The 54,138-nt window shown below is 67.5% G+C and carries 49 protein-coding genes and 2 pseudogenes (1 of these 51 cut by a window edge); 38 read left to right on the top strand and 13 right to left on the bottom strand.

The features are described from left to right. The first annotated feature begins 98 nt into the window (after positions 1 to 98). The 4 genes from Ani05nite_RS33695 (at position 99) to Ani05nite_RS33680 (ending at position 3,388) form a co-directional block, all read left to right on the top strand. A complete protein-coding gene (locus tag Ani05nite_RS33695; RefSeq protein WP_203775079.1) occupies positions 99 to 1,046 on the top strand; it encodes a S1 family peptidase in 948 nt (315 codons plus the stop codon). Positions 1,047 to 1,415: 369 nt separating this feature from the next. Continuing rightward, positions 1,416 to 2,339 (top strand): hypothetical protein, encoded by a 924-nt coding sequence (locus Ani05nite_RS33690; RefSeq protein ID WP_203775077.1) that lies wholly within the window; start codon positions 1,416 to 1,418, stop codon positions 2,337 to 2,339. A gap of 66 nt (positions 2,340 to 2,405) precedes the next feature. Next, on the top strand, positions 2,406 to 2,714 hold the full coding sequence (locus tag Ani05nite_RS33685) for a hypothetical protein (protein ID WP_203775075.1): 309 nt from the start codon (positions 2,406 to 2,408) through the stop codon (positions 2,712 to 2,714). Continuing rightward, positions 2,711 to 3,388, top strand: a complete 678-nt coding sequence (locus Ani05nite_RS33680; RefSeq protein ID WP_203775073.1) for a DUF429 domain-containing protein — start codon at positions 2,711 to 2,713, stop codon at positions 3,386 to 3,388. The genes Ani05nite_RS33685 and Ani05nite_RS33680 overlap by 4 nt, the downstream gene beginning before the upstream one ends. A 98-nt stretch (positions 3,389 to 3,486) precedes the next feature. Here Ani05nite_RS33680 and Ani05nite_RS33675 read toward each other — a convergent pair whose 3' ends face one another. The 4 genes from Ani05nite_RS33675 to Ani05nite_RS33660 form a co-directional block, all read right to left on the bottom strand. Then, on the bottom strand, positions 3,487 to 4,245 hold the full coding sequence (locus tag Ani05nite_RS33675) for a TatD family hydrolase (protein ID WP_203775071.1): 759 nt from the start codon (positions 4,243 to 4,245) through the stop codon (positions 3,487 to 3,489). Next, the gene (locus Ani05nite_RS33670; protein WP_203775069.1) at positions 4,232 to 5,497 is read right to left on the bottom strand and encodes a hypothetical protein; all 1,266 of its coding nucleotides are present in this window, start codon (positions 5,495 to 5,497) and stop codon (positions 4,232 to 4,234) included. Before Ani05nite_RS33670 ends, Ani05nite_RS33675 begins: the two co-directional genes overlap by 14 nt. Next, a complete protein-coding gene (locus Ani05nite_RS33665; RefSeq protein ID WP_203775067.1) occupies positions 5,494 to 5,862 on the bottom strand; it encodes a hypothetical protein in 369 nt (122 codons plus the stop codon). The genes Ani05nite_RS33670 and Ani05nite_RS33665 overlap by 4 nt, the downstream gene beginning before the upstream one ends. A 446-nt stretch (positions 5,863 to 6,308) precedes the next feature. Continuing rightward, positions 6,309 to 8,087: a KAP family P-loop NTPase fold protein gene (locus Ani05nite_RS33660; RefSeq protein ID WP_203775065.1), complete on the bottom strand. Its 1,779-nt coding sequence runs from the start codon at positions 8,085 to 8,087 to the stop codon at positions 6,309 to 6,311. A gap of 802 nt (positions 8,088 to 8,889) precedes the next feature. Here Ani05nite_RS33660 and Ani05nite_RS33655 point away from each other — a divergent pair. From Ani05nite_RS33655 to Ani05nite_RS33595, 13 genes are all read left to right on the top strand, one after another. Beyond that, complete coding sequence (locus Ani05nite_RS33655; protein WP_203775063.1) at positions 8,890 to 9,786, top strand: DNA-processing protein DprA; 897 nt, start codon at positions 8,890 to 8,892, stop codon at positions 9,784 to 9,786. An 88-nt stretch (positions 9,787 to 9,874) separates the two neighbouring features. Continuing rightward, the gene (locus tag Ani05nite_RS33650; RefSeq protein WP_203775061.1) at positions 9,875 to 10,669 is read left to right on the top strand and encodes a hypothetical protein; all 795 of its coding nucleotides are present in this window, start codon (positions 9,875 to 9,877) and stop codon (positions 10,667 to 10,669) included. Positions 10,670 to 10,860: 191 nt separating this feature from the next. Further along, the gene (locus Ani05nite_RS33645; RefSeq protein ID WP_203775059.1) at positions 10,861 to 11,331 is read left to right on the top strand and encodes a hypothetical protein; all 471 of its coding nucleotides are present in this window, start codon (positions 10,861 to 10,863) and stop codon (positions 11,329 to 11,331) included. Between the two features lie 229 nt (positions 11,332 to 11,560). Further along, positions 11,561 to 13,243 (top strand): ParB/RepB/Spo0J family partition protein, encoded by a 1,683-nt coding sequence (locus Ani05nite_RS33640; RefSeq protein ID WP_203775058.1) that lies wholly within the window; start codon positions 11,561 to 11,563, stop codon positions 13,241 to 13,243. Between the two features lie 570 nt (positions 13,244 to 13,813). Continuing rightward, positions 13,814 to 15,031 (top strand): DUF932 domain-containing protein, encoded by a 1,218-nt coding sequence (locus tag Ani05nite_RS33635; RefSeq protein WP_203775056.1) that lies wholly within the window; start codon positions 13,814 to 13,816, stop codon positions 15,029 to 15,031. A 177-nt stretch (positions 15,032 to 15,208) separates the two neighbouring features. Continuing rightward, positions 15,209 to 15,754, top strand: coding sequence for a hypothetical protein (locus Ani05nite_RS33630; protein WP_203775054.1), 546 nt, complete (start codon positions 15,209 to 15,211; stop codon positions 15,752 to 15,754). Between the two features lie 205 nt (positions 15,755 to 15,959). Then, the gene (locus Ani05nite_RS33625) at positions 15,960 to 16,199 is read left to right on the top strand and encodes a hypothetical protein (protein ID WP_203775053.1); all 240 of its coding nucleotides are present in this window, start codon (positions 15,960 to 15,962) and stop codon (positions 16,197 to 16,199) included. A gap of 84 nt (positions 16,200 to 16,283) precedes the next feature. Continuing rightward, positions 16,284 to 16,796: a hypothetical protein gene (locus Ani05nite_RS33620; RefSeq protein ID WP_203775052.1), complete on the top strand. Its 513-nt coding sequence runs from the start codon at positions 16,284 to 16,286 to the stop codon at positions 16,794 to 16,796. Beyond that, entirely contained in the window at positions 16,793 to 17,044 is a 252-nt protein-coding gene (locus Ani05nite_RS33615; RefSeq protein ID WP_203775051.1) for a hypothetical protein, read from the top strand. The genes Ani05nite_RS33620 and Ani05nite_RS33615 overlap by 4 nt, the downstream gene beginning before the upstream one ends. Next, positions 17,041 to 17,400, top strand: a complete 360-nt coding sequence (locus tag Ani05nite_RS33610) for a hypothetical protein (RefSeq protein WP_203775050.1) — start codon at positions 17,041 to 17,043, stop codon at positions 17,398 to 17,400. Before Ani05nite_RS33615 ends, Ani05nite_RS33610 begins: the two co-directional genes overlap by 4 nt. A 110-nt stretch (positions 17,401 to 17,510) precedes the next feature. Further along, positions 17,511 to 17,849: a hypothetical protein gene (locus Ani05nite_RS33605; RefSeq protein ID WP_203775049.1), complete on the top strand. Its 339-nt coding sequence runs from the start codon at positions 17,511 to 17,513 to the stop codon at positions 17,847 to 17,849. A gap of 856 nt (positions 17,850 to 18,705) precedes the next feature. Further along, positions 18,706 to 19,818 carry a helix-turn-helix domain-containing protein gene (locus Ani05nite_RS33600; RefSeq protein WP_203775048.1) on the top strand — a complete coding sequence of 371 codons (1,113 nt, stop codon included), beginning with the start codon at positions 18,706 to 18,708 and terminating at the stop codon, positions 19,816 to 19,818. After that, positions 19,815 to 21,026: a hypothetical protein gene (locus tag Ani05nite_RS33595; protein ID WP_203775047.1), complete on the top strand. Its 1,212-nt coding sequence runs from the start codon at positions 19,815 to 19,817 to the stop codon at positions 21,024 to 21,026. Before Ani05nite_RS33600 ends, Ani05nite_RS33595 begins: the two co-directional genes overlap by 4 nt. A gap of 33 nt (positions 21,027 to 21,059) precedes the next feature. Here the strand turns inward: Ani05nite_RS33595 and Ani05nite_RS33590 are convergent, their stop codons facing one another. Both Ani05nite_RS33590 and Ani05nite_RS33585 read right to left on the bottom strand, forming a co-directional pair. After that, complete coding sequence (locus Ani05nite_RS33590) at positions 21,060 to 21,674, bottom strand: hypothetical protein (protein WP_203775045.1); 615 nt, start codon at positions 21,672 to 21,674, stop codon at positions 21,060 to 21,062. After that, on the bottom strand, positions 21,671 to 22,003 hold the full coding sequence (locus Ani05nite_RS33585; RefSeq protein ID WP_203775043.1) for an ArsR family transcriptional regulator: 333 nt from the start codon (positions 22,001 to 22,003) through the stop codon (positions 21,671 to 21,673). Before Ani05nite_RS33585 ends, Ani05nite_RS33590 begins: the two co-directional genes overlap by 4 nt. A 247-nt stretch (positions 22,004 to 22,250) precedes the next feature. On the opposite strand from Ani05nite_RS33585, the gene Ani05nite_RS33580 reads away from it, so the two are divergent. From Ani05nite_RS33580 to Ani05nite_RS33530, 11 genes are all read left to right on the top strand, one after another. Further along, complete coding sequence (locus Ani05nite_RS33580) at positions 22,251 to 23,171, top strand: P-loop NTPase family protein (RefSeq protein ID WP_203775041.1); 921 nt, start codon at positions 22,251 to 22,253, stop codon at positions 23,169 to 23,171. 283 nt (positions 23,172 to 23,454) lie between these two features. Next, a complete protein-coding gene (locus Ani05nite_RS33575) occupies positions 23,455 to 24,348 on the top strand; it encodes an IS5 family transposase (RefSeq protein ID WP_203775039.1) in 894 nt (297 codons plus the stop codon). A gap of 113 nt (positions 24,349 to 24,461) precedes the next feature. Continuing rightward, the gene (locus Ani05nite_RS33570; protein WP_203775037.1) at positions 24,462 to 24,674 is read left to right on the top strand and encodes a hypothetical protein; all 213 of its coding nucleotides are present in this window, start codon (positions 24,462 to 24,464) and stop codon (positions 24,672 to 24,674) included. A gap of 186 nt (positions 24,675 to 24,860) precedes the next feature. Further along, positions 24,861 to 26,246, top strand: coding sequence for a hypothetical protein (locus tag Ani05nite_RS33565; protein WP_203775035.1), 1,386 nt, complete (start codon positions 24,861 to 24,863; stop codon positions 26,244 to 26,246). Positions 26,247 to 26,557: 311 nt separating this feature from the next. After that, positions 26,558 to 26,977, top strand: a complete 420-nt coding sequence (locus Ani05nite_RS33560; RefSeq protein WP_203775033.1) for a hypothetical protein — start codon at positions 26,558 to 26,560, stop codon at positions 26,975 to 26,977. 67 nt (positions 26,978 to 27,044) lie between these two features. Then, positions 27,045 to 28,181: a tyrosine-type recombinase/integrase gene (locus tag Ani05nite_RS33555; RefSeq protein ID WP_203775031.1), complete on the top strand. Its 1,137-nt coding sequence runs from the start codon at positions 27,045 to 27,047 to the stop codon at positions 28,179 to 28,181. After that, positions 28,178 to 28,507 (top strand): helix-turn-helix domain-containing protein, encoded by a 330-nt coding sequence (locus Ani05nite_RS33550; protein ID WP_203775030.1) that lies wholly within the window; start codon positions 28,178 to 28,180, stop codon positions 28,505 to 28,507. Before Ani05nite_RS33555 ends, Ani05nite_RS33550 begins: the two co-directional genes overlap by 4 nt. Then, complete coding sequence (locus Ani05nite_RS33545) at positions 28,504 to 31,059, top strand: hypothetical protein (protein ID WP_203775029.1); 2,556 nt, start codon at positions 28,504 to 28,506, stop codon at positions 31,057 to 31,059. The genes Ani05nite_RS33550 and Ani05nite_RS33545 overlap by 4 nt, the downstream gene beginning before the upstream one ends. Before the next feature lie 58 nt (positions 31,060 to 31,117). Beyond that, positions 31,118 to 31,699, top strand: a complete 582-nt coding sequence (locus Ani05nite_RS33540) for a hypothetical protein (protein WP_203775028.1) — start codon at positions 31,118 to 31,120, stop codon at positions 31,697 to 31,699. Positions 31,700 to 31,808: 109 nt separating this feature from the next. Then, complete coding sequence (locus Ani05nite_RS33535; RefSeq protein WP_203775027.1) at positions 31,809 to 32,435, top strand: hypothetical protein; 627 nt, start codon at positions 31,809 to 31,811, stop codon at positions 32,433 to 32,435. Positions 32,436 to 32,856: 421 nt separating this feature from the next. Further along, a complete protein-coding gene (locus tag Ani05nite_RS33530) occupies positions 32,857 to 33,780 on the top strand; it encodes a thiamine-phosphate kinase (protein WP_203775026.1) in 924 nt (307 codons plus the stop codon). A 132-nt stretch (positions 33,781 to 33,912) separates the two neighbouring features. Here the strand turns inward: Ani05nite_RS33530 and Ani05nite_RS33525 are convergent, their stop codons facing one another. Next, complete coding sequence (locus Ani05nite_RS33525) at positions 33,913 to 35,322, bottom strand: IS1380 family transposase (RefSeq protein ID WP_438845807.1); 1,410 nt, start codon at positions 35,320 to 35,322, stop codon at positions 33,913 to 33,915. Positions 35,323 to 35,680: 358 nt separating this feature from the next. On the opposite strand from Ani05nite_RS33525, the gene Ani05nite_RS33520 reads away from it, so the two are divergent. Both Ani05nite_RS33520 and Ani05nite_RS33515 read left to right on the top strand, forming a co-directional pair. Continuing rightward, a complete protein-coding gene (locus tag Ani05nite_RS33520) occupies positions 35,681 to 36,007 on the top strand; it encodes a nucleoside triphosphate pyrophosphohydrolase (protein WP_239130890.1) in 327 nt (108 codons plus the stop codon). A gap of 83 nt (positions 36,008 to 36,090) precedes the next feature. Further along, the gene (locus Ani05nite_RS33515) at positions 36,091 to 36,762 is read left to right on the top strand and encodes an HIT family protein (RefSeq protein ID WP_203775025.1); all 672 of its coding nucleotides are present in this window, start codon (positions 36,091 to 36,093) and stop codon (positions 36,760 to 36,762) included. Between the two features lie 136 nt (positions 36,763 to 36,898). Here Ani05nite_RS33515 and Ani05nite_RS33510 read toward each other — a convergent pair whose 3' ends face one another. Beyond that, complete coding sequence (locus Ani05nite_RS33510; protein WP_239130889.1) at positions 36,899 to 37,738, bottom strand: IS5 family transposase; 840 nt, start codon at positions 37,736 to 37,738, stop codon at positions 36,899 to 36,901. 334 nt (positions 37,739 to 38,072) lie between these two features. Between Ani05nite_RS33510 and Ani05nite_RS41555 the strand changes: the two genes are divergently transcribed. Together Ani05nite_RS41555 and Ani05nite_RS33500 are read left to right on the top strand one after the other, a co-directional pair. After that, entirely contained in the window at positions 38,073 to 38,750 is a 678-nt protein-coding gene (locus Ani05nite_RS41555; protein ID WP_239130888.1) for a hypothetical protein, read from the top strand. Continuing rightward, the gene (locus Ani05nite_RS33500) at positions 38,747 to 39,160 is read left to right on the top strand and encodes a hypothetical protein (protein ID WP_203775023.1); all 414 of its coding nucleotides are present in this window, start codon (positions 38,747 to 38,749) and stop codon (positions 39,158 to 39,160) included. The genes Ani05nite_RS41555 and Ani05nite_RS33500 overlap by 4 nt, the downstream gene beginning before the upstream one ends. 144 nt (positions 39,161 to 39,304) lie before the next feature. Here Ani05nite_RS33500 and Ani05nite_RS33495 read toward each other — a convergent pair. Beyond that, positions 39,305 to 39,515: pseudogene (locus tag Ani05nite_RS33495) on the bottom strand (transposase family protein); the annotation flags it as partial. 286 nt (positions 39,516 to 39,801) lie between these two features. On the opposite strand from Ani05nite_RS33495, the gene Ani05nite_RS33490 reads away from it, so the two are divergent. After that, positions 39,802 to 41,235: an outer membrane protein assembly factor BamB family protein gene (locus Ani05nite_RS33490; protein WP_203775021.1), complete on the top strand. Its 1,434-nt coding sequence runs from the start codon at positions 39,802 to 39,804 to the stop codon at positions 41,233 to 41,235. A gap of 20 nt (positions 41,236 to 41,255) precedes the next feature. Here the strand turns inward: Ani05nite_RS33490 and Ani05nite_RS33485 are convergent. Continuing rightward, positions 41,256 to 41,671, bottom strand: a pseudogene (locus Ani05nite_RS33485) (transposase family protein); the annotation flags it as partial. Between the two features lie 329 nt (positions 41,672 to 42,000). On the opposite strand from Ani05nite_RS33485, the gene Ani05nite_RS33480 reads away from it, so the two are divergent. The 5 genes from Ani05nite_RS33480 to Ani05nite_RS33460 all read left to right on the top strand — a co-directional run bounded on the left by Ani05nite_RS33480 (position 42,001) and on the right by Ani05nite_RS33460 (position 49,088). Further along, on the top strand, positions 42,001 to 43,512 hold the full coding sequence (locus Ani05nite_RS33480; RefSeq protein WP_203775019.1) for a tyrosine-type recombinase/integrase: 1,512 nt from the start codon (positions 42,001 to 42,003) through the stop codon (positions 43,510 to 43,512). After that, on the top strand, positions 43,509 to 45,356 hold the full coding sequence (locus tag Ani05nite_RS33475; RefSeq protein ID WP_203775017.1) for a hypothetical protein: 1,848 nt from the start codon (positions 43,509 to 43,511) through the stop codon (positions 45,354 to 45,356). Before Ani05nite_RS33480 ends, Ani05nite_RS33475 begins: the two co-directional genes overlap by 4 nt. Next, a complete protein-coding gene (locus Ani05nite_RS33470) occupies positions 45,353 to 47,437 on the top strand; it encodes a site-specific integrase (protein WP_203775015.1) in 2,085 nt (694 codons plus the stop codon). The genes Ani05nite_RS33475 and Ani05nite_RS33470 overlap by 4 nt, the downstream gene beginning before the upstream one ends. After that, the gene (locus Ani05nite_RS33465) at positions 47,434 to 47,850 is read left to right on the top strand and encodes an MreC domain-containing protein (RefSeq protein ID WP_203775013.1); all 417 of its coding nucleotides are present in this window, start codon (positions 47,434 to 47,436) and stop codon (positions 47,848 to 47,850) included. The genes Ani05nite_RS33470 and Ani05nite_RS33465 overlap by 4 nt, the downstream gene beginning before the upstream one ends. A gap of 221 nt (positions 47,851 to 48,071) precedes the next feature. Next, positions 48,072 to 49,088, top strand: a complete 1,017-nt coding sequence (locus Ani05nite_RS33460; RefSeq protein WP_203775011.1) for a hypothetical protein — start codon at positions 48,072 to 48,074, stop codon at positions 49,086 to 49,088. Here Ani05nite_RS33460 and Ani05nite_RS33455 read toward each other — a convergent pair. The 3 genes in view from Ani05nite_RS33455 to Ani05nite_RS33445 are tightly spaced (at most 19 nt apart) and all read right to left on the bottom strand, a layout consistent with a single transcriptional unit that may run on beyond the window. Further along, positions 49,085 to 51,199 carry a hypothetical protein gene (locus Ani05nite_RS33455; protein WP_203775010.1) on the bottom strand — a complete coding sequence of 705 codons (2,115 nt, stop codon included), beginning with the start codon at positions 51,197 to 51,199 and terminating at the stop codon, positions 49,085 to 49,087. The genes Ani05nite_RS33460 and Ani05nite_RS33455 overlap by 4 nt on opposite strands. A 19-nt stretch (positions 51,200 to 51,218) precedes the next feature. Continuing rightward, the gene (locus Ani05nite_RS33450; protein WP_203775009.1) at positions 51,219 to 53,375 is read right to left on the bottom strand and encodes a hypothetical protein; all 2,157 of its coding nucleotides are present in this window, start codon (positions 53,373 to 53,375) and stop codon (positions 51,219 to 51,221) included. Between the two features lie 6 nt (positions 53,376 to 53,381). Beyond that, positions 53,382 to 54,138, bottom strand: the end of a protein-coding gene (locus tag Ani05nite_RS33445) for a hypothetical protein (protein ID WP_203775008.1). 1,991 nt of this gene lie beyond the right edge of the window; the window shows 757 of its 2,748 coding nt (coding positions 1,992-2,748); its start codon lies beyond the right edge, outside the window — the gene reads right to left on this strand; it ends in the stop codon at positions 53,382 to 53,384.

Raw genomic sequence — 54,138 nt, 5'->3', positions numbered from 1 at the left:
TAGGGCGACCCCAGCTCCCGCCGCCGAAGACGACAGCGGGCTACTACCGGCTTGCACCCGCAGACCGGTCCATCCCTCACCTGAAGAAGGACGCGACTTTGACGTCACGTACCTGGCTCGGCGGGCTCACCGCCGTGACCATCGCCTCTCTGCTGACCGTGGCACCGCAGCCGGCATCGGCGGCGTCTCCGCCGCAGACCGCCGTGCCGGCCCGGGCGGCGGTCTCAGCGACACCCTCCGACGACGACGTGGTCTCGCCGTTCATCATCGGCGGCAGCGACGCCACCGAGCCCTACCCCTTCGCGGCCCGGGTGCTGACCACGTTCCCCGGTATCGGCACCGCAAAGTGCACCGGCACCTTCGTGCGAACCACGCGCGGCCGCATCGGGGTGGTGAGCAACGCCCACTGCTTCGAGCTCCCAGGCGACAACCAGCCTGCACCGTTGGCCAACGTGCAGGTCCAAGCCGGCTCCACCCACCTGGACAAGCTGGTCACCCTCAACGCCACCGGCCTGCAGCTGCACCCGGAGTGGGACTGGATGACCGGCACCGACCGGGTCGCCGACGTCGCCGTCATCATCCTGAAGATCCCGGCCGGCCTGGCCATCCGAGCGATCCCGATCGCCGACTGGGCTCGCGCCTACCAGAAGGTCCGTCTGCTCGGCTGGGGCAAGACCACCTACGACGCCACCCAACCACCGCCGGTCTTGCAGCAGCTCGACACCCGCCTCACCGCGTCCTCCGCCTGCGCGGTAGCCGGGATCACCGCCGGCGAACTCTGCGTCGCCGCCGCCAGCAACGGCGGCTCCCCCTGCTTCGGTGACTCCGGCGGTCCCGCCCTGCGTGCTCGCGCGGGTTCCTGGGCGCTGCTCGGCAGCGCCAGCCGCGGGACCGACGAGTCCACGTGCACCGGCGCGATGATCTACACCGACGCCACGTACTACGCCGGTTGGATCGAACGCGCCGTCGACGGCAAGCACAAGCCGCACCGGCCACGCCCCGCCGCGCCGAGCACGACCAAGCGGCACTGGGCACTCGCCGGCTGACGTTGCCGAGAGCAGGGTCGCGGTGTGCCGGGCTGCCTGCCGCACCGGCACACCGCGACCCCGACCGGCAACCAACGACTCACCGCACCGGCGATGCACCACAACAAGTCCAGCTGATCGCGGGCGCTGGACGCCAGCTCGACGGCCCGCAGCAGATCAGCCGTGCGCCCGACACGGGCCAGATCTGGGCTGCCCTGCGCGAACGGCTCCGCACCTGACTCGCGGAAGCTCGACGCGCCCTGCTCTCCGGCGGGTCCCGACCAATCCACGGGGCGGCCCGCGAATCCGGTAGCCCCACCGAACCATGACCTTCACGCCGGCAGCAACCCCTCCCGCACCGTCCGGACATCTCACCGAAAGGACCCCGCGATGCCCATCCTGCTGCCCGCCGTCACCTACAACTACGAAGGCGGCGGCTACGACAGGACGACCCGACGCCACCGCTTCACCGGCCTGCAGAGCACACTCGAACGAGCCCCGAACCCCCCGGCCATAATCCTGTTCTGCGAGGCCAAGCACTACGAAGCATCGGGCAACATCGGTCTCTACCAGGCCGCCGAAGCCATCACCGACGTCTTCGGTGGCCCCTACGCTGCCCTGCTCGGCCGCGGTGACCGCGGACCGATCCCGCCCGCGATCTTCTACGACACCAGCCGCCTCATCCCACGAGCCTTCATCGACCGCAGCGACCCCGACCCATTCACCGACCAAATCAACATCTGCCGGTTCGCCGTCCTCGACAGCCGCGACGATGCCGGCCGCCGCCGAGAGCTGATCGCCGCCGTCGACCACTTCCCCGGCGCATCCCCGGACGCACGCATCACGGCCGCCAGCCGCCTTCATCGGTGGGCGAAAGACCCGATCCCCGTCATCCTCGGCGGTGACCTCAACGAACAGCCCTCCGGCGATCACTACCCTCGCTGGGAGCCCGACCGGTGCACCCCACTGGTCCGCCGCCGCAAGGCCCGCCAGGTCGACGGGCGGTGGATCCACTCCACCGACGCCCTCGACAGCCTCGTCGGCCGCTGGCACCCCGACCGCGCAGTGCGCGAGGACGGCATCGGCTTCCACCTAATCTCTGAGCTCGCCTGGCAGGCCAGCGGCCGGGCCACCGCCATCGAACCGACCGTCGTCGACAAACCCGGCGAAGTTCGTCTCACGATCGACCACCTCATCACCAACGAGGCGATGCGCCCACATGTCGCCGCCGAGACCTTCCGCACTTTGCCTGCCTCCGCAGGCGAAGACGAGGCGTCGGACCACATCGCCGTCTACGCCGAACTCACCCTCTGAACCAACACGGCCCCACACACGCACCTTCGCCCCAGCCCCACCCCTTACCCCCAAGAGGACCGGCACATGGCCACCGAGTTACAGCAAGACCGCACTGCCCGACGGCACCGCTTCACCTACACCGACCAATTCCGATCGTTGACCACCAGCGACCGCGAGAAGGAGCTGACGCTGCTGAAGAAGCTCTACGAGCAAGACCAGCTGACGATCCGGCAGATAGCAGCCCTGCTCGAAGCCTCCTTCGGCTTCATGCAAAAACGCCTCGCCGACGCCGGTGCAACAACCAGCATCACGAGAAGGAAAAGACCACCCGTGTCAGCCGACGCCGCCGCCACCATCGCCGCCTTGCCCACCCGCCGCCAGGCGCCTTCATGACCCGGGTGATCGGCGTGGACGCCTACGCCCTCGGCTGGGTCGCCGTCGAACTGCACGACGGCGTCTTCACCCGGGCCATGCTTGCGACCACGCTGTACGAGGTCATCATCAACGGCTCCGGTGCCGCGGTCATCGGCGTCGACGTTCCCCTCGGGATGATGCCCGACCGGTGGCGCGCCGCCGACGCGCTCGTCGCGGAAAAGCTCGGCCCGCGCCGCGGCAGCATCGTCCGGATCCCGCCAGAACCGGTGTGGAATGAGCCAGACTTCACCACCGCGAACAAGCGTTGTCGCGAACTGACCGGCCAACGACTCAACCGGCAGGCCTGGTCTCTGCGCCCCAAGGTGCTCGAGGCCAACGCCCTCTGGCAACGGCATCCCACCCTCCTGTTCGAGGCACACCCCGAGCTCTCCTTCCGCACCATGGCCGGCGCGCCGCTGGAGCACGCCAAGAAGACTTGGACCGGGCAGAACCATCGACGGCATTTGCTGGCCCGCAACGGCATTAGCGTCCCGGACAACCTCGGCTCAGCTGGTCAGGCACCCACCGATGACATCTTCGACGCAGCAGCGATCGCTTGGACCGCACACCGCAAGGCGACCGGTCAGGCTTACAGCAGTCCCAGCCCGCCGGAGGACAAAGGCGACGGTGTCTACGCCGCGATCTGGGCCTGAGCCTTCGGCTCACCCTCGGTGCCGACGACGGTTTGACTGATCTCGGCGGGCTCCGGATGCGCCCCAACCTAGCTCAGCGCGATAAAGTCTCAAGATCACTATGGGTGCGAGATAAGGCGCTGCAGCTGTGTCGGGAGCCGAGACACGATGCCGGCGTGGGTAGCGAGTTCTCCGAGGTTGCGGTACCACATTTCTCGTACGGCGGTCTCGGACTGACCGGTCAGAGCCGACATGCGTTGTTCGAGGAAAGCCGTGTCGCCTGGTTGCCGCGCCTGAGTCGTGCGCCGGCTGCTCGGGAAGTCGGTTTCGGGCAGCAGACGGTCACGGGGAAACCAGGCCAGGCGTTCGTCGCTCATGGCCGCGTTGACCGAGAAGTAGCAGCCCATCGCCGCAGCCCGCTCGATCTCGTTACGGGTGCCGTTGAACCAGTGCAGGATCGCGCCGGCGTGAGGACGCTCTTGCAAGACGTCGAGGAGCTGGCTGGTCCGGCCGGTGCTGTGCAGAGACAGCAGCACCGGCTGGTCGGCACACACACGCAGAATGAGGTCGAGCGCCCGGGTTTGAGGCTCGAGGGCGCTTTTGCGGTCGAGGCCGATCTCACCGATGATCGGGTGACGTGTTGTAGCGCGGCGGATGCCGTCCTCGGTGAGCGCGGCAATGGCCCCGGGGACGCCGGGGTGCACGCCGTAACCCCAGAGGATGGTGGGATCGTCGCGGTTCGCGGCGTAGTTGGCCTCGGCCGGCGTGCGGGTCATCGCGAAGATGATGGCGCCGTTCAGTCCCCGGATCTGCGGCGCCGTGACGTCGGGGGCGATGTGGGCGTGGCAGTCGAGTGCGGGCAAGTCAGACAGTGACAAGAGAGAGTTCCTCCAGCCCTCGGTCACAGAGGCCGAGTACGGCGTCGAAGTCGGTGTGCGGCGGCCACACCCCGGAGGCAAGGATCCGGTACTCGTCGAGGCCCGCGCGGGTCGCGTACGTCGCGGCGGCGATGTCGTGACGGCGAAGGTGCTTGAGCTGTTCGAGGGATGCACCGGTCAGTGTGGTGGCGAGGTAGCGGGTGTTGTCGGCTCGTCCGGCTGCCGCGAAGGCTCCCCGGCGTACGAAGCAGGCGATGCAAAGCCCACAGTTGAGGTTGGGGTTGGCGCCGGGGAGCCGGCCGGCGTTTTGCTTCGCGCAGGACACGGTTGCGGCGGCCACCGCCAGATCGTCGGCGGATCCGGGCCGCAGCGCGGCCGCTACCAGGTCACCTTTAGTCATCATGGCGTGCGGGTTACTGATGGCGATGCCGGCCAAGGGCAGCTCGTCGAGGATCTGCTGCACGAGGTGGAACGTCCAGGGATGGGTGGACCGAGTGGTCAGCGGCCCGCCGCGTGACGGCTCCAGCGGCGGGTTGATGCTGGTGAAGCCATTCTCGGGCACAAGAATGCGCGTGGCACCGCGACCGGAGGCCAGCACGGTGGCCATGGCCTGGAACAGCAAAGACCTGGTTCGCGGGGTCGACTCGCGCCGCGGCAGGAGTGGCCGGAACGCGTACCGCACGTAGGTGAAGTCCGGTTTGCGCGCCAGTAGATCCGCGCGGACGGTGTCCTGGGCGCGGCGGATCGAGGTGGAGCTGTCGCGGTGGCCGAGAAAGACGGTCGTGGCCGTGTAGTCGAGCTGCAGGAGTGCGCCGCACAGCGAGTCGAGACCACCGGAGAGCAGACTGACCGCCTCGGCTGCCTCAACCGGGACACCGGGTCGGATGTGCTCCGGGCCCGGGTCGGCTTGGACCAGCCTGATGCGCCAGGTGTCACCAGACAGCCAGTGCAGCAGGTCAGCAACCCGGTCCAGCATCTGCTCGGTCCACGCCTTGGGCTGCTCGACGTGCACGACGATATTCAGGTCGCGAAGCATGGCGAGCTGCGGTCGCGACACCGTCCGGTCGGCCAAATACGCCGCGGCGACGATGCGCAGGAAGTCTTTGGCCGGTACCGCGGCCGGCCCGAGCTCACACATCGACCAGCCAATCTCGGTCTGAACTGTGTCGCTGCTGCCCGGTTCCGCAGGCCACACACACGTGATCGCCTCGGAACCTGTCGAACCGCTCGGCATCAGCTCAAGGATGCTCACCGCGCTCCTCTGATCTTGAAGACGGCGAAGACCTTGTCCGCGAGCGTGGCTGCGGCGTTGACGAAGGCCTGGGCGCTCATCCGCGCGGTCTTCGGCAGCTTTATCTTCGACACGCTCGTGCGCAGATACTTCTTGGCTTTGACCTCGATCTCCTTAGCGCGTTGCGGCGTGAGGTTCTCGGTTCGCTGCTGGGAGGTCAGCTCGACCAGGACCTGCTCATAGACCAGGTTCTGCAGGAATAGCCGCATCTCCTGCGCCTGGGTCGGCGGCTCCTTGGCCTTTAGGATCTCTACCATCGTGCGCAGTGTCGCAGCGCGAAGGGCAACCTCGTCGGGGTGGCTGGGCGCCCCCAGCAAGGTGTCCACGATGTAGGCGCATCTCGCCCGTGACGAGGGCAGGCTGTCCAGGTGGGCCAGGTCGAGACCGAGTTCGGCCAGCGCGGCACGATCGCCGTTGCGAAGTGCTGACGCGCCCGCTACTCCCGCGGCACCCCGAGCGGTCTGCCGGCCGAAACTACGGCCGCCTCCACCGGAGCTGCTGGACCCACCCCCGCTGCCCCCACCACCGCCGGCTCCGCCTGAGCGGCGGGGCCGCAGCGATGAAAGCGGATAGCCCGACAATCCGGGAGCCGGGCCCGCGGCCCGCGCCAAGGCGTTCATCAACGCGTTGACGAAGTCTTCGACCTTCTCATCGGAAGGCCCGGGTCCGTCCGAGCCGCCCGCACCGCCCGCTTCCCCGGCGGCGCCGTACGCGTCATGGACGTCTTCCCACGGCTTGGCCCCGCTTCCCCCGTACGCGCCTGAGGTCCCCACTAGTGCGGCGGTTCGGAGAGCTCTTGGCGGGCAGCCTCGACGACGTCGATGTCCAGGCCTTCCGTGGTGACGATCGCGTTCAGAACATCCCTGAACCGGCTCAGGTAGATGATGTGATGCGGCTCCAGGACGCTGAACACCGTCGGCCGGTTCAGCACCGCACTGACCGCCTCGGTAAGGTCCTCATCGTCTTCGGTGATCGCGGCCAGGGACTCGACGACCGGCCCGACGTCGGTCAGGCGGGTGAGCTGGTCTCCGAGGCTGTTCACCACGATCAGCCGCTCGGCCGGCTCCAGTCCCTTCGCGTCCGCTACCCCGGCAGCACGCGTCGAGTCTGCAGTGTGGGTCATTTTCTCGATGATCCGCATCAAGGCGCCGGTCACCGCGCCGCCGAAGTGGACGTCGCTGAGCAGGGTGGCCGCGACTGACAGGTATCGCTCAATGGCAGCGTCGTGATCCGTTAGCGACGGCTTGCTGGCCGCCCAGGACTTGGTCTCCTCACTCACCTCCGGCCGCTGCGGGTTGTCATCGTGTGCCCAGCTCTCCCATTCTCCGAGCAGCGCGACACGTTCAGGAGATGTCTTCTCACTCAGCAGCCGGAAGTCGGAGGGATACCTGATCTCGAGCAAATAGAGCTTGAGCAGCACCTCGAGGTCCAGCTGCGCACCGCCGGCGCGGGCAAGATGCTGGCGGACCGCAAGCGCGTTCAGGAAGCGTTTGATCGCCCTGGGGCTGCGCCACACATCGGCGGACAGACCGTCAGCGATCCGGGCGGCCAACTGCAAATGTTCACCGGAAGGACTCGGAGACCCGTCACCGTGGTCCACAACGTAGGGCGCTTTTCCTTCCAGACGCCGCTGGCGTGCCGTCTCAATGACCTGGCTGAGACCGTCGGACGGAAGCTCTCCGGCGTTCTTGCACAGCAGCAGGGCGATGTAGGCCTCGGCCTGCTCGGCGGACAGCACCGGCAGGGTGATCGGCAGCTGAATGATCTTCTCGGTATACAGCCGGGCGAAGCCGCCGCGCGCCGCGCCCTCCAGGTGGACCCCGATCGCCTCGCGGATCAAATCCTCGTCCGCGGCCAGCACGAACGCCATGCCCTTCACCGACAAGAACAGCTTGATCGCTTCGAGCGTGGCCATGATGGTCGGCGGCAGGCAGCGGTCCAGGTCGTCGACGAGCACGACGACCTTCTGGATGCCCTCGACCTCCTTCATCAACTTCTCGAATGCCGCCCGGAATCCGGCCATCCCCTGGGTGACGCCCGCGTCGACGTCGGAGTTGAGGTCTTTAGGCTTGGGCGTGAGCGCCTCGATCAACTCCGGAAGCTTCAGCGACATCGACACGGCACTGGTCACTAGCACTCCAGCGACACGGCCCCAAGCGATCCGCTGCCGGAGACCGTTGAGACGGTCCAGCACCAGCTCACGCTTCGGCGACTCCTCGACCGTTTGCTCCACCCGGCTCTGCAGCTCGTCGAGAACTTGGGCGATCAACGTGCCACGAAGATCCTCGGCGTTCTCCCACTCCCATGGATCGACGCGGACCACGACCACGTGCCCGACCTTCTCCAGCTGGGTCGCGACGAGGTTCAGCGCGGTGGACTTCCCGCCGCCCCACGCGCTGTGAATCCCGACCGTCACCGGATCCAGCCCACCAGACGTGACGACCCGGGTGACCGCGTCAGCAACCGCGTCACCTCCCAGCAGGTCCAGCACAGCCGGGTTGTCGTCAAACAGGGGTGCGCCGAAGTCGCCGTGAGACCTGATGTCGGCCACATACTCTCCAAGATGATCACTCAGTGCACAATCGAGGCCATCGCATTGTAGTGATGCCGGGTGGCGCCCCTTGCGCGGGCGGAGCAGCGGACGGGGACCTGGTCGAGGTGGAATAGCCAGGCTCGTGCAGTTCGCGCCGCCCATCCGGTGGCCTCGTAGCCGAGCAGTGGCAGAACCCAGTCTTCGTCCATCTTTTCGAACTGCCCGAGAGAGGTGGCGCAAGCACACCAATCAGATCCCCGGCCCTCGGGGACAGATCACCGCCCCTGCGGCAGCCAGCTGCCTCGGGCGGCTTGCCAACGCGCCCCACCCGCACCGACCTCCCGACTGCACTGGGCTGAGTCCGTCCCGACCTCGTCGTGCGCCTTGCGGTTCAGGCTTTAATCGGTGCGGCCTGCGGCCGCACTGCCCTTTGCCCTTTCCCGGCCACCGGGACGAGTCCGGCAGTGTGGGTCACGTGCGTCGTCAGTCAAATCCGAGCCGGGCACGCAGAACATCATGCACAACCCGCATGATGTTCTGCCCGAAACCCCCGGCCCGGATTGGACAGCCGCCACCCGCAACCGGTGCGAACAAGTTCGCCCCCGCCGGCCAAGAAAGGGCAGGACGCCTACTAGGAAGCGGCGCACGAAAGACTGCGGGTCACGGCTACGACAAAGGATCTTGAAGAAGATATACCGGCGAGTTGGAGCTCTGATGGTGTACACAGGATCCGCAAATTGGTATCTTAGTAGTTGTCCGGGAGGGGAAGGCAAGCCCCAGCCGAGACACCCCAAACCGCCAACCCGAAAAGGACCATCCAGTGGCCCAGGACAGCAGTGCCACCTCGCCCGTCGACTTCGAGACGCGGGTCGCGTACGTCGCCCTTTCGATCTTCGCCCCCGGCGCCTGGCCCTTTGACACCATCACGGGCGAAGGGCCTTCGGCCAAGCTCGCCGAACTCCCGCCCCCGGTCGCCAACCGCCGCCGAGAGACGGCGTCCGCCATGCTCTCCCGGGCCGACAGGTTGGGCATCCGCGCAATCGTCCCGGGTGACGACGAGTGGCCCCACCAGATCGCCGACCTCAACCACGACAACGCGCTGCGAGGTGCCCCGCTGTGCCTCTGGGCACGTGGAACCGGAAGGCTGCCCGACGTCCTTCGCCGGTCAATCCTGCTCACGGGTGCCGCTGCCGCCAGCGACACCGGTAAGCAACTCGCCCGGCAGATCGGCTACGAACTCGGCGACGGCCCCGGCGGATGGACCGTCGCCAACAGCGGGCGTTACGGTATCGACGCTTCCGCGATCAACGGCGCATCGATCGCGACCGACCGGGCTCCTCGACTGGTCATGCTGCCGCACGGGCTGGACCTTTACCGCGGCCTCGCTCGGCCCGAGTTCTACGAGGCGGTCGCGGCGGAAGGCATGCTGGTCAGCGCCGTTCCCCTCGGGGGCGAGTCGAGCCGGCCTACTCGGCTGGGCAGCTTGGAGGCGCTAGCCGCGATGACGGCAGCGACCGTCGTGGTAGAAGCGCCGATCCGCAGTCTGTGCCTCGCCGGGGCGCGCCGCGCCGCCATGCTGCGTCGGCCCGTCATGGTGTTCCCCGGATCTGAGCGCGACGCCGTGTCGGCAGGTAACCGACAGCTCGTCACGGAGGGAACTGCGCGCCTGGTCAGCGGTGGACCCGACGTGGCCTCCGTGCTCGCCTCCCTCTCGTAGCGCATCACTGCGGCTGGCGGGGATCGACGAATCCTTGATTCCCGCCAGCACTCACCGCGTTTCCATCACCCTCGCCCAGGGAGTACGAATGCAGGCGGCCCGTCGCGGGGATCTTGCGATCCTCCACATCACGACCCGCACCACTCGTTCAGCAGAAAACGACAGGACCAGGCTAGGGCTGGAACTCGCCGTCATCACCTCGATCACGAGGGACGGCCAGCCGAAGGCCGTCCGGCGCATCACCGGCCGCGCCGCCGCCGCAGCCCAAACCAAGCCCATCAGCCTCGACCGACTCCAGCCTCACGCCCTCCGGGTCATCCCGTCTGCGCAGTTGCGCGTGGCGGACGCCCTCACGGCGACGCTGGGCCGTCGTGCAGATCTGGCCACCGGTGAGCTTCCCGCCTACACCAGCCCGGTCGAGTTGCTGCGCGACCTGCACCCGTGGGTTGTCGGCTCGACGGACTGCCTGGCGGCCCTACGTGCCGCTGCGATCATGGAGGTCCGCGACGGCCGCGACCAGCGATGCGGCAGGTGCGGAGTCGCCACGTATGGTGACGGCCGCATCGTCACCGGCGCTGATGGCTGCCCGGTCGCCTACTGCGCCCCAGCCTGTCCGATCGAGGTCAACTTCACCACCGACTTTCCGGTCGGGCTGGAAGTTGTGATTACCGGAGGATTCGCTGCCGGGGCCATCGGCCGGATCGAGCGCGTCAGCGACGCGTATCCTCCCGACCTCGACGGAACCCGGCACTACGCCGGCCGCGCCTACGTGATGACTTTGCCGTACTGGGGTGAGCGTCAATTCACTGAGAGCATTGTCGAGCCCCGCGACGCGCGACTCATCGACCGCTACGCCGTGCGACGAGGTCGCTCAACCGCCTGACGGTGGGCTGCGCGGTCGCTCGGTCCACCGGACTTCGGTAAATCTGACCTTCAAAAGATCTTGGTGTTTCTCTAGCAACTTCTCTTGCCAGGGGTGGACACCCAACCGAAAAAAGGGTATTTTAGTAGTTGTCCGGGAGGGGAAGGCAAGCCCCGATCGTGCCACCCCAAATCACCACCGAGAGGAATCTGATGATTCTCTTAACCCAGAACGGCAGCATCTTCGCCACCGAGGACCGCCCTGGCTTCGCGTCCTTGCTGCTCCGGCTCATCGGCGCCAGCGGCGATGAGCCGCGTTCTGGCGCGGTCGAACTGGTCGAGGACGCCCGCCAGCACGTTCTCCGCGCGCTCGAAGTGACCGCGTGCCACCTGCCGCTCCACGACACCATCGCCCACGACGAGGTCACCCAGTGGACCCACGTCATCGACGTTGCCGACCTCGATGGTTTGGTCCTGCTGGACAAGCTCAGCGGGCCGCAGTGTGTCTTCGCCCCATTCGGTGCAGCGGCCGTTGCCGCCTGGCGAACGCTCGCCAGCCGTGCCGTGGCCTACCGCGACGGCCAGCTCCCCTGGCGCTTCGTCACCGACCAGGCCGAGCACACCATCCGGATCGCCCGCTGGATCTACGACGGCGGTTGCGCCCACACGTTCGGCCAACACTGAGCAACGCCCCTGGCCGGAACCTCGGACCCCGGCCAGGGGCACACGAAGTCGTTCATTGACATCTCAACAGTGACACCCGGTCATCACTTAGATGGATGCGTCCGCCTGAGTACCCGCCGCCCATGAGGCGACGGGCGAACACCAACCTGCACAACTGGTCCCGGCCCGGGAGGCAACCCGGACCGGGACCAGCCAAACCACGAACCATCCAATCGAAAGGGACCCAATCGTGGCTACGACCACCACACCGAGAAGAAAAGCTCGCCGAGCCTCCACCCCAGCCGACCCGCCGCCCACCGAGACCGAGCAGCCGCAGGCCGACACCACCACCCCAGCCGACCCGCCGCCCACCGAGACCGAGGAGGCGGATGACGAAGACGACGATGACGACGTACCCGAGTTGCCGGGTGACTACAAGGCACTTCGGGTGAAGCGGATCCTGCCCAACCCGAAGAACGTTCGCACCAACGCCCAGGCGTTGCCGGGAATCGTGCAGAACCTGGAGGAAGACGGGATCCGGGGACTGCTCGCGCCGCTGATCGTGATTCCCTACGGCACGCACCGCAACAAGCCGCGCTACCTCGCCGTCGACGGCGAGCAGCGCTACTGGTCAGCGGTCGACGCCAAACAGAAATATGTCCAGGCCATCATCCGTGAAGACCTGGCCGGGAACGTCGAGCAGATCGTCAGCATGCTGCGCCAGATTCACCGCACGGATCCCACGGCCCAGCAATTGGCCCAGGGTGTCGAGCAGCTGGCCCTGTACGGCCTGGATGACGACGAGATCGACCGGCGCACCGGCTACGGCATCGAGCGCGTCAAGGCCGCCCGGGCCGTCGCCAAGCTGACCGGTCCCGTCAGCCAACGTGCCCAGCAGTCCGGCTTGGACCTGACTCAGCAGGCCATGCTCTCGGAGTTCGCCGACACTCCGGACACCGTCGACCAGCTACTCGAAGAGGCCGAGGATGGCCCGTTCTCCTTCGCCCGTGCGGTCGAAGAAGTCCGAGCCACCAGAGCCAGGCACGCCACCGTCGAACAACGCCGCGCCGAACTAACCGACGCCGGAGTCACCCTGCTCGCCGACCGGCCTGACTACACCGATCCGAACGTCAAGCCGGTCCATGCCCTGCGTACCGAGGACGGCAAGCACATCAGCGACGACGACCACATCGCGTGCCCCGGGCACGCCGTCGCGGTGTACTTCCCGTCCTACAGCACCACCCTGGTCGAGCTGACCTACTGCACCGACTGGAAGGGCAACGGCCACACCGTCTACAGCTCCACCGGCACGCCGGTCCGCAGCGGAACCATGACCGAGGCCGAGAAGGCCGAGCGGCGCACGGTCATCGAGAACAACAGGGCGATGGAGGCCGCCAACACCGTGCGCCGCAAATGGGTCGCTGACCTGCTCGCAGGCACAGCCGAGCCCAAGGGCAGCAAGAAGTTGATCGCCCAGGAACTGGCGGAGTCGGGCTATCTGCTCGGAACCTGGGTCTCCGGTGGCCGCAAGATGCTGGACGATCTGCTGAACCCCGGCAAGATCAAGCGGCCGGGAACCAAGCGAGTGCCCGCCCGAGGTAGCGAGATGCGCTACACCATGATCGCCCTTGCCTCCGTCGTGGCCGCCCACGAGAGCGCGATCACCCGGACCACCTGGCGCGGCGAGAACGAGAGCACCGCACGCTACCTCCAGTGGTGCACCCTCAACGGCTACGAGCCCGGCAAGGTGGAACAACTCATCATCGACAAGGTCACGGGGAATATCACCAGCGCAGGCACAAGCCCGGCCCTGGCCCTCGTTCCCGAGACCACCGAAGACGTCAGCACTGCGGAAAGCATCGACGGCCAAAGCGCCGTGACAGACACGCCGGGAACGCTGGCCGACGACCAGGCGGAGCCGATCGCCGCCTAAGCATCACCTCGCCGGTCGAGGGTCGCCCTGACCCTCGACCGGCACCACATCACGACTCGTATCAACCTGCGTAGGTGGCCGCTCCGATTTCCGGCCGGTGGCCGGCGAACCAGCCTCCGGCTGGTGCCGGCCCTTGGCGGGCCGGAGTCGAGCGGCCTACGGCCGCGCTGCCCTTCCCTTTTCCGGCCACCAGGGGCTAACGCCCGGCAGTGTAGGTTCCGCTCGTCGGCCGTCAAATCCGTTCCGGGCTCCCAAAACATCATGCACACCCCACATGATCTTTTGGTCGAAACCCCCGGCCCGGATTGGACCGCCGACGCCCGGAACCGGGCGAACGAGTTCGCCCCCCGCCGTCCGAAAAAGGGCAGGACGCCCGAGCTAAGCGGACGAGTGCGGCCAGTCGCGCAGCTCACGCTCACAGGCTTACAAAAGATCTTGATAAATGTCCTGGTCCATGGTCGCCAAGGGTAGACACACAGACCAAAATAGGGTAACTTAGTAGTTGTCCGGGAGGGGAAGGCAAGCCCCGGCCGGACAGCCCCAAACCACCAACCCGAAAGGGAAGACATCGTGACGATCGTCGCCAACATCGACGTCAATCAGCAGTTCGCCACGACCCGCGCCGCGCAGTTCGAGGCGGCCAAGGACGCTTCCGCTGATTTCGACCGGCGCATTGCCGACGGCAAGCTCACCGCGATCGGCAACGGCCGGTTCCGGGTCACCGACCCGGACAGCTGGGACAACGGCGAGATCCTGCTCCGTCAGGCCGACGGGCAGATCCTCCCGCAGCACGGATTGGACACCACCACCGGCCGCGCCGCGCTCTACAGCACCACCCCGGCATGGCACGGCCTCGGCAACATCGTCCCGGGCGGCACCAGCGACATTGACGAGGTGCTCGACCTCGGAGGGATCAACTTCCGGGTGGAGCGGCGGCCCGTGCTGTTCCAGCCCGAACCCGACAGCTCACCGATCATGCTCGCGGACCAGTTCGTCAACTTCCGCGATGACACCTATGCCGGGCTCGGGGTGGTCGGAGCCCGCTACGAGGTGATCCAGAACCGGCAGGCGTTCGAGTTCCTCCAGGACCTCGTGGACGACTACGGCGTCATCTGGGAGTCTGCCGGAGCGCTGCGCGAAGGCCGCAAGGTGTTCGTGTCCATGCGCCTGCCGCAGACGATCACCATCGACGCCGAGGGCATCAACGACGAGATCGTGCCGTTCGTGGTGGCGATCAATTCCCACGACGGATCGAGCCTGTTCCAGAACGTCGTGACCCCGTGGCGGCCGCTGTGCGGCAACACCGAGCGATTCGCCGTCCGCGACGCGTACGCCCGCTGGGGCGTGCGGCACACCAAGAACGCCGCCGAGCGCATCGAGGAGGCCCGCCGCACCCTGAAGCTGTCCATCAAGTACTACGACGAGTTCGCCGCCGAGGAAGAGGCCCTGGCGCGTACTGATCTGGCGCTGGCGGAGTTCCACCAGGTGATCGGCCAGTTGTGGGCCGCGCCCGACGAGACCGCCCCGGCCAAGACCCTCAACAACCACGCCCGCCGCCTGGACGCATTGACCGACCTGTGGGCCGACAACACGGAGAGGCTGGGCCGCACCGCCTACGCCGCCGAACGTGCGATCACCGAGTACACCGACTGGAAGACGCGGATGCGTCCGACCGGCAACCTGCGCGGCAACAACCTGGCTGCGCGCGCCACCGCCGTACTGGAGGGCACCGCCGACGACAAGAAGAGCCAGGCTCACCGCCTGCTCTTGCAGCGTGTGAACCGCTGACCCACCCGCCGGGGTGGGCGCGGCCAGCGCCCACCCCGGCACCAACCACAGCGACCCGCCCTGGCGTCGCAACGCGTAGACCGCGTTGCGAGTGCATCGAGCACCCGCCCCGCGGGCTGCCGCTCGCCCCCCTTACGGCCGAACCACCAGACCTCACACCTGCACCGGAGAACCGCCATGTCATCACTCGCCGCCCGACTGCCCCACGGTGTGCGGCTGCCCACCACCCTGCAGCCGGAAGACGCCCTCGACCTCATCAAAGCCCTCGCCGCGCACTACGGATGCGCCCACCTTCTGCTCACCCCCGACGACGTCGAAGACCACCTCACCGCCAACCGCACCACCGCCGCCGGCCAGCACCGCCGGCGACTCAGCGCCGAGGAATGGACACGCCTCTACGGCACCGACGCCTGGCGGCACCTGCCCACCGCCGCCCACGCCGTCACCGCGCGCAACATCCTCAGCGCCATCCGACAAGCCGCCCTCGAATGCGTTCGATGCGCCACCCCGCTCACCGGGCCACCCACCGCCACCTGGGGACACTGCCCGGCCTGCCTGATCGATGCCGACATCGACGAGCTGCGCCACCGCCCCTGCCCCGCCGCCGGAGCCGACGCACCCCACCGCTGGGGGCCTCAAGTGTGCGACCAGTGCGGCATCCCCACCACCGACACCCCCACCAGCAGGCCGCGCCGACTCACCGCAGTCCCCGCCGCCGCCTGACCCCAAGCCTCATCCCTGGTGGTTAAAGGGCTGCCGACCGCTTGCCAACCCCCACCGGTCGGCAGCCCCACCCACCAGCAAACCCGGCCAAGAAGCGCCCGGGGGACTTTCTCCGTCCCGCAAAACGTGGTATCTTAGTAGTTGTCCGGGAGGGAAGGCAAGCCCCGACCGGACGGCCCCAAACCGCCAACCGAGAGGTCACCTCATGCTCGTCAACCACGCCGGTCCCTACGTCCCGGCGATCATCGACGGCATCAGCTACCGGCCCGGACCGGTCGCCTACCACGGCACCGACGACCACGAATCCGTCTGGCCCGGCCGTGCCGTTGTCGCGGGCGACTGGCCCCGGCCCCGGCCCGAGGAGTGCTCCAGCACCTACGCCACCCAGTGGCTCCGAAACGGACAGATCCTCGTGTGCACCGGATGCGGCCTCGACTGCTCCTGACGATTCCCGCGGCCGAGTGCCCACCAGGGCACTCGGCGGCCATCCGCGTGACAGCGCGCCCCGGGCACCGAGAGGACCACGGTAATGACCGACTTCACTGAGCTGGCAGAGATGCAATTTGCCCGAATCACCAGCACCGAGCAGCGTGCACTGCTGCGCCGGATCTTCTACACCCTCGAATACGACAGCGAGGGAGCGCCAGGCGTGGAGCATGACAGCGACGTCACGCAGGCGATCAGTGAGCTTTTCGGCGCCTACGGCGTCACCTTCACCAACCCCGACTTCGCACCCGCGCAGTTTCGGTACAACGACCACCGCGACACCCGAGGCCAGCAATGCCCCCACGCCCTGCAACCTGCGCCCCCACCCGACCAGTGGGGCGCCAAGATCGACCCGCCGTGGTGCCCGAACGGCCGTGTGGGCAGCGCCATCGAAGGTCACGCCCCGGACACCGAACCCGAGCCCGAACCAGCCGCCGGCCGAGCCTTCACGACGGCGCAGCCCACGCCCCAGCACGCCGACGATACGACGGCCGACCTGATGAAGCTTGACAACAGCGAGCCGACCGCCGTGGGCGAGACCGAGGTGGCGTCATGACGATCATCGGGCCCACCACCGACCTCACGCCGTTCGTCGACGCGCCCGTCGTGTTCACCCGTGAATTCGACGGCCGCATTCACCACTACGAAGGCACGTTCACCAGCCTGGCACACAGCCGCGATCACGTACGGCCCGAGTTCCGCCGTGACGACGCGGGCGGCATGTTCGAGTACGTCGAGAACGGCCAGCGCAAGTCCACCGGCATGCACGTGCCATACGGCTCAACCATCGAGGTGACGGCATGAGCACCCTGACCCGCAACACCGCCCTGTGCGGGCATCCCGAATGCGATCCGTTCCAGCGTCGCAACTCGATCCTCGACGACGAAGGCGACGTGGTCCTCTACAACGACTGCACCGGCGTGAAGTACATGTTCCGCGACACCGTGTGCCACGGGTTGATTCTGGGGCGAGGCTGGACCTTGATCCGCGAAGGTGAATCCGAACCGGCGGCCACCCTCAAGCACGTCGCCGATCGCGCATGGACCGCTTCCTGGCCGTCCGGGCGGGTGTTCCTGCGCCACGACACCGGTTACGGCCTGATCGCGAAGGTGGCGCGCAGGCTGCTAAAGCCGGCCAAGTGCTGCCACGAGGACAGGTAGCCCGACGCTCCGGGGAGCACTCCACCAGTTTATATGGTATCTTAGTTGTAGTTCGGGAGGGGAAGGCAAGCCTCGACCGGACGCCAAACCACCATCGGAAAGGAACCGACATGGTTGAGCCCACCGCTTCGGCCACCGAAGAGCTCGCCGCAGACACCGGCGACCGGCGCACGGCCCGGATCGAAGTCGAGAACTTCGCCACCACCCTCTATGTCCTCGACGGAACCGGCCGCAACACCACCCGCAGCAAGCAGCGGGCAAAGGTGGTGTGGAGCGAGCGCGACGGCGGGACCTGCATCGACGCCGCCGACAGCGCGCTGACCGACCTCGGTTACCAACGGCTCACCGACTGGACCAACCCCGACGAGCAGCCACCGTCGCACGCCATCGGCGACCGCAACGGCTGGCACTACACGACCGTCGTGCCACAGACGCCCACCCAGGCCTGAGCCTCTGCCCGGGGCGGCCGACCGGCCGCCCCGGGCAGATACCCGCCCGCACCGGACGTTCACGGCGTACCCCGAGGACCCCCGCGCTTTGTCCCCCGGGCGCCGCGCCGGCTGCGTGCCGGGCCGGATCCCGACGTGCATCGAGCACGCGGTCTCCGGGCTGCCGCCCGTCCCTCTCACCGTCGCGACCCACCAGCTGAACATTTTCAGCCTGCGCAACCGGACATCACCCGCCGAGGACGCGGACCAGCAACATCTCGCCCGCGTTCGACCCGACCGACAGTCCTTCTGCCCAATCGCGCCCACAAGGGCGCTGCCCACATCGAGAGGCATCAGTCATGAGTAAGTACGTCAACGCGGGCGGCTGGGAAGCAGAAATCCTAGCCCAATCCATCGGGTGACGATGATGTCGGCTCGTCCCCATGCCTCGTGACTCGCACCACCAGTGAGCCGCGGTGTCAGCGCCCTCGACGACGACCAGACTCTCGCCGTAGCGTGCGGCCAGCCCGTCGAGCGCGGCCTCCACCGTCGCCGGCCACGGCCACCGGCGACTCCCCACGCCAGCACCGGGGATCGCTCATCGCGAAGGCCATCACCGTTCTCCCTAGTCTGCGGATCGAGGCCGCACGTCATCATCCTCACCCGGGCGGGCCTTCAACGCTCCCGCCAGGAGCGTGGACCGCCGGACGATCGCGTCGAGGCTCGCCGGGCGGCTTGGGCCGCGACAAGCGAGGCGGCGCGAGCCGGCCGGCGAGCGGGAAGTGGCAGTTCCAGGGCTCTCACCGAGCCTGGACACTGCAGAATCATCGGCGGAATAATTTCGCGCATTTCTGTCGGCATGATGTACGGTCGACGCGTGGACGTGCTCTTTCCTCTCGGCAATCAGGCAGCGAACCCTCAGCTGCTGATTGCCGCGCGGGAAGCGCTCGGGCTGACCCAGGCCGAGCTCGCCGCGCGGCTCGGCGAGTTGTCGGGCAACCCGGCGAAGAGCAACCAGAGCTACGTCTCCCGGGTGGAGAAAGGGACGCTCCCGCTCATCGCTGACCGGCTGCAGCAGTTCGCCGTGGCCCTGGAGTCGACGCCGGAGTTCCTGGTCGCCGAGGCGAAAATGTGGTCGCTGGGCGAGGGCTGCTTGTACCACCGCAACCGTCGTACGACGAAGGCGTCGACCTTGCGGCGGCTGCATGCCCAGATCAATCTCGTCCGGCTGTACCTGACCCGCCTCGCGGTTGCCGCCGGGACGCCGCTGCCCACCTTCGCGGTGTCGCCGACCAGGGTGGAGGGTGTGGTCGGCCCGCAGACCGTCGCCGCCGGACTCCGCGCCGAACTCGGCCTGCCCGACGGCGCGATCGCGTCGGTCACGGCTGTGGCCGAGCAGCTCGGCGCGCTGGTGGTGCCGATGTCGCTGGGCGGCCGCGAGGTCGACGCGACCAGCCTGCATCCGCCCGGTGAACCACCCGTGTTCGTGGTCAACACCGATGCACCCGTCGACCGGCAGCGGTTCACCCTGACCCACGAGATCGCCCACTGTGTGTGCACACCGGGTGTCGGCGCCGACGCGGAGGACATGGCACAGCGGTTCGCCGCGGAATTCCTCGCGCCGTACGACCAGATCTACCCGGACCTGGCCGCGACCGCCGTCACACCGGCACGGCTGCTGCAGCTCAAGGTGAAATGGCGGATCTCCGCCGCCGCGGTGCTGCGCCGCTCCACCGATCTTGGCGTGATCACCGACTCCCGCTACCGGACGATCAGCGCGCAGACCTCGGCGCTGGGCTGGCGCACCGAGGAACCGGAACCGCTGCCGGCCGAGACCCCGCGCCTGGTCCCGGCGATCGTGCGGGCGGCGGTACGGGCGGCCGGATCGGTCGAGGCCGCCGCCGCGGCGGCCGGGACGACGCCGGCCCGATTGACGGGCCTGTTCGGTGACGCCGTCACCGACGCGATACCCCAGCAGGACGGGACATGACTGAGCCTGGCAACAAGGTGACGACCCGCACCACCACGGCCCGTGACGCCCTTCCCACCGAGCTGGTCCAGCAGCTGCAGTGGCTGGGCCGTCAGCCCCGGCCGGCGGCGCCGCCCGGAGCTGTTGGCGTGCTGTGCGACCGGGTTCTCGCGTACGCGGGCCCTCAGCACGTGGCGTCCGTGTTGCCGGTACTGCGCGGCACCGGCAGTGGCCTGGTGGTGGCCGGCCCGCGGCCCGGCAAGCCCATGCCCCGTGCCGCGGATTTCGACTACGACGGCCCGATCGTGCTGGACCCCGACGCGTACGGCTATCACCGGGCCACCCGGGATCAGCCGTTTCTGCTGCCGCGCGGCGGGTTCGCCGGCACCAACCCCACCCTGGACGACGTCCTGGACGCCCAGCTGCGGGCCGGGTATGCCGTGGCGTGCACCCCGACCGGCTACATCGGCGCTGGGGACACCGCGGCCCTGCTCGCCGCGGCGCAGCAGGTCAAGGCGCTCAACCGGACCGACACACTGTTCGTGGTCGCACTGGAGGTCTCGCTGCTCGACCGGACGTTCTTCGATCAGACCCGGGCAATCCTGCAGGACGCCGGCCACCCGGTCGCCCTCGTGCTCGGCATCAAGCAGGGCGACCCCCTCACCCACTCCAAGCGCATCATCCCCAACCTGCGCCTGCTGGCTGCCACCGTGCCGCTCATGCCCATCCGCACCGACTTCAACGCCCTCGACCTGATGGCGCACGGGGCGTTCGCCGCCGCGATCGGCACCGGTGGCAGCGTCCGCCACGCCGTCCCGCCACCGCGTAAGCCGATGGCGTTCGTCCGTGACGCGTCACCCAGCGTCCTGGTGCCCGAGCTGATGTGCTGGTGGAAGGGATCCAAGATCGCCATGCTGTGCGGTGCCGCACCCAGCCGATCCCCGCGATGCAGCTGCAACGTATGCCAGAACCAGCCACTGACCCGGTTCAAGTACAAGGAAGACCAGCCCGAGGCGATCGCGCACGCCGCCACGGCCTGGCAGAACATCGCGGCCGGGATGCTCTCCCAGGCGACGATGCGCGAGCGGGCCGAGTACTGGCGCAACATCTGCAAGGGCGCGGTCAACGAGCACCAGATGCTCGCCAACCGGGTCCGTCAGGTCGATCCGCTGCCGGTGCAGAAGCCCCTCGAGCAGTGGGCCGAGCTGCCGGCCTGGCGCACCGCCTGACACCCCTCGGCAGGGGCGGCGCCCGGGCTCGTTCTAGGCGTTGGGCTCGGCGCCGCGGGACACCTCTTCGGTGAACCACCACCATGCCGCGGTCGGCTGCCAGTCGGTGAACTTCTCCGGCTCGAGCACCACCGTCAGCGACTCGCCCTGGCGCAGCGCCACGCCGACGCCGTAGAACGACGCCTCGGCCAGCGCGACCTGTTCGTCGGCGGGCAGTTCGGGCACCACCATCAGCCGCTCGCAGTACATCGCGAACCTCGACGCCGCCCGCAGACTCTTGGCCCAGTCCGGGCCCTGGACCATGGCCAGCAACGGCATCACCGGAGGGGCGAACCGGCGGGTCACGCTCGTCGACGACCAGGTGACCATGCCCTCGGGCAGCCTCCGCAGCCGGCGCTGCGCGGCCGGCGCCAGCGCGGCGACCGGGACCGGCTGCTCGAGCGGCAGGCCCAACAGGGTGTCCAGCAGGTCGAGGGCGGGCACCGGCCCGATCGGGTGCGTCCGGCGCAACTGCTGTTGATGATGGTCCGGGCGATACGCGACCCATGCCCGGGTTCCGAACAGCCGCACCCTGGCGACGCCGATCTCGTGGTCCGCAGCCCGGGGCATCGTGGCCGCGAACCGCTCCAGCGTGGCCGCGACACTCATGACTCTGTCCCCCCGCCGGCGCCCCGCGCCGATTTCCGTGAGCCAAGATCGTGCACCAACCACTCAAGTCCTGTCCATGCACGCACGTCAGTAAACGCGTAAAGGACCCGGCGGTTGTGCCCGAATGCCGGCAGGCGCCTGACCAGACCGGCATCCACGAGAGCCATAAGCGGGGGCCGGAACACGCTGGTCGGAGCGCCGCACGAGTCGGCCACGTCCTTCACGCAGATCCCTCCTTCACCCGCAGCGAACAGCGCGAGCAGCAGCTCGAGCCGATGCTTGTTGCCGAAGACGGCCGAGGAGACATGCCTCGTCAGGTCCGCCGCCATCCTTCAAGAGTAGTGAAGCGCGATTCGCTACTCATGTCGCGGGTTCGGATGCGCATCACACGTTCGAGGGGGCCGACAACCCGGCGAGGAAACCTGCTGCCCGAGATCGACCGGCGCCGGGGACCGGAGAGGGCATCGTGAAACAAGATCCGTTCGACGCGCATCGGCGAGATCATGACTGCGGCCGGGTGCAGCCGGCCAGCCCTGCAGCGCCGATTACGTCACACCCCCGCTACATACTGCGAGGATGACGGAACTCGCCTCTGATCCGGCCGGTCCTGCTCTCCCGGCATATCTGCTGCGCTATCCCAACCCGTGGGGGCTAGAGCATCGCCGAGAGAAGGGCCTGGAGGAACTGCGGTACGTGGTTGCTCGGTGCCGCTTCGGCTACATCGGACTTCGGCTTGACGAGGTGCTGGAGATCGTTCGTCGGCTGGACGAGCAGCCGGCCGGCACCGCGTCGCTGCTGGTGGACGATCTCATCGACCGGATCGGCGCCATGACGATCGACGAGGTCGAGCAGCTGGTCGACGTCCTGCTCGACCTGCACCGGCGCGATATGCCCGGCTGGTGTCGCCTGGATCTGGATCGTGGGTTGCAACGTCTGCTGTTCCTGTTGCGTGTGCCGAAGGCGCACGACCTGGCTTATGAGTGCGCCCGAAGCGAGCGAACCTACCGGCGTTGGGCGGCGTACAAGTTCTACGGCGAACACGGGCTCGACGAGCGGGCGCGGCGCCTGCTGGCCGGCCAGGTTGCGGCGGGAACGATCGAGCAGCCGTCGAGCGCGGCGTACTCGTATTACCCGGGAGCGCTGGTAGCCAGGGACCAGACGCTGGTGAACCGGCTCGGCCTGGCGGCTGTCCTCGCGGTCGCTCCCACGACCCAGCAGCGGAAGGAAGCGATCGAGTTCGCGATGGCGCAGCTCGCGCCGGAGACCGTCGCCGGCATCTGCGAGGACTACCCGCAGGAACTGGTCTGGGCGGTTCGGTCCCAGGGCCGCACCGACTACCTGCCGATCATCATGGACATGGTTGATGACTACCGGGACGACCCATACCTACTGCACCGGGTGGTGGAATGCCTCACGCGGATCGGCGGAACCGCGGAGATTGACTACGCGGTCCACGTCGCGTCGAAGGTCCTCGAATCCGCCGCGGTTGAACTGTAGGGGTCGGCGCGCCGGTCGTGCACTCGGCTCGATGATCGTCCAGAATCCCGTCGCAACCGGGCGGGCGGGCCGGCCGGAGATGCCGAATCGTGGGCCCGGCTCCGGCACGGAGGGTGTACGGGTCAGCCAGCCGGATCTTCACGAAGCGACGCTTTGACCGGACTAAGGCGTGTTTCGTAAGTGCCGCTGAGGTCTGAAGTTGCGGCGTGGCGGTGATCGATAACTGAAGAGGTCTCCGGTATCTGGTTCTGCGACCAAGCAAGAACTTCATACCGGAGACCTCGTGGCCACCTTAGCGGTGACGAGGCGGCATGACCTGACCGACAGGCAGTGGGCTGTGCTGGCCCCGCTGCTGCCTGCCGCGTCGTCCACGGGCCGGCCGCCGAAGTGGGAGAAACGCCAGCTGATCGACGGGATCCGGTGGCGGATCCGGATCGGTGCACCGTGGCGTGACGTGCCGACGGATTACGCGCCCTGGCCGACGATCTACGGGTTGTTCCGCCGCTGGCAGCGTGACGGGACCTGGGACCGGATCCTGTCGGCACTGCAGGCCCAAGGCGATGCCCAAGGCCAGATCGACTGGACGGTCAGCGTGGACTCGATGACCAGCCGCGCCCACCAGCACGCCGCGGGTGCCCGCACCGACGGACATCTACAGAAGGAACCACCCGGCGGCGTCCACGACGAGCCGGCCGATCACGGACTCGGCCGTTCCCGGGGCGGGCTGACCACCAAAACGCATCTGGCCTGTGAACAGGGTCAGAAAGTCCTGTCGATGATCGTCACCGCCGGGCACCGCGGTGACAGCCCGCAGTTCATCCCGGTCCTGCGCCGCATCCGGGTGAACCGGCTCGGTATCGGCCGGGCCCGATCGCGTCCGGTCATGGTGCTGGCCGACAAGGCCTACACCAGCCGCGCCAACCGTCGATATCTGCGCTCCCGGGGGATCAAGGCCTGCATCCCCAGCAAGAGCGACCAGGACGCCCACCGCAAAGCAAAGGGCTCCCGCGGCGGACGCCCGCCGAAGTTCGACCCGCAGCTCTACCGGCTGCGCCACGCCGTCGAGAACGGCATCGCCCGCCTCAAACGCCACCGTGGCGTCGCCACCCGCTACGACAAGTTAGCCGTCCGCTTCCAAGCCGTTCTGACCATCACCATCATCGGCGAGTGGTTATGAAACACGCCTTAGCCGACCAGCCGCAGCTGCGGCCTCAACTCTCGCGAGCCCGCCCAGGCCCTCGATGGCTTTTCCCGGGGATGGTTCCAGGCAAGCCAACCTCGACCCACGCCATGACCCAGAAGCTCGGCCGCCACGGCATCAAGGTCCGCACCGCACGCAACGCTGCCCTCGCTGCACTCGCAGCCGATCTTCCCAGCCCGATCCTCGCCGACCTGACCGGCATGCACCGTCACACCGCCATCCGCTGGGTCCTCTACGCCAGACGCGACTGGGCCGAGTACCTCGCCGCCCGCGCTGAGGACGAAGCCGAGAAGCGGAAGTAGGAGGAGTAGCCGTGAGACTGGCAGCCTTGCGTATTCATGTGAGGCTAGTTCGGGGGCATATGTCCAGGGCAACCACTCAGTAACCGCCCTGTGTCCTCAAACTGACTGCGGCACCGACCGCGATGCGCTAAGTCGAGAACGGCACAGCCCTACTGGGTCGTGCGGAGTCGCAAGGATGGTGATGCAGTGAACACCACGGGCCCAACCCACATCGTCTTCACGCACGGAGACACGTTCTACGCGCCGCCCCCGCCTCCTCCGCCCCGGGTCGACGACAGGATCCGCGACGCTAGTGCCGCGATGGAGGCCAACCGCAGGGTCGAAGAAACGAACCGGCAGGTGCGCGAAATGGAGGACCGGAGGCGGGAGACCGAACATCGCCTGCAAGAGGAGAGGGACCGGCAGAGTCGGCAGCGGATGCAGGAGCAGCAGATACAAGAAGCGGAAAGGCAAGGCCGTGATTTACAGGAGGCTTCACGGCAGGCGCACGAGCGGATGCGCCGTAATGCGGAGGAATTGCGCAGTTTGGACCGCGACCTGACGCGCCTCCGTGAGGTCCACAGAGAGCTAGCCACGCTAGCCGATCCGCTGCCTGCACCCCGATCGTTGATTGATCAACACAGGTCGTGGTGGGGGTTGCGGTTAAACACGGGGCAGCTTGCCGGTCGCCTTGCCAGCCTGGCGCAGGCAAACCCTGAGTACGTTAGCCGGGTGCTTGCCGAACTTTCGGGTCGGCATGCCGGGGACACTGTGCTGCGGCTGGCGGACCAGCTGGAAGACGACCAGATCAAGTCCCTGAGTCAAAGCCCCGCCGGACGGCAGTTGCTCATTCAGATGCTTGGTCATCTGCACTATCCCCGTAGTGGCCGCATCACCTACAACATCATCCGAATCATCAATATTATGTCACCCAGCCACCAACGCCTGCGAGAAGAGCCGTGGGTCAGCGACCCACGGGTCCAGGCTGCGTTGGAACGCTCCGGAACTAGCCTGCAGCGGGCGGAGCTCGGCGCTGACTCATACATCTTCGATGAGTACGCCGTGGTCATCAACGAGATCCCACGTGAGCTCGATTTGTCACGCTTGGTGACCGCTATGGCTGCAGGGATCAACGAGTTCGCCGAGTCCTCCCGTTTCGATATGTTGACGCGCTTTCAGCGGCGAGCTGCGGATCGACCGCCCACCATCGGAGAGCTGATCGACATCGACATCTCAGGCCCGGACGATGGCACGGTCATGCTGGTCGAGCTGACCGACAGCCGATTCGTATACCAAACCGTGGCGACGTCGCCGCATGAGACCGGGGCACATCCGGAGTTCGGCGCCCGCGAGTTCGGGATCGAACGGTTGGACGGCGACAGTGCGATTCTCTACACCCGAGGTTTCTCTCGCGGGGACTGGCTCATCAAGGCCGCCAACGAATTTACCGGGCCGGTCAGCATCCCGTCGATGCTGCAGCGTTGGGCGTGGCAGTCGCTCCTCGACGGTGCGAGTCATGCCATCGGCCGCCAATGGCCCATTCGCACAGCACCGGCTACTTGGTGGTTCGTTGGCTACGACGAACCTCGTTGAACGGTGAAGCCCAACTCGCCGGTCACGACTGAAGGGGAATAGCGCACGGTCGGAATAACCCCCTCACGCCAGTAGTTCTGGCGCTGGAGGCAGGCTGCTGCCCGCAGCCACCCGCGACCGGGTCGGGACGACAGCTGATCTACGCGACGGCTCTCGAGGACGCCGCGCCAGTCGAGGAGGAGCCAGCCCACGCGTTGATACACGGGCGGCAGTTCAAGCACGCTCTCGACGAGGACGGCGTCCATCAATCAGCCGGCGCCGTTCGAGTTCCGTGGGTCGCCGTTCCTCCCGTGGTCACCGCGGTTCGGGTGATGGAACGGCTCAGCCAAGGGACCCGGCTGCTGTTCGACGCGATGGCCGAGGACCGCCGCTCCATCGAGGTCCGCACAGGCCGCTCGCTTTCACCGGTCACGGTCCACAACCGGGTCAAGGCGTTCATCGAGTGGGTCAACCAGCACGCCCGGTCACGCGGGCGCGAAGCCGAGGCCATCCCGGCGGACGCCCACGGCGCCATCAGCCTCGGCCGGTTCCGGCGCACGCTCGCCTGGCACATCGCCCGGCGCCCCGGCGGGCTCGTCGCCTTGGCGGTGCAATACGGCCACCTCCGCACCCTGATCAGCGAGGGCTACGCCAACCCTCGGGAAATGCATCAGGCGGGCGAGAAAACGCAGGCCACCAGGTCGCTGGATGGCCAAGCGGGACATCTAGCGGCCTTGGCCATGGCGTCTTGAGCAGCGAGTTTGCCAGAGCGAACCCGTTTGATGCAAGATCTGCTCTCCAGAAGGGATGGCCTGGAGGATGCAGCAGCGCAGAGTGGGGCTCGCGGAAGCGGCTCATATGGAGCTCGTCTCGGGCGTCGTCCAGTTGCGTCCCGAGGACGCGATGGTCGAGGCGATGCTGCGGGGCTGGCGCGATCAGCAGACGGCACGAGGGTTGAAAGAGGACACGATCGTGCCCCGGGAGCGGCTCGTTCGGCGCTTCCTGGAGTTCACCAACGACTATCCGTGGTGCTGGACACCCGGCCACATGGACGAGTGGTCCTTGAGCCTGACGGCCGAGCTTCACCTGGCCCCATCCACCATTCGCAGCTACCAGTGCACGATCCGGCAGTTCAGCGAGTTCCTGATCGACGGCCGCTACGGATGGGCCGTCGCCTGCGAGCGGGAGTTCGGGCCCGGACAACATCCGGTCGCGATCGCGCACGAGTGGAACACAATCGCGCACCTCAACGACTACGAAGGCAATCCCGAGGCGCGCCCGTTCACTCGCGCCGAGTTGCAGAGGTTCCTGGATTACGCCGATGATCAGGTGGACCGGGCGGTGAAGGTGAAGCGGAAGGGTGCGCTGGCCGCCTACCGGGACGCCACCCTCTTCAAGGTCATCTATGGATGGGGGTTGAGGCGGACCGAGACGGCCAAGCTTGATCTGGTCGACTTCGGCCGGAATCCGGCCGCGCCGGAGTTCGGCTCGTACGGCATGCTGAACGTCCGCTACGGCAAGGCCAAACGGGGCCAGCCACCGCGGCGGCGGAACGTCGCTTCCGTGATGGATTGGGCAGTCGACGCGGTCGCCGACTACGTCGAGAACGTCCGGGCCCGGTTCGGATGCGAGGATCATCCGGCCCTGTGGGTGACCGAACGCGGTGGCCGGGTGAAACCGGCCGAGATCAATGCCCGGTTCGTCGCCTACCGTGACGCGCTCAAGCTGCCGGCGGTCTTGGTGCCCCATTCGCTACGGCACTCGTACGTGACCCACCTGACCGAGGACGGGGTCGACCGTAGATTCATTCAGGCCCAGGTCGGCCACGAGAATGACAGCTCGACGGCCGTATACACCCACGTCAGCGACGACTTCATGAACGCGGCGCTACGGCGTGCGCTCACACCCGCGCTCGGCGCCGAGAACGATGGCACTGCACGGAAGGGACGACGATGACGGCCAAGCTCGACTACCGGTGGCATCTGCGGCAAGTGATGGCGACCCGGAACATGTTCTCGACCACGGACCTGCTCGCGCCGCTGGCCGACCGGGGAATCAAGTTGTCGTCTTCCCAGGTGTACCGGCTGGTCGTCGATCGCCCCGAACGGCTGAGCCTGAAGATCCTTATGGCTCTGCTCGATATTTTGGACTGCACGATGGAAGAGCTGATCGAACCCTTCCCGGTCGCCGGTCAGGCCAAGAAGAGGAAGGCGGTCGGTGAGGAGACCGGGGTCGGCGAACTGCGACCCAAGCGGGCCCGGATCGCACCGACCAGCGAATGAGCGCTGCTCTGGTCGCCGAGGTCATCGCTGATCCAACAGGCCTGGTCGTCCGGCTCGTGACCGCTGTCGAGCCGACACTGACCGCTGCATCCATTCGCGAAGAAGTCGCCAAGATCGCTGGTGGACGGGCCAAGAGCCGGCGCCTCGCCCAGAACCTCCTGACAGATCCGACGATGCTCACCAGCGGAAGGCCTCCCATTCCGTGGGCGGTGGGCCAACTGCTGCTGGGCTTACGCGCCGCCGGCGCGACGGCCATCGCCGCGCCCTGTTGCGGCGAGTGCGGTCGGACCGTCTCATACTTGATCAGCCGGAAGGGGTGCGTGATCTGCTCGCCTTGCCGGGACAAGCCCGAGACCTGCGCCAAGTGCGGGGAGGAAAGACGAGTCTGCACCCGGGACCGGCACGGCCTCCCGCGCTGCGAGCACTGCCCTGACCTTGATGACGACCCGGTGCGCCTGCTCACCCTCCTGATCACCGAACTCGAGCCCGCCCTCAACGGCCGGAGTGTCCTCGATGCTCTCCACCGGGCCACCGTCCGTCCCGCGGGACAAAGGCGTCTGGCGTGGGCGATCCTGGACAACCCTGAGTTGCTCACCGGCGCCGGCTCCCTGGCCCCGGTGCCCGCGGTGCTGCGGTTCATCGACGAGCTGATCAAAACCGGGGCGGCCAAGGTCCTCCCGCCGTCCTGTCCGCGCTGCCAGCGGGTCGTCGCGCTCTCCAAACAGCTTGATGGACATCGGATCTGCCGGAACTGCTTCGCCAAGACCCGGGCCGTGGCCTGTTCACGCTGCGGCAGCGTCCGAGAACCCGCTGCCCGCGACCCCGGCGGCGGACCATTGTGTCCCAACTGCCTGGTCAACGACCCGATCAATCTGGAGGACTGCTCCGGCTGCGGGCAGCGCCGCCGCGTCGCGGCTCGCACCGCGGCCGGCCCGTTCTGCCAGAACTGCCGTCCTCGACCGATCGCGACCTGCGGAATCTGCGGCCGTGACGCGTACTGCGAGATGTCCCGGGCCACGGGTCAGCCCTGGTGCGACAACTGCCAACACCGGTGGATGCGCTGCAGTGGTTGCGGCACTACCGCCCAGCTTCGCGGCGGCACGCTCGATCAACCCTTGTGCGCGAGATGCGTCAACCCCGACCCCGATTTCTGGGATCGATGCTCAACCTGCAAGACAACCTGGGTGCTGAGCCCGCGGCCTTGCCAGCGGTGCGTCCTCGGTCAGGACCTCCGGTCCCTCCTCGCGGAGGACCCCGGACACATCAACGACGATCTGGCGCACCTGCAAAGAGCACTGACCGAGGTCGAGCGACCCGACGTCGCCATGGCCTGGCTGCGACGTCCCCACGTCCGGCAGCTCCTCGCCGGGATCGGACGTGATCCGCGCACCATCTCCCACGACATCCTCGACGAGCTGCCGTCCAGCAAGAAGCTCGACCACCTGCGCAATGTTCTGGTCGCCAGCGGAGCGCTGCCCGAACGCGACGAACGGCTTGCCGTGCTGGAACGATGGACGGCCACCACGCTCGCCGCCCGCGCCGACCCCCACGAACGCCAGATCCTGCACGCCTACGCGATCTGGCACCACCTGCGGCGACTGCGTCGACGGCTCAATGGAGTCCACGCCACTCACCTGCAGTGCCTGAACATCCGGTCCCACGTCACGGCCGCGACCAACCTCCTCGACTGGCTGACCGACAGCGGCCTGACCCTTTCGACCTGCACCCAGGCCGACCTCGACCGATGGTCGACCGACGAGGTCAGCTATCGCCACGAGACGGGACACTTCGTCCGCTGGGCCCTCGCCCACCGGCACGCCCGCGGCCTCACCTTTCCCGCCGCCCGTTGGCAAGGACCGGCCGGCCCCCTCGACAGCGAGAAACGGTGGAACGACGCGCGACGGCTCCTGGGCGACACCACGCTCAAGCCCTCCGACCGGGTCGTCGGTCTCCTCCTGCTGCTCTACGCACAGAACCTCAGCGTGATCAGCCGCCTCACCACCGAGCACGTCAACACCCACGGGAACCGCGTCGAACTCCTGCTCGGCAGCTCACCAGTCGTGCTCCCCGAACCACTCGCCGACCTCGTCCTCGAACTGGTCGAGACTCGCAGGGCCAACACCATCCTCAACAAGACCGCCGACCCCCCCCTGGCTGTTTCCCGGCCGGCGACACGGCCAGCCCCTCAGCCCCGACTACCTCGGCCAACGACTCAAGAAGATCGGCATCCACGCCGGCCGCGACCGCTCCACAGCCCTGTTCGGCCTCGCCACAGAGATCCCCGCCGCCATCCTCGCCCGCGTGCTCGGCATCCACATCAAGGTCGCCGTCGCCTGGCAGCAAGCATCCGCCGGAGACTGGATGACCTACGCCGCCGACGTCGCCCACCGAAGAACCGTTCCGGAGTCCTGAGGCCGCCGGGAGCCAACCGCGCCCACTGGAGAGTGGCACGTACAGTGACTGCCTCCCTGGTCGGCGCGCGATGCAGCGGCATGAGCGGATGTCAAGATCGTCGTTTGGTCGAACGTAGCGCGCATATGACGCCTCGATGAGCGCGTAGGGAATGCAACTGGCCGGCAGCGGCCAGCCTTGACATTGCAGGGACCATCGATGGTGACCAGCGGCTACAGAGGAGGCAACGATGACCGCAGCGTGGGTAGCGGTTGTGTCAGCTTGATTGTTGCGCTGCTTTCATCGTTCTTGACCTATCAGACAACCAGGAGGCTCTCGGGACGTGCGAATCAACTCGCTCACGTCAGTCGGCAGATTAGCCAGCTCTACGGACCGATGCATGCCCTTTCGAGGGCTTCCGAGTCATCATTCCAAGAATTCCGTGAGAAATACGGTCCCGATCGTCGGCATCTTCTGGATGATCCAGTGAGCCATCCGACAGTTAAGGAGATTGAGGGGTGGAAATATTGGCTAGAACACGTCTTCATGCCTCTCAATAGGAGGATGCTTGAAACACTACTGTCGAACACCGACTTGATTGAGGGGGACCAAATCCCGGAGTGCCTGCTATCTTTCTGCGCGCATGTCAACGGTTACGAGGTCGTCCTGGCGCGATGGGCGGAAGGTGACGAAACAGAACTCACGTCCGTGATAGATCATCCGGGTGATAGCTTGCACGAGCACATAGCAGGCATGTATCGCCAGCTGAAGCGCAGCCAGGTTGATCTTCTCGGTACGTAGCCCACGAGCCGAGATGTGTGAATCGCCGTCGTAGGTCACGCTGAAGCAGGTGAGCCCCGGTATCCTGGAACTTATACGTTAAAGACCAATCGTGTAGTTGAGGATGTAAGTGAATAAACGGTCGCGCGTGATGCGTACTCAGCGAGCCGACCAGCCGGGCTCCGCCGCGGCTGAGGAAAAACTTGATCCTTCCACGTCAAATGCAGAATTGAGTCGACTGGCCGAACTCGACTACAAGACTACCTTTGACGCCTGGCGGCAGTTAGTGGATATCCGCTTCAAGCTTATTGCGCTCGTGCCCACGGGCAGTATGGTAGGCGTTGCGCAGGTACTTCCTTGGCCGGCATATGCCGCAGGCATGCTATTCCTGTGCGGAATCACATTGTACGAGATCAGGAATACGCAGGTCCACGATGCTTTAGGCAAACGCCTCGTTCAATTGGACGGCGAGTTTGCTAACCTCGAATCCACACCGCGGCCCGCGGGCGGGGGACCATTTTCGACTCGCCCCAGTGGACGACTGCGACTGTTCGGCGTATTCAGCGTATGGCACAACCGCGCGATAGCGATCGTGTACGCAACTAGCATTGCCGCCTGGACGTGGCGTTTGTTAGCGTCATGGAGAATCAATATCCATTTCGCGTCGAATGGTCGGGGTTTGGCGGCGCTGGGCGCGGCCATCATATGGATGATGACGTACCGGGAGATCATTCGACTTTCCAAGAAGAGCGATTAATGTATCGACGGTCGCACAGGGTCCCGCGTCACCGACGCCAAGTATATTCCGGTCCGGTTGGACGATGACATGTGATTGGCTTTTCGTGCCGTCTGCCGGCAAGCTCGACTGAAGTTGTCGCATTGAACAGCGGGATGGCTCTGACACGATTCGTGTCGGTCGACGCTCCGCTGCACGGTGCTGACTTGCGATCTCCATAGCCGCCTGGCGGTCGCGTGCTGGCCGATCTTCCAGCAGAAGGTGACACCGAGCATCACACTTGGGACCGGATCAAGCGAAACATCAGGCGCACTGGATTCGGCACAGCAGAAGCCATCGCTTCACCAAGGTCACCGCTGGTAACGAGTTCTCGCGCACCCACGGTATCGTGGCCACGTCCTTTCCGTGGCCAACGTCCGCTCATGCAGCCAATGAGGTGTCGATGTATTCTGATGAGCCTACGCGGGTGGACCAGCTCGTTCAGCGCTTCCTCCGTGGTCAATCCGGCGCTGTCCTGGGCGACTCGAGCGGACTCGAAGCCCGGCTGGTTGCCGGCGCCGACGCTCGCGACGATTGCGCGGTGTATGACCTCGCCGGCCCTGTAAGTCTGGTGGTGGGTTCTGACTACGTGCGCGGCTCCAAGTTCGCCCTCTACGAACACGGACTGCTGTCGAACTTCGACATCGGCTACTTCCTCGTCGCTGCCAATCTCAGCGACCTCGCTGCCATGGGCGCGTTGCCGATCGGCGTGCTGACCGTTGTGCGGTATCCGCGGACTTTGAACGATGCGGCCTTTCTGGACATCATGGCCGGGATCAACCAGGCATGTGCCGATGCCGGCACGCTCAATGTTGGCGGCGACATCGGCGATGCTGAGCGCATCGTTCTCTCCGGTACGGCGGTGGGGATCTGCGCACAAGGCACTGCCTTGACCCGCGCCGGCGCGCAACCCGGCGACGTCCTCTGCATAACCGGCGCTTGTGGCACAGCCGGGTCTGCCGTTGCGTACTTTCCCGGCCTGAAGCCAGCCGGCCCGCGCCTTACTGAGGAGCTCGAGCGGACACTGCTTGGGGCATGGCGAAGGCCACGTCCGAGAATCGCGGAAGGCCGGGTCCTGTCCAATGGTAGGTATGCCACGGCCTGCCAAGACACCTCGGATGGACTCAAGGCCACCGTCGAGCAGCTCGCTGCTGCCAGTTCGGTAGGCTTCGACGTCGACGAGGCGGCGATACCCGTCCCGCCCAGCGTGGCCGCTGTGGCCGGGATACTCGGTGTTGACCCGTTGAGCCTGGCCTTTAGTGCGTCAGCCGATTTCCAGCTTGCATTCACGGTGCCAGAATCCGCACTAGCCTCCGTCTTTCATTAAGCGGTGTGGCTTGGTGATCGCGGTGATCGCGGTGGTCCGGGTCTGGTGGTGGCGGCTGTGGGCAGGCGGTGTCGCCCGGCCGTAGGCCGGTTGCTCCGTGGGTCCTGGTCGTTGGTGCGGCGGATTTCGTTGTCAGGGAACGGGTTCGGGTAACTGACCGAGCCGTTGGAAGGCTTGGATGAGGTGTTCGGTCCAGGGCCAGCCTTCGGCGATGCGCAGGGTGGCGATCCGGGCGGTGCGGCTGATCTTCGCGGCGACGTGTAGCAACCGGTAGCGCACCGTTTTCGGCTCGGCCAGAGCCAGGGGCCCGTCCAGGAGCAGGTGCCGGGTCCAGGCGAGCAGGTCGACACCGGTCAGGGCAAGCTCGAGCCAGGCCTGGTTGATGGCGAACTGGCGGGACGGGAACCGGCCGAACCCGGTGGTCTTACCCGTGCGGATGCGGTCCTCGACCCGGGCGTGCGCGCGGTGGCGGACCTCCAGCAGCTGGGTCGACATTCCGGCGCTGTGTGGTGTGTCGGTGGCGAAGACCTGGTGCCGCATGCCGTTGACCTGGTCGAACAGTGACAGTTGAGCGCCGGGATGGGGGACCTCGCGCCGGCAGATCAGCCTCGTGCCGGCCGGGAATCCAGCCAGCGCGGCGGGATCGATCAGGCCTGTCAGCTCCGTGACCTGCGCCTGCTCGCGCAGGCTGCCATCGCTGTCCAGAGCGGGGATCCAGTCGGTGGCGGCGGTGATTGCCGTGCGTATCGGCTCGCCGATCGCGACACCGACGGAGAACTCGATGTGCAGGCCATGCTCGCGCAGCCCGCGGATATGGGCCAGGAACGCGTGGCTGCTGCCTGCCGAATCGCAGCGGACGAGGATCGGGTTGCCGTAACGATGCTGCTCCGGGAGCTGTTCGAGCGCCTGGTCGAGCACGACGACGTGGTCGGCGGCGGTGTTGGATCCGGCGTTGCCGGGCCGCAGCAGGCCGCTCAGGGCCTCGCCGGTCGCGTCGAGGAAACACAGCAACGGATGGAAACCGAACGTGTGTTTCCAGGTCGGCGCTGCGGCTTCCTTCTCCGAATGCGACAACACGATCGTCGCGTCGATGTCCAGGACGAACCCCGCAAGCCGTCGGCCCACGATCGTCGTGGCCGGCAACAACCGGCGGGTCTCGACCAGCTGGGCCCAGGCCAGTTCCCGCGCGGCCGCGCGAGCGGCCCGCAACCGCTGCAGGGCCGGCTCATCAATGCTGTCCAGAACCCGCCACGCGGTGGCGTCCGAGGCCACCGGCCCGAACAGGCCCGGCTGCTGCCGCAACACCGCCAGGTCCGCGATCGCCTCGCCACCATCGGCCAGCAACACCGCCAGATCGACCGCGACCCGACCCGGCTCATGCACCGACCGGCGCACCCGGTCCGAACCCAACGCTTGAACGAAACCGCTGGTCAACCCGGTCTTGTCCGCCAGATCCGTGAGCAGGCGGGTGCCCGCATGACCGACCACACCCCGAGCCCCACCAGTGACGACAACCTTCGGACGCGTGCCGGTATTCTGCACCCTGGAAGTGCCTTCCGAGACGGACAGATGGAACCCTAGACAAGTCCCATCGTTCCAGATCAGAAGGCACTTTCGCGTTCCCGGCCACCGCTACCGGCCGCCCTTACTGAAGGGCCGAGGCTAGACCTGTGTCGCGCGGAGTTCTCCCGTCACGGTCTCGCTTTCGAGCCGATCGGTCGGGCAACTGCATCCGACGGTGAAGTGTGGCTACGACGCCGAGGCGGTTCGCCTGAGCCGTTACCGGGCGTAGCGTGGAAACACCAGACCGACGACCCCGGTCGGCTGGTAGTTGATGCCGTCTCCCGACAACCGCCCCAGCGAGATACGGGGAACACATGAGCCTCCGCTCCGACCGGACATGGCAGAAAGTGAGGGCAGCAACGAGATGGAGAAGCTTGTCCGCGACGGCATCCCTGAGATCATTCGGGCCACCGGGCGACGTCCAGTCGTCCGGGTCGCCTCGGACGCAGAGTACCGTGAGGCTCTGCGGATGAAGCTCTTGGAGGAAACCCAGGAATACCTTCACGCCGAAGACCTCGGTGAACTCGCCGACATCGTCGAGGTCGTGTTCGCGTTGGCAACTGATCTGGGTTACAGCGCAGGCGATCTGGAGGCTGCCCGGCTGTCGAAATACCAACGGAACGGCGGTTTTCGGCAGCGATATTTGTGGACCGTTGATGATTGACGGCTCATGCACGGCTCTTCCTTGTCGACCGAAGCGGGCGGTGTTCTCGGTTAGCGGTACTTGGCCCGACGATTGGAGCGGTGATGTCGATGCATGAGTCTTGTGGGGTCACCGATCATTGCGATTCCATGGGTTGGTCCGACGACGAGGTCTTCAATTCGATCTACGTCGGTGAGCCGCCACATCGGGTCGTTCTGTCGGTTCCCGGCCTACGGCTTATTGTCGATGTCTCCCCGTTGGTCGCCGGTCACTTGTTATTGGTTCCGGAACGTCATTACCTGAGCTTCGGGCATTTGGTACCAGATCTTGCGGGCGTCGTGAATGCGCTCGTCCGCCGGCTGCGGCAGGCCTACGTCGACGTGTTCGGCAGGATGGCCGTAATCGAACACAGGTCCTCGACGACGATGCCGTCCGCGTGCATTACGCACGCACACTGGCATTTGCTCCCCGTCGACGGGAAGCAAATCCGCCGCCATATCGTCAACGACGGGTTGAAGCCAGCACGGATACAAACGTTCGAGGATCTGCATCGCTACGCATCGGCCAATCAGTCCTATTACTATTGCTCTGATGGTAATTCCCATGATGTCTTTGTGGCCGACCGGACCATCCGCCCGCAATATCTTCGTTCGGTCGTCGGCCGCATGCTCGACATCCCGGATCCGGAGTGGGATTGGTCTGTGGTGGTGCGCCGACACCTGATGCGGGAAACCATGCGACTCACGAGCGGGTGGGCCCACGAGCTGCTTCCGTGAGGTCCAGCCACGACGGGCCAGGACTTCCGCCACGATGCTCGAAGCGCCTCCTGCCATTCCATTCGCGGAGCGATCAGCTCGTCCGTTCCGATATGAGCAAGAACCGTCGGCTCACAAACACGCCTCAGTGGGTGTTTTAGAGGGTTGTGGTTCGGGCTTGTCGTCGTTGCTGGCGGCGGGCGGGTCCGCCGCGGGTAAGTCGGCGCAGCATCTGGTGGATGCCGGCCCAGCGGATCATCTCTTCGGACACTGCCGGGTCACGCTCGTAGTCGCGGGCCAGGCGGCGGTGAGCGGTCAACCACGCGAGGGTCCTTTCCACCACCCAGCGCTTGGGATGAACCTGAAAGCCACGCTGCCCTTCGGGCTTACGCACGATGTCGATCACCATCCGCAGCGTGCGGGCGGCCCACTCGACCAGCCGTCCGGCGAAGCCTTGATCGGCGAACACGTATCGGATCGGCGTGAACAGATAGACCCCGAGCAGGGCGGTCTTGGCGCCGTCGCGGTCCTGCCACGACGCCGCGAGAACGGTGACACTGACCAGCAGTCCGAGGGTGTCGGTGACGATGAATCGTTTACGCCCGTTGACTTTCTTGCCCGCGTCGTAGCCACGGGAGTCTCTGCCGACGGTGTCGGCTCCTTTGACCGATTGCGAGTCGATGACCCCGGCCGACGGCTCGGCCTCGCGGCCCTCGGCAAGACGCACCTGCTCGCGCAGCTCATCGAGGATCCGCTCGGTGACCCCGCGGGCTTTCCACTGCCGGAACCAGCCGTAGACGGTCTGCCAGGGCGGGAAGTCCACCGGCAGTTGCCGCCAGGAGCACCCCGACCGATCGATGTACAAAATCGCGTCCACGACGTCACGGAACGGATGCTTCGGAATCCGGCCTGGCTCCTTGATCAGCGGGAGCATCGGCTCGATGATCTCCCACTGTTCATCAGTCAGGTCGGACGGATACGCACGCTGACGGGCCATGCCTGCACTGTCACGCCGTAGCCGGAGATCACTCCGGACACGCCGTCCGGCACCCCTTCAAAACACTCACTCAGATAGGCGTGAGTCTGGCGAGGGCGAAGGGCTGAATGCTAGAGAACGGCACGTAGAACGGGACGGTCAGAGGCCGTCGGCGGCCGAACGGCCTGGCAGCCCTTCCGGTCGCTTGACAGTGACCAATATCGACGCCGTACTGACCCCTCGTCCTTCGATGTGCCCGAAAAACGCGTCAGGACGACGGTTGAATGCGCGCTTTCATCGATTACGCCGCCCGGGCCGACCCCACGAGCTACACGTAGCGTGACGGCGGGCGGGAATGGCAGCGCGCACGTCAGCGGATTCGGATGCCGACGAACTCAAGGCGATGACTTGTAACTCGGCGGCATCCGCAGCGCTGCACTGCACCTCGTACGCGGTACGGCACTCATTCGGACACTTCCGATATCCGACGGTGCCGTTAGCGCGATCCCGCAATGGCATCCACGAACTTCTCGACTTCGAGACCGCCCGCGCGGTCGCCCAGGACCTCACCGACGTCCACGAAGCACTCGACAACGGCGGCGGCGTCTCCGGACCAGCCGCCCGACGCCTGATCAACGCCACCGGCACGCAACACCGCCGGTTCGCCGGCCTGATCACCACCAGCCGCCAAGCCCGCAGCCTGCTGGCCGACCCCACGCTCAACGTCTTCCACAACAGCGAAGCGTTCCTGTTCTGCAACTACGACCGCGCCAAGGCACTCTGCCACCCCGGCCGCGGCGGCCAGACCACACCAAGCCTCGACCGATGCCGCCCCAACTGCGCCAACATCGCCCGCACCGACGAACACGCCAGCCAGATCGAGCACGCGGCAGCCGAACTGCGCGCCCAAGCCAGCTCACCGCTGCTGCCCGACCCGCTCGCCGACCGGCTACGGCAGAAGGCCGATCGCCTGGCTCAACTCGCCTCTGACCACCGCACTTCCCGCATCACCACCGACCAGGAGGACTCATGAACGCCCGCTCCACCACCACCGACCGCGACGCCATCCGAGCAGCGATCGACCGGCTCCTCGCCGGCACGCCGCTTCGTTCCAATGGCTCGCTCACCATCGTCGCACTCGCCGACGAGGCCGACGTCAAACGACACCTGCTCACGCACCGTCACACCGACCTCAAGGACGACTTCTACGCCCGCGTCCGCGCACGCGGCCACGTCCCCGACAACGAACGCAAGCTCCGCGACGACCTCGCCAAGGCACAGAGCCGAATCACCGAACTCGTCGCAGAGAACCACAAACTCCAAGGAGAGAACGACGTACTCGCCCGAATCGTCAACGTGCTTGAACTCGAGAACCACGAGCTGCGCACCGGCACCGGAAGATCCGGCCGCCTGGTCGCCCTACCTACCGTCAACGACTGCTGAATTCCTTCGAGAACGGAGATCCACCAGCCAAAACGCAAGACTCGGATCTAGGCAGCGCCTCCATGCCTCAACCGGCGAAGATGCCTTCCCGAACTACTGAAACGCGTATGGGTCGCCACATCGCGCCGCTTCGGCCGAACGCGATGTCAACGCCTCGATCATCCCGTGAGTCCCGGGCTGCGGTCAGGTCGTGGACCGCGCCGGGCAGCGCCGGTGACCTCCATACCAGCCTGCCCACAGCATCAGCGATGACCTGCACGTTCACGCCATGCCGGTTGTGCTTACCCGAGTAGTACGGCTTCTGGTCCGCGACCCGGTCGATCGGGATCAGCGTGCCGTCCAGGATCGCGTAGGCCAGGGCGCGGATGCGACCTGCCCGACTCGATCCCCGATCCGTCCAGACATTCAGCCGAATGAAGGAACAGTTCCGACACCTCGCAAGGTTAAAGTGCTGCCATGCGGCAGACCGTGCCAACCGGACCCTTGTCCAGACGAGGGGAAACAGGTTCGGCCTGATGTCGGACGGAGGCCCGGACGGAGGATACGACCACAGCCACGACGTGCATCACACGGCCGGGGGTGACGGCGGCGGCCCTGCAACGCCCAATCCTCTTCCAGTCACATCGGCCATATTCTGGGTGTTGGTCGTCGTCTGGGTGATTCAGGGCTTCATGGGTCCAAACACCAAAGCAGCGAATCACCTCAACATGGCGCTATGTGCCGCGATACCGATTATTAGCGCAATCGCGGCCTTCCTCGAGTCGAGCATTGCGAGAGAAGCGGCCGAAAGAAAAGCCGCCGAAGAGGAAAGTTCGTCGACCGGCGACTACTCCTACACGGCGTACGAGCAATTGCCTACCGTGGACCCTTCTTGGAAGCAGGACGCTAGTCGCCCGCTCAAGAGGCAGTCGCGACGGGTGATGAGCGGGTCAGGTCGCAGGCGCAGGATGTGGCGCTTTGTCCTCGCGCTAATCGCCATGGCAGCTGCGATGATCATCGTTGTGGTTCGAAACAATGAACGAGGCAGTACCCGGTCCCCCACCGACGTCCACATCATCTGGAAAGCAGGGCGATCTGAAGGGATCGGTGCGGTCAACTGGTCAAGCCCAGTAGCAGAGGCACTGCTGACCGGAAATCGCCTGTACTACAGGATTGACTCAGCGCTCCGCACGCTAGATGTCGACACAGGAAAACAGGTTTGGCGGCACCCCTCCGATGAACTGCCGCCGAACAATTCCCGAGGCATCATGCAGGAGAGTTCCTCCGTTGTAGGCTCAGACATCACCAGCCTCTTCGCTATTGACGCCCATAGCGGAAAATTGAAGTGGCGCCGTTCATGGCCGCATTCCACTGAGCCTTTCGGGCCAGTGCTGACCGGTGGCATCATTGCGACAACCGACGGAGCGACCGTCCGCGCCTATCAACTTGCGAGCGGCCGGAACCTCTGGGCCAGGCAGCAACCCGACGGCGGATCGGACGGGTTCGAGGACGTGGGTGCTGGAGCTGGAACGATCGTCATCCTGACGAAGACCACCGTCGCCGGGCTGAGGGCCAGTGACGGCAGCCTCCGCTGGCGAGTCCCACTTGGCGCCAAGGGGGATCCGGCCAGCGCGAGCGATATCGCCGGGATTTCTTCCGACCGCGTCATTATTGAAGGGACGACATGGGTTCAAGCTCGCTCCATCCACGACGGTCGAGTACTCTGGCGTTATAGCCTTGCAGAAAATTCCCAGACGCTTACATCTGACAAGGTCATAGTCATAAAGGGGTGTCCGCCGAAGATCACCTGCGATGTGCCCGCAATGATCGGCCTCGACGCACGTTCAGGGAGGCCTCTTTGGACCGTCAAGCTGGCAACCCCATATCCGTCGAGTGGCTGGCTGTATGGCGGCATATTGTTGATCTGGTGGCCGACCGGATCGGACGAGACCGTCGTTCGGGCCATCGTGCCGCTCTCCGGCAGGAGCGTCCGCGACTGGACGATACCGAGCACAAATGCGAAGGCCGTTCTGGCCGACAAGAACCGCCTGTACCTGGTCAATTCCGATAGCAGCGTCGTTGCCGTTTCGCGCTGACACAGATCAGTGAGCCATTTTCAACCTGGGTAGCGGTTAGCTTCGACGTGGTGCAGAACGAGGATGGCCTGCACGATCGCGTTTGCGCGGCGTGGGCAGCAGGGCAGCCTGGCAAGGACTTCCAGGTCTAGAGGGTGGCGAGCGCGCGTTCGCCGCGGGCCCGGATCTTCGCGTGAGCCCGGTTGACGGCCTTCTGCCGACGTGACAGCTTCGGCCGGAAGCGGCGCCGCTTGAACGGGATGTGCACGCTGCCGCGGGCACCCTGATAGCCCTTGTCGGCGAAGGCCATCACGTCCGAGCTGGTCAGCGCCTTGACAATGCGGTGAGCGCGGGCCGCGGTCAGGTCGTGGACCGACCCCGGCAGCGCCGGCGACGCCCAGACCAAGCGGCCGGCCGCATCAGCGATGAACTGCACGTTCACGCCATGGCGTTTGTACGTCGCCGTCGCGGGAGCCGACATCGCTGTCATTCGCCATACCCCTACCTTCCCGCACCGACGACTGCTTCGAGACCCCAGCCATCGGCTCCACATCCCGCACCAGACCTTCAAAGCAGCGACACGACGATCTATCAAACCGCCCGACCGCACAACACGCTGGAACTTGACAGGGAACGCTACTGCCCGTTCCAAAATTCCAGCGCAGGAAGCGGCGAGCTCATCAGCAGATGGGCCGCCCTGCCCGACGGCGCCGTCCAGTCACTCATCCTCGAGCGCGTCGCCACGGCTTATGTATGGCCGAACACTGTGCAAGGTAGCGTGAGTCGATGCCGATCTTGGGTTGGCGGGTGCACTTCACCCGCCGGGAGTTGCCGGTACCGCGGTCGCCCAGGCCGTTGCTGGCCAGCCTTCGGCTGGCCGATGCGCCGGCGTGGCTGGATGCGGAACGGATCGAGGACGGGGCGCCCTGTCTGATCGGCCCGGATGGTACGTACGACGTCGAACTGAACAGCTTTTTCCGTACGCACACAGGGCCGGAGAACACCCAGGCCGCGATCGCGTACGACCTGACGAACTTCCTGACGTTCTTGTGGTCGCACCGGCAGCCCTTGGGCCGGCGTGGGTGGCGGGATGCAGATCCGGAGGATCGGGCGGCCTACCAGCGATGGCGGCGCAGCGACGAGAACGGGCCCGGTGTGCGGGGCTCCACGTGGGCACGGGAGGTCGCCACGGTCAACGGCTTCTACCGCTGGGCTGTCGACCGCGGCTTCGTCGAGCGCAACCCATTCCTCCAGCGGCCGGTACGCGGACGCCCCGGCGCCCGCCTGCGCGCCGGGGAGCAAACACCGGCCGAGGCACCGCACGACGGTCACCGTGACGACCTGGCCTGGCTACCGCCTGCGACCTATCGGCGCTGGCGCGACGTCGGGGTCCGGGGCTACCTGCCCAGCGGCCTGCGCGACGCGTCGTTTCGTGGGCGCAACGCGGCACGCAACGGCACGTTCTGCGATCTGATGGTCCGCACCGGGCTGCGCCTGTCCGAGCAGTCCAGCCTGACGCTCTTCGAGACCCCGGACATCGACCCTGGTCGCGCCTATCAGCCGACCCGCCTGCCGACGGCGATCGCCAAGGGCGGCTCCGGCCGGCGCATCTACATCCCGGCGACCGTGTTACGCGACGTCTGGGACTACATCCAGTTCGAGCGGGCCGAGGTGGTCGCCGAAGCCCGCGCCCGGGGCACCTACGAGCGGCTGGCCGGCAAGCTGGTGGTCGAGGACCGCCCCAGCGCAGCGATCGCCGCGGACCAGCCGCGACGCCGGGGCAGGCCGGTCGAGACCTTAGATCACCGGCAGCGACACCGATTGTTCCTGCGAGGCCCGGACGGGCTTGAGCCCGCGATGCTCTGGCTGGCCCATGACGGGTTGCCGATGATGCCGGGCACCTGGCAGTCGATGTTCACCGACGCCAACAAGCGCTGCCGGCGCCACGAGATCGTCGTCCGCGTCCATCCCCACCTGCTGCGGCACACTTACGCCGTGGTCACGCTGGAGCAGCTGCAACGTGAGCACATCCGAGAGCTGGGGCAGCTAACCTCGCCCGCTCAGCGGACCAGCTATGAACAGGTCTTCGGCGATCCGCTCGACTGGGTCCGGCGGCGGCTGGGCCACCGGTCGGTGGAGTCGACCTTCATCTACCTACACACGCTCAACGAGCTCGCGATGGAGACTCGTCTGGCCCTGGTTCCCAGCGAGTGGGACGAGCATCGTCTGCCCGAGCCGGAGCTGCGCGACGAGATCGACGACGAGTCGTCCGCCCGAATGGATGGCGAGCCGGCGTGAGCGAGGAGCAACAACGCCCGACGCTTGGCCGCCGGGCCGGGACTCGGCGCGGTCTGGCAGCCCGACTTCCGGACGGCGCCTACGAGCCTGCCCCTCTGCTGCAGAACACCCCGGCAGGCATGGAAGTGACGATGGTGGGCGAAGACGGGCGCCGCGCAGTCTTCCGCTTCACGAAGGTTCCGTTGCCTCAGTGGCATCCGGTGCTTGCCGCAGCGCTTTCGCGCTGCACCGGACCACAGGGCACGCTACGCACGCCCGCCAGCGCCAGGGCCGTCTGGCAGGGCATGCGACAGCTACTGACCTTCTTGGACGATCTTCCCCAGCCGCCGCAGACACCGGACACGTTGACCGCTCGGCACCTGCAACGATTCTGGCTCACGCGCTCCGCCGTGGTCGCCAGGCCGACGCTCGTGCAGGAGGTCGCACAACTGCGCGCCCTGTTCCGACAGATCGACCCACCGGATCTGATTCATGACGATGTCCGGGCATGGCTGGCCCAGCGCCGACCCAAAGGTCCCACCGAGCCGCCCAGCGGCTACTCCGACCAGGAGTTCGAGGCGATCATGGCGGCGGCCCGATCGGACGTCGTCGCGATCCGACAGCGGCTGGACAGCGGCCGCCGCCTGCTCGCCAGGTTCGCGCGGAACCCGGACTCGCTCGACATCGAGCAGCAGAAACTCGCGGCCGTTCTGACGGAAATCGCGGCCACCGGCGACGTCCCCGTCATCCGGATGCCCCCGCCGAACACGGGGCTGCGCGATCGGGCAGCGATGCTGGCCCTGGCCCAGCACCTATTCGTCATCGACGCCGATCTCGGGCCGTTGCTCACGCTCGCGGTCGGGCTTTCGGGCCGTAACCCAGAGACGATCAAGGACCTACGCGCCGAGCACGAGATCCTCGAGAACAAGGCCGTCCGCGCCGAGTTGATCAAACGGCGCCGCGGGCCGGGCCACACGTTCGCGACAGCGCACTGGGAGATCGGCTCGCCGAGCCAGCAGCTGAGGACCCCGGGCGGTTTCTACCTTCTGCTGGAGCAGCTCATGCGGCTGGGACGCTCGTTCAGCGGCACGGCGTCGCTCTGGTCGATTTGGGTATGGCGCAACGGCCACATCGGTCCGTTCGACCGCAGTCGAGGGCTGTCCGGGTCCTTCGACTCCTGGAAGAAGGGCCTTGGCCTGCGCGACGACGACGGCTACCCGCTGCGCGTCAGCCTGCCGCTGCTGAAGAAGACCGTCGACGTCCGCACGACGCGGGCGACCGGCGGTCATCTGCCGTCATCCCCGCGCAGCAACGGCATGCCGGTGCTGTTCTCGAACTACCTGCGCGGCGACGCCTCGGTCCGCGAGTGGGCCGGGGATGTCGTCACCGCTGCCCTGGCCGACGCCGAACGCGACGCCCGTGAGTCGCACGCCCGCGTCCTGGCCGCGGCCACGCCCGCCGAGCCCAGGGCGGTCGCCGCCCAACTCGGCCTGACCGAGCAGGCAGCGCAGGACCTGCTCGACGGACGGCTGGACACCGCCTTCGCCGCCTGCGCGGACATTGAACGCAGCCCGTTCAACGGCGGCCAGCGCTGCTCGGCGTCGTTCCTGCTGTGCTTCGGCTGCGAGAATGCCCTGGTCACCCATGCGCATCTGCCCCGGCTCAAGGCCGTCCTGGACTGGCTGGTCGAGCAGCGTGAGAAGCTCGACCTGGCCCTGTGGTGGCAGCGCCACGGCCTGACCTGGCTCGCGATCACCGAGCACATCCGGCCGAGGTTCAGCCCAGCGGAATGGGATCAGGCGTCTACGGCGACCGGGCTCGCGCGGCTGCTCGCCGTCCTCGACGGCCCGCAGGAGCCGGCATGACCACGGCGTTGCGCGCCCCGCGACCGCGCCGTCCCATCGCGCCGGACGCACTGGTCCTGATCGGGCAACAGCTGCGCGCCGGTGATGACCTGGCCTCGACGTCACGGTTCGGGGACGCCGTCTGGGACCTGAGCCCGATCATCCATCAAGCTCACCAACGCCGGCTCATCCTCAACTTCCCGACGATCCCCGCACCGTTGCGCGCTGCGGCCAAAGAACTGTTCTACACGCTGCTGGCCGGCGATCTGCCCGACGGGGAAATGCGTCTCAAGGTCAGTAGCATCCGAGTGCTGTTCACCCAGATCAAGCGGTTTCTGGACTGGACTGGCCAGCGAGGCGGCTCGACGCTCGCAACGCTGACCACCGACGACCTGATCGCATACCAGCAGTTCCTGCTGGCCACTGATCTCGGTCCCACCCAACGCGGCGCCCATCGACGCGCCGCGCGCCTCTTTTGGGTTTACCGTGAACGGCTGTACAGCGACCGGCTGGCGTTCGACCCGCTTCGCCTGCACGAGTGGCGGGCCGACAACTCGAAACCGGATCAACTGGAGAACAGGACCGACCGCATTCCCGAGCAGGTCATCAGCCCGATGCTGGTCTGGGCACTGCGATGGGTCGACGACTTCAGCGCGGACGTGCTCGCCGCCAACGCCGAGTGGCTCGATCTGCTCAGCGGTTCCTACCATCGGCTCGTTGCGGCACCTCAACGCAACACGCGGGCCTCCACCCGCGCCGCCCTCCAGCGGTTGCTGGACGACTACCGGGCCGCCGGCCGGCCGCTGCCCGGTGACGGGCGCGGTGGCGTCAACGAGGTCTTTCTCGCCCGGCAAATCCGGCGCAATCAGTCTTCACTGCGATATCCCACCGCCCGGCGAATGATCGCCGAGGCACGCGCAGAGCTCAGTGTCGCCGCCGACACTTACCTGCGCACCACGTTCCACGCACAACTCAACGGCCAGCCTTGGCTGACCGCGCTGCCGTTCGCCGCCGGGGCACGCTACGGACGGCTGCTGCAAGTCGCCTGCTACATCGTGATCGCCTACCTCTCGGGCATGCGCGACAGCGAGGTCAAGCATCTGCGCCGCGGCTGCCTCACCTACCAGCGCGATCCCGACGGCACCGTCTACCGGCGAAAGATCACCAGCCTCGCGTTCAAGGGCGAGAGCGAACACGCCGGCGTCACCGCCACCTGGATCGTCTCCGCGCCGGTCGAACGCGCGATCCTGGTCCTCGAGCAACTGCAAGGCCCCGACGCAACCTACCTGTTCAACACCCTGCCGGGGTCGAGCGCCTACCGCAGCAACACCCGGGCCAGCACCTCGAGCAGCACGAATCAGAACCTGAACGGCTTCGCCGATTGGATCAACGAATACTGCAGCACTCACGGCCTGCCCGACCGCATCCCGCTGGTTCGCAAAGCCCGTTGGCGCTTGAGCACCAGCCAGTTCCGTCGCACGCTCGCCTGGTTCATCGCGCGCCGACCGGGCGGCGCGATCGCCGGCACGATCCAATACCGCCACCACAGCATCCAAATGTTCGAAGGCTACGCAGGCACCTCCGACGCAGGCTTCCGCGCCGAGGTCGAGGCAGAACAGACCCTCGAGCGCGGCGAGCGACTGCTCACCATGACCGAGGGACACCAGCACCACGACCTACGCGGACCCGCCGCCGAGGAAGCAGCAAGCCGACTTGCGAACTTCGAACGCAAGGTCGCCTACGCCGGCAGCGTGGTCACCGACCCGAAGCGGCTCGCACTGATCATGCGCCGCAACGACCCCAAGGTCTACCTCGGGAAGTTCGTGACCTGCGTCCATAACCCCGACCGAGCGCTCTGCCGGCGACAACTCACGACCGAGGGCCCCGACCTGAACAACTGCCAGCCGCTGCGTTGCCGCAACGTCGCGCTCACCGCCAGAAATCTGCAAGCCCTCGTCGACCAGCTCGGAACACTCGACGAGTTGCTCAGCAACGCCGACGCGATCGCCCCCTACGTCGCCGACCGCCTCACCCAGCAACGCCAGGACCTGCTCACCCTGCTGTCCACCTCCGGACACCAGCCACCACCGGAGAACCGATGAACCGCCCCGCACTGCCTACCGACGACGAGGTCCGGACGGCGGCGGAGCAGCTGCTCACCGACCACCGCGACGGCGGCCTTTTCCCCAACGTCACCACGCTCGCCAAACGCTTCGGCGTCAACCGAACAACCTTCTACCGGCACTTCTCCGCGATCACAGACGCCATGCTTGACTCGGCAGGCCAACAACACACCGACGGCCCGAAGCGCCGCCGCCCGCCGCGCCAGAGCACCGAGCCCGAGCAGGCCCTCCGACGCCTACGAACGGAAAACGAAGACCTCCGCCGCCACCTCGAAATCTACGAGGAACAGATACGCATGCTGACCACAGAGAACAAGCGCTTGCGAGAACTCATTGAGCAGCAGGCCGGGGTTACGGCCATCTCGACGCGCAGGCTAGAACTTGACCACTGAACGCGTTTTAGCCGCCGCATAAGCCGAGGTCCATAACGAGTACGGCGTCGTCGGCTCTGCCTGGTGACGGCGATCAGCTCACTCGGTAGTCGGGTGGCCCTGCTGGACGTCGGCGTACCCGCCGGTGGGACCGTTCACCGTTGAACTGGGCTTTCTTAGACGGCGGGTGGAGACTGAGGCCGACACGAAGTCTCGCCTCAACCGTCCGAAGGATGCGTCCGATGTTGGCGATCGTCTTCTCCTGGCTCGTCGCCGCCGTCCTGATCGTCGGCCTTGCCGTTTTGGTGGGGCGGGTTGTGACCGGCCGGGTGTCCGGCCTACCGGTCGACGCCCGCGGCCGGTACAGCCTCACCCACCTGCAGATCGCGCTATGGACGATCGTGATCCTTTCGTTGATCATGGGTGCCGCCGTCGGGCGGATGGTGCACGGCCTGCCGCCGCTCGGCTTCCATATCCCGGGCGAGCTGCTGGCCGTCATGGGCATCAGCCTCGGCTCCGGGGTGCTGACCACAGTGACCAAGGCGACGAAGGACGCCGCGCGGCCGGAGAGCGTAGCCGCGAGCATACCTAAGCGGCTGATGGATAAGTCGAGGCTGACCACCGCAGAGCAGGCCGAATGGCGCCCACGCTTCTGGCAGATCTACATGCAGGAGGAGGGCACCTTCGCCGACGAGGTGGTAGACATCGGGAAGCTCCAGAACTTCCTCATCACCCTCGTGCTGGTCCTCGCGTACACCGTGGCGGTGTGGCAGGCACTCGACGCCGCCGGCACGGCGGCGAAGTTCGACGCGCTGCCCGGTTTCGCCGGCTCGTTCCTGACGCTGCTTGCGGTCAGCCACGGCGCGTACGTCGCGGCCAAGATCCCGCCGCAGCCCGGTACACCGGACACCAACCTTTCCGAGCGGGACAGGAAGGTCGCCGGCTCGGTGCCGGTGGCCGCCGAGCCGCACGGCGCCCTCGGCCCGATTGCCGAGTGGTCGGACGTCAACCCGATCAGCTCGGTGCCGCGCGGCGCCGCCCTGGGGGTGGTGGACGCGAAGCCGTTCGAGCTCAATTGGCGGTTCAGCGCCGCCGAGCCGTGGCAGACGGCCGAGGCGACGCGGGTGGGTAAGGACTCGTACCTCGCGTTCGTGAGCCGGGAGGGGGCGGACGGCCGTATCGAGGTGACCTTCACTCGGCGGTACCCGGCCGAAAACCGCTGGGAACAGGGCACGCACAAGGTCACGGTGGACGGTTAGCGAGGCTGGACGCCGATGCGGTCGACGTAGAAGTCGGCGCCGAGCGCGTCCACCGCGTACAGGATCACCTCGTTGACCGGTGTCCCGCCTGCCAGCGCGCGCAGGAGCACCCAGTCGCCGGACGGCGCGCCAGTGACGTCGATGCCGGTGCTGCCGCCGTTGCCGGTGCCGAGACCGACCCGGCCGCGCCGCACCAACACCCACGCCGACGCGACCGCCTGATCCGGGCCCGAGCCGGTCGCCGTCCACTGCTGGACTATGCCGCACCCGGCCGCGGTCGTGGTGACGTGCAGCATCCAGCCCGTGCTCCCCGGCCGGGTGGTGGGCAGGACGCGGCTCGCGGTGGTCGCGTCCGCGTTGTTCCAGATTGACCAGTCCTCGGCGGCGGCCGGACCGCCGCGGAACGGCCCTGCCAGCACGGACGGAGGTGTGCGCCGTGCCCGGGTGAAGTCCGGATTGGCGGGTAGGTCCGGCGGCTCGGCGGGTGACCCCAGCACGTCGAAGCGCAGGCCCGCCGACACCTCGCCGGTGCCCGGCTGCCGGGTCCGGGCCCGCCAGCCGATCCGCCGGTCACGGTCGTGTAGCAATCGGTTGACCCGGACCATGCGTACCCCGCCGCGAGCGATCTGCTCGTCGGCCAAGCGGGTCGCGGGGTCGTGCGGCACGAGATGGCCGGCTAGCCCGTCCTCGGGCACCTCGGCGGCGCCGGGCGGGACCGAAGCCGGCTGCCAGCGGTGACGGTTGTCGCCCGAGTCGACGAGCGGGCGCCAGTAGTCGGGAACGGCGGTGCCGAGCCGATAGGTGTCGCCGGACCGTTCGCCGGGATGGTATGCGGGGTCGGACGGCCCGCGCAGGTGCAGCCAGCGGCGGTTGCGGTCGACCGGGTTGCCATCCTCGTCCGGTGTGGTCGTCTCGATCACCCACCCTAGGTTGGCCAGCTCGTCGCGAGCCAGCACGGACTCCTCGAGGACCGGCCCCTCCAGCGGCGGCGGGTTCGGCGGCAGGAAGACGCGTACGCCCAGGGCACCGTCCGCCTCGGCGACCTCGTCCGCAGTGATCTCCCACAGCCGCCAGTGCGCCAGCGTGCCGTCGACGGCCGCGGCGGCCGGTACCTCCACGACGTCGCCGAAGACGTCGGTGACAGTGAGCCGGTCGATCCGGACGACGCCCGGCCGGACCTGCACCGGAAGGAGGAACCAGTCGTTGGAGTATGCGTGCGCGAACCGCACCAGCAGCGCGTGCGCCGGGTCGAGCCCGGCGATCAGGTCGAGGTTGACGTCGCCGGCCTCCATCATCCAGAACCGGGGCTCCGGCATTCCCCGGTATCGGACCGGCTGCGGGTGGACCGTGACCGCGGGCGCCGGCTGGCCGCCGGCGGCGGGCAGCGTGCCCCGGTCGAAGCTGTACCAGTCGAGCCGGCCGCCGTCGTGGTCGCCGCAGCGCAGCGCCAGCGGGCCGGCGTTCGCCGCGAACGCGTACGTCATCCGCTCCTGGTCCCACCGCGTGGGCGGAAGGGTGGCGGCAGCGCTGGCGGTGGGCAGCCGGGTTAGGGCCCAGGCGTACCAGGCGCGGACGGCCTCGGCCAGCTGCGGCGCGGCCCCCGGGTCGATGCCCGGCAGCGCCGGGAAGGGTTCGCCGGACCCGTCGGGGCCCAGCGCCGCGAGGCGCCGCAGGAGCGCGGCCGCGTCGGGCAGCCGCCCGGCGGCGACCGCTTGCGGCGCGTCCGGGCGCACCGGGTGCAACGGGAATTCGGCGGCCAGCGCGGCGCGCGCGGCACCGGCGGCGGCTGGGTCGGCGCCGTGGTCGCGGAACAGCCGGAACAGCTCGGCCGCCAGCCGCACGCGGGCCGCGGTGCCGAGGTCGTCCGGCTCGGCCGCGCGCTCGGCCTCGATCACCGGCGATGCGGGCGGGCGGCCGGAGTCGAGCAGCAGCGGGGTGACGCTGACGCTCAGCGCCGCCGACGCGAGGCTGCCGCCGTTGCCGGCCAAAAGCTCGCCCGTCTGCCACTGGCGGGCGATCATCCACAGCGGATCGCGGACCGGTGTCGCGGCCGCCGCGATGGCCTCGGCGTCGTCGGCCGCGGTGGAGCGTGGTCGCAGGGTGGTCGGCATGGCGGATCTCCTCCGGCGGTCACGCGGGGTCGTCGATGGCGATGGCGGAGTCCGGCACCAGCTCGGCGGCCCGTGCGCGGTCGGCCGCCAGGTCCATGGTGGACAGCACGATCGCGGCCAGCGTCTCCAGATCCCAGGTGACGGGCTCGTGGCCGGGGCCGGTGTCCGGCGCCACGGCGACGAGCGCGGCCTGCGTGGCGCTCGGCGGAGGCTGGTCGTAGTGAAACGCGAGACCGGTGGGCAATTCGTCGGCAGGCACAGTCCGCGGCCAAGCGTCAACGATCAGCCCGGCCACCCGGCTGGGTGGCGCGCCCTCGTAGTGCCGCAGCACGACGAGGTTGACCAGGCCGGGCGGCGGTGTGCCGGTGTCGCCGGCCCACGGTCGCGGGTCGGAGTCGTCACCAGCCGAGGTGACGGCGCTGGGCAGGTGGGTCGCGCGCAGGCTCGGCGCGGTCGTGGCGAGCAGCATCTCGGCGATGTCGTGCGCGTCGAGCAGCGCCGCGACGGCCAGCCGGACCGGAGCATGGTCGTGCAGCCAGGCCCGCAGCGCGGCCGGGGTCGCGCCGGCGATCCGCGGTGGCTGGTCCCCCAGGTCACGCAGGACCAGCGGGTCGGCGGGCACGGGGCACCGGGCCAGCAGTTTCAGCCCGGGCCCGTACAGCGCGCCGAGCCGGATCCGGGCCTGGTCGAGGGCGTCCGGCCGCACGGGATCAATCGGCCCGCCCGCGACGCGGGCCGCCAGCCGGTCCGCGGCCGACCGCCCGAGCGCCGCCAGCTCGTCCAGGGACGGCACCCGGTCGGCAAGCGGCGGGGTGGCCTCCGCGATGCCCAGCGAGGCGACGTCGAACAACACCGCGAAGGCGGAGCCGGCCTCCTGCCACGTCGAGGCGTCGCGCAGCACGCCGAGCACGTCGGCGACGTCCCGCTCCGCCGCGGCGAGCCGATCCAGCACAAGCGGCAGGCCGGCGTCCGCCGGGGGTGCGGCCGCCCCAGGGGCAGCCAGGTCGGCGCCAGTCAATGGTCGGCAGGCACTCAGCAGCGCCCGCGCGGCTCCGGCCGCTGCCACCAGATCGGGAAGCCCTGGCCCGGCGGCGTCCGGCGGGTCGGCGACCACAATCCGGAACGAGGCCGGCAGGTCCGCCGGCGGCTCGGCGGCCCACCGGGCCCGGGCCGCCCGTGCGACCCGTGCCATCAGCTCGGCCCGGTCGGCGCAGAGGCGTAGCCAGTCGAGCGCGCCCAGGTCGAGGGCGTCGGCGGTGAGGTCGAGCGGAGCGCCTGCGGCTCCCGTGGGGTCGATCGGGTACGCCCGCAGCGCCACGCCGGCCGGGTCGGGCAGCAGCGTGCTGACCCAGGCGGCTAGCTCCGGGTCGACGGCGTCGGCCCGGCTGCGGGTCGCCGACGTCCACCGGGCACCGCGGTCCGGGTCGAGCACGACCGCGACCCGGTTGGTGATGTCGTATCCCGGGGTGGGCGTGCGGATCACGTCGAAGGTGTCGGGCACCGCGCCGCCGGCCGCGATGTCCAGCACCGCGCCGGAGCGCACCGGGTTGCCGTTGACGAGGTGGTGTACACCTTCGGCGGTGACCAGGTCGCTGATCGCGTCGACCACGTCGTCGAGCCGGTGCAGCACGGCGAGCAGCGCGGCGTAGTCGGACTCGTCCTGGCCGGGCAGAGTGATCTGCGGGTCCAGCGCCGGTGCGGTCTTCGTCGCGCGGAACGGGATGGTGGCCATGTCCCAGGTAGGCGGCGTGGTGGCGATCGCCGTGCGGTACCGGCCGCGCAGGCCCAGCCCGTCGATCGTCGCGGTCAGCGCCGCCGACATGCTGGCGCCGGCCAGCAGCCGGGTCAGTTCCTGACCCACCGCGCGGATAGCGGCGTCGACGGCGTCCTGCGCGGTCGCGACATGATCGGCCTCTAGCGCTGCGGCGTGCTGTCGCGTCATCCGCTCGTCGACCGCGGTCTGCAGCGCGGCGGCGGCGTCGTTCGCCGCGGCGGCGGTCTGCTGGGCGGCGGCGAGCAGCCCGGTCGCCGGTTCAGCGGCGAGCGCGCGGGAGATCTGGTCGCGGCGGGTCGCGGCGCGGCGCAGCGCGTTGAGGGCGATCTGCAGCTCGTCGGCCCAGTCCGCGGCGGGGCCGGGGGCGTCCGGATCGGTGAGTTCGAGATCCTCGGTACGCATAGGTCCTCAGTCCGGCGCGTTGATTTTGACGGTCCTGGTGCGGACCGGCGGCCGCCGGGCACGTATCCCGGCGATCTTGGCGTTGAGCACATCGATCTGGTGGTCCAGGATGGCCAGCTCCTGTTGCAGGGCGACGTAGGGCGCAGCCGCCGTGACGGCCCGGTCGCGTGTGGCCATGGCGGTGGCCAGGGCGGTCTGCGCCGCATCCACCGCGGTGGTGTCGGCGGCCGCTGCCTGCAGGCCGCGCAGGGTGGTGAGCACGCCACCTAGGGCGTCCTCGGCCTCGCGCCGCGCCTTCTCCCGGGCCTCCAGCTCGGTGCCGGTCGGGAATCGGGTCAGCTTGCGCAGGCCCGTGAGGTACTGCTGCAGGCCGCTGTCGGCGAGGTCGCGTTCGACCTGGTAGCCGAGGATCGCGCCGAGCGGCTGGCCGGACCGGACCGCGTCGAGCACCCATCGCGCCGCGCGGATGCGGCGCGACGACAGGTCGACGGCGAGGGTAAGCGCGTCCTCGGCGGTGGGATCGAGCGGCGCCGCCGCGTCCCGGGCCGCACGCGTGTGGGTCAGCAGCTGGTACGCGTGGGCGACGTCGAGCTGAGCCGCCTGTACCTGCTGCCGCCAGGCGAGCATGTCATCGGGGTCCACCCCTCGGGGCGGTGGATGCGCCCGCAGGAAGGCGAGGAAGCTCTCGGCGTCGGCCCGGCGCTGGTCCGCCGCGTCGACGATTGGCTGCCAGGCCGCCCGCCGTTCGCCGAGGTAGCCGGCG

It is taken from the genome of Actinoplanes nipponensis, assembly GCF_016862275.1.
In the GTDB taxonomy this organism is placed as follows: domain Bacteria; phylum Actinomycetota; class Actinomycetes; order Mycobacteriales; family Micromonosporaceae; genus Actinoplanes; species Actinoplanes nipponensis.
This window is presented reverse-complemented; position numbering and strand designations above follow the sequence as displayed.

Coding starts and splice junctions, on each gene's coding strand:
- Ani05nite_RS33570 (WP_203775037.1), top strand. CDS start 24,462: ATGACCCAGAAGCTCGGCCGCCACGGCATCAAGGTCCGCACCGCACGC.
- Ani05nite_RS33620 (WP_203775052.1), top strand. CDS start 16,284: ATGACCGACTTCACTGAGCTGGCAGAGATGCAATTTGCCCGAATCACC.
- Ani05nite_RS33685 (WP_203775075.1), top strand. CDS start 2,406: ATGGCCACCGAGTTACAGCAAGACCGCACTGCCCGACGGCACCGCTTC.
- Ani05nite_RS33680 (WP_203775073.1), top strand. CDS start 2,711: ATGACCCGGGTGATCGGCGTGGACGCCTACGCCCTCGGCTGGGTCGCC.
- Ani05nite_RS33545 (WP_203775029.1), top strand. CDS start 28,504: ATGAGCGCTGCTCTGGTCGCCGAGGTCATCGCTGATCCAACAGGCCTG.
- Ani05nite_RS33520 (WP_239130890.1), top strand. CDS start 35,681: ATGGCAGAAAGTGAGGGCAGCAACGAGATGGAGAAGCTTGTCCGCGAC.
- Ani05nite_RS33590 (WP_203775045.1), bottom strand. CDS start 21,674: ATGAGTGTCGCGGCCACGCTGGAGCGGTTCGCGGCCACGATGCCCCGG.
- Ani05nite_RS33625 (WP_203775053.1), top strand. CDS start 15,960: ATGCTCGTCAACCACGCCGGTCCCTACGTCCCGGCGATCATCGACGGC.
- Ani05nite_RS33500 (WP_203775023.1), top strand. CDS start 38,747: ATGAACGCCCGCTCCACCACCACCGACCGCGACGCCATCCGAGCAGCG.
- Ani05nite_RS33580 (WP_203775041.1), top strand. CDS start 22,251: ATGACGGAACTCGCCTCTGATCCGGCCGGTCCTGCTCTCCCGGCATAT.
- Ani05nite_RS33455 (WP_203775010.1), bottom strand. CDS start 51,199: ATGCCGACCACCCTGCGACCACGCTCCACCGCGGCCGACGACGCCGAG.
- Ani05nite_RS33470 (WP_203775015.1), top strand. CDS start 45,353: ATGACCACGGCGTTGCGCGCCCCGCGACCGCGCCGTCCCATCGCGCCG.
- Ani05nite_RS33645 (WP_203775059.1), top strand. CDS start 10,861: ATGATTCTCTTAACCCAGAACGGCAGCATCTTCGCCACCGAGGACCGC.
- Ani05nite_RS33690 (WP_203775077.1), top strand. CDS start 1,416: ATGCCCATCCTGCTGCCCGCCGTCACCTACAACTACGAAGGCGGCGGC.
- Ani05nite_RS33585 (WP_203775043.1), bottom strand. CDS start 22,003: ATGGCGGCGGACCTGACGAGGCATGTCTCCTCGGCCGTCTTCGGCAAC.
- Ani05nite_RS33450 (WP_203775009.1), bottom strand. CDS start 53,375: ATGCGTACCGAGGATCTCGAACTCACCGATCCGGACGCCCCCGGCCCC.
- Ani05nite_RS33555 (WP_203775031.1), top strand. CDS start 27,045: ATGCAGCAGCGCAGAGTGGGGCTCGCGGAAGCGGCTCATATGGAGCTC.
- Ani05nite_RS33630 (WP_203775054.1), top strand. CDS start 15,209: ATGTCATCACTCGCCGCCCGACTGCCCCACGGTGTGCGGCTGCCCACC.
- Ani05nite_RS33650 (WP_203775061.1), top strand. CDS start 9,875: ATGCAGGCGGCCCGTCGCGGGGATCTTGCGATCCTCCACATCACGACC.
- Ani05nite_RS33480 (WP_203775019.1), top strand. CDS start 42,001: ATGCCGATCTTGGGTTGGCGGGTGCACTTCACCCGCCGGGAGTTGCCG.
- Ani05nite_RS33530 (WP_203775026.1), top strand. CDS start 32,857: ATGTATTCTGATGAGCCTACGCGGGTGGACCAGCTCGTTCAGCGCTTC.
- Ani05nite_RS33510 (WP_239130889.1), bottom strand. CDS start 37,738: ATGGCCCGTCAGCGTGCGTATCCGTCCGACCTGACTGATGAACAGTGG.
- Ani05nite_RS33560 (WP_203775033.1), top strand. CDS start 26,558: ATGGAACGGCTCAGCCAAGGGACCCGGCTGCTGTTCGACGCGATGGCC.
- Ani05nite_RS33540 (WP_203775028.1), top strand. CDS start 31,118: ATGGTGACCAGCGGCTACAGAGGAGGCAACGATGACCGCAGCGTGGGT.
- Ani05nite_RS33465 (WP_203775013.1), top strand. CDS start 47,434: ATGAACCGCCCCGCACTGCCTACCGACGACGAGGTCCGGACGGCGGCG.
- Ani05nite_RS33550 (WP_203775030.1), top strand. CDS start 28,178: ATGACGGCCAAGCTCGACTACCGGTGGCATCTGCGGCAAGTGATGGCG.
- Ani05nite_RS33605 (WP_203775049.1), top strand. CDS start 17,511: ATGGTTGAGCCCACCGCTTCGGCCACCGAAGAGCTCGCCGCAGACACC.
- Ani05nite_RS33610 (WP_203775050.1), top strand. CDS start 17,041: ATGAGCACCCTGACCCGCAACACCGCCCTGTGCGGGCATCCCGAATGC.
- Ani05nite_RS33515 (WP_203775025.1), top strand. CDS start 36,091: ATGTCGATGCATGAGTCTTGTGGGGTCACCGATCATTGCGATTCCATG.
- Ani05nite_RS33615 (WP_203775051.1), top strand. CDS start 16,793: ATGACGATCATCGGGCCCACCACCGACCTCACGCCGTTCGTCGACGCG.
- Ani05nite_RS41555 (WP_239130888.1), top strand. CDS start 38,073: ATGGCAGCGCGCACGTCAGCGGATTCGGATGCCGACGAACTCAAGGCG.
- Ani05nite_RS33460 (WP_203775011.1), top strand. CDS start 48,072: ATGTTGGCGATCGTCTTCTCCTGGCTCGTCGCCGCCGTCCTGATCGTC.
- Ani05nite_RS33595 (WP_203775047.1), top strand. CDS start 19,815: ATGACTGAGCCTGGCAACAAGGTGACGACCCGCACCACCACGGCCCGT.